Below are 57,671 nucleotides of genomic sequence, written 5' to 3'. Positions count from 1 at the left end.
TCACCTTCCGGAATCTTACTTACACAATTTATCATAGTAACTACATATTCTTTAGCTACTTCATTGGGTTCATTAAATATATCATAAATATATCCCTTTTTAATTCCTTCAGCATTGTACTTTTTTATTTCATCCTTAGTGAGAATAATATCTTTACTTCTCTTGCATAATTTTATCCATAAATCACTATAGTACATTTCATCCATAACATTTAGATTAGTATTAAGATTCATAGTATATCCTCACCTCTAATTATATATTTTCACTTAAATATTTCTTAATTTCAAGCAATCCTTAATATAATTATACTATTTATTTCGCTAACATATTATAAATTTACATAAATATAAATTAAATGTAATCCTTTCTTATTATTCTTTATTTACTTAACAATTTATGTTGACATTAAACATATATATGTTAAAATAAAGTTAATAATTTCTGCATCATAACCTAAGATTTATGATATAATAGAATAATAACTAATAATATTATCGCAATGAAGAGGACAGTAGATATGTCACTTTATTTACAGAGAGAAAGCACAGTAGCTGAAATTGCTTTTAAATAAATCATGTTGAAGACCACCTCTGAGTGACTCTAATAAAGTCCGTTAACTACGTTATAGTTTTTAAAGTGGTCCTTTATATCAATTTGTTAAATTAGTTATCTTTATAATCTAATTTTAATAAGTTTAAGGACAATTTGGGTGGAACCACGGGTATACCTCGTCCCTTTTCTTTATGAAAAGTGACGAGTTTTTTTATTTTATATAAGATGAAACTACATCTCACATACATTCGGTGGAGTAAGTTCGAGGAACCAAATCAAAGATTTGGACTCTCACTTAAAGCTTTTGGCTAGAATATTAGATATAGAAGGGAGATTTTTAAATGATTAAAATTACTTTAAAAGATGGATCAGTTAAAGAATTAGAAAATGAAATGAGTATTATTGAAATTGCAAAAAGTATTTCTGAAGGACTCGCTAGAGTCGCTACAGCTGGAACAGTAAATGGAAAAACTGTAGACCTTCGTTATATAGTTAAAGAGGATTGTGAATTGAATATTTTAACTTTTAATGAGGATGAAGGTAGAAGAGCTTTTAGACATACAGCTGCTCACATATTATCACAAGCTGTTAAAAGACTATTTCCTGAAGCAAAACTTGCTATAGGACCCGCTATAGATAATGGCTTCTACTATGACTTCGACCTTGAAGGTGGATTTTCTAACGAAGATTTAGATAAAATAGAAGCTGAAATGAAAAAAATAGTTAAGGAAGATTTATCAATTGAATGTTTTCAACTTCCAAGAGAAGAAGCGATTAAACTTATGAAGGAACAAGATGAACCTTATAAGGTAGAACTTATAGAAGATCTACCAGAAGGTGAAATCATAACTTTCTATAAACAAGGTGAGTTTACTGACCTTTGTGCTGGGCCTCACTTAATGACTACAAAACCAGTGAAAGCTTTCAAGTTAACTAAACTTGCAGGAGCTTATTGGAGAGGAAACGAAAAAAATAAAATGCTTGCTCGTATTTATGGAACTGCCTTTACAAAGAAAGCAGAACTAGATGAATACCTAGAAGCTGTAGAAGAAGCTAAAAAACGTGACCACAATAAGCTTGGAAGAGAACTAAAGTTATTTACTACCTCTGAACCAATAGGTCAAGGTCTACCTCTTCTAATGCCTAAGGGTGCTAGAATTGTTCAACTTCTTCAAAGATGGGTTGAAGATGAAGAGCAAAAAAGAGGCTACCTTTTAACTAAAACACCATTAATGGCTAAAAGTGATTTATATAAAATATCTGGACACTGGGACCATTATAAAGAAGGAATGTTTGTACTAGGTAATGAAGAAAAGGATAATGAAGTATTTGCATTAAGACCTATGACTTGTCCATTCCAATTCACAGTTTATAAAGCTGAATCTAAAAGTTATAGAGACTTACCTCTAAGATATGCTGAAACTTCTACATTATTTAGAAATGAATCTTCTGGAGAAATGCATGGATTAATTCGTGTAAGACAATTTACAATTTCTGAAGGTCACCTTGCATGTAGACCAGATCAACTTGAAGATGAGTTTAAAGGGGTAGTTGACTTGATTAACTATATGCTTGATACTCTAGGTCTTAGAGAAGATATTAGTTATAGATTATCTCTATGGGATGAAAATAATAAAGAAAAATATATTGGAGAACCTGAAGCTTGGAATGCAGTTCAAAATAAGATGAGAGAAATCTTAAATCATCTTGGAATTGAATATACTGAAGCTGTTGGTGAAGCTGCCTTCTATGGTCCTAAACTTGATCTTCAGATTAAAAATGTTCATGGTAAAGAGGACACTATAATTACAGCTCAAATAGACTTCTCTCTTGCTGAAAGATTTGGAATGACTTATGTAGATAAGGATGGGCAAGAAAAATATCCATATGTTATTCATAGAACTTCTATTGGTTGCTATGAAAGAACTCTTGCCCTTCTTATTGAAAAGTATGCAGGAGCATTCCCAGTATGGCTTGCACCAGTTCAAGTTAAACTACTTCCAATCTCTGAGAAGTATCATGACTATGCTGATGAAGTTTATGTTGAACTTAAGAAAAATAATATTAGGGTTGAAGTTGACTACAGAGCAGAAAAAATTGGTTATAAGATTAGAGAAGCACGTAATGAAAGAGCTCCTTATATCTTAGTTGTAGGAGAAAAAGAAGCTGAAAATAAAGAAGTTGCAGTAAGAAGCCGTAAAAACGGAGATGAGGGTTCAATTTCTATAGATAAATTCATTGAAAGAATTGTCAAAGAAATTGATAGTAAAGAAAGATAATTGAGTAAACAGAATTTAATGTAACTAAGGACTGAGATAATCTCAGTCCTTTTATTATACTAATTTTTAATTCTATATGTAAAAAGAGCTATTTTAAAATAGATAGCTCCATATTAAAATAGCCACTTTCATTAACTATAAACTATAGTAATTCACTTGAGCTAATACTTCCTAATAGTGGTGGATGTTCTCCATTTTTAGGAATACCAATAACTGTTGCACATAGTAAAACAAAAACTCCTAGTACACACATTTTTTTACAGAACTTACTCATTTATCAAAGCACCTCCTTTATACATATTTTATCATTGAAAGAAACAGATTGCAATAAATGTTGTATCATATATAAACACTTTTCAGCCTTTTCATATTCTTTATTTTTAAAATAAAGTTCTTGAAGTTTAGTATAATATTTTATCTTCAAATCTGAATTATTAGTATTTTTCAAAACCCCAATAGCAGCTTCTATAATCTTTTCTAATTCTTCTTTCATATTTAATTCACAGTAAATTTTCTCAAGGAGTTCATAGCCCTTAAATATATACTCATAATCATTATATTCGTTAGCTTTTTCAATACCAAGTTCTATTATCATTATAGCTTCGTCATAAAGCTTTTTATTAACATAGATATTGGCCTTTTCAATTAAGGTGTGAGATACATTTTTATTATCAACCTTATTTCTAATTTGTTGAGATTTATTATAGTAATCCAATGCCTTAGATAATTTTTCTTCTCGTCTATATAAGGAACCTAGATTGTTATATATGAGTCCTAGTATCTTAGTACTTTCCTCATCATTTTCTTCCTTTACTATTTCAATTAACTCCTGAAGTATTGTTATAGCATTATCTATTTCATTTAATCCTTCATAACAGTTGGCCTTTAATATATTCACATAAACATAATTTAAAAATCTTTTTTCCATGTCAATCCTATGAATAAATTTATTTATAATATCTATAGCTTCTTGAAATTTATTTATACAGCTATATGCTACTGACAAATTATATGTAGCATACCTTAAAACCTTTTCATCCTTAAACATTTCTGCATTATATATTGCTTTATTAAAATATACAATAGCCTCTTCATAGTCAAGAAGTAAAAATTTACAATAACCTAATCTATTATAAACGTAACATATTTCACTATTTAGCTCTTCACCTCTTAAAATATCCATAGAATAAAAATAATTTTTATAGGCTTCTAGATATTGATTTTCTCCAAAATAAAGATCTCCCTTTCTTCTGTATACCTTGGCTTCAATTGAATTTAAGTTATACTCTTCTCCAATATTCATAATTTCGTTTAACTCATCCATGGATAAATCATTTTTAAGGATTTTTTCACAATATAATTTAGCATCTTCTTCCACACTTCTTGAAAAATAATCTTCTTCTAGCTCTAATTCAATATTCAATTCTTTTGCTTTTTTCATAAACTTTTCGGTAATAATCTTTGATGCCTGTAATGTAATATTCCTTCTTCCATTTTCCAATAAACCTAAATATCCTCTGGTAAAATGAGAATCTTGAAATTCTTGCTGAGTCATTCTTAGTTGTTTTCTTAATAACTTTATTTTTTTATTTCCACTTATAAACTCCACACTTCTATCCATAGCCTTCTTATTAAACCCCTTCTATACCTAAGTTTTAATTTTTTATTTTCTACTTCATCTTAAATCATATCATTTTTAAATTCATACTACAATAAATTGGATACTACATTTATATATAATATGTATCTCAAATACATATTATTCCATAAAAATATATTCTTTTTTTATACCTTCATAGAATTTTAAGATGAAAATAAAAATTTATTTACAAGATACTACATTTTTCGTGATACAATATGTAATATTCAGTGTTTCACTGTAAACTGTTAAAGTAATTTGACTTAAACTTTTTATAGCATTTTTGATACAAAAATATATAATAAAAGTATAATATTAATAAGGGGATGATCTTATGGACAAAAAACTAATTTCAATTCTTGCAACTGTAGCTTTAGCTGCAACCTTCACTTTTCAACCTGTAAGTGCACAAGGCTTAGAAAAACCTACAAAAAATAAAGCAGATATCTTAAATGAATTCAAAAATTTAAACAAAGGTAAGGAGAAAGTTCACATTGACAACAAAGATGGAATGAAACTATTTATAAGCGGTATCCTATCGGAAACTGTTAATCCATCTTCTAGTAGTGTTATTGATTTCTTAAATGAAAACATGTCACTATTCAATATGAAAAATATTAAAAATAACTTTTCTCTTATCACTGCTGAACAAGATGATTTAGGATTTACCCATATAAAACTTCAGCAAACCTTTGACGGAAAAAAAGTTTATGGAAAAACTATAACTGCACACTTTGATAAAAATGGTGTTATTACTGGACTAACAGGAACTTTGGAAAATAGAATATCCTCAGTAACTAAAAAGAATAATAAACCTCTTACTGCAGATAAAGCTATAGAAATAGCTAAAGCTTCTAAGACATTTACTGAATTAACAGAAGAAGTCAGAGCTGAAAATTATATATACTTCGACGATAAAAATGCTTATGAAGTTTATAAAATAAATCTTGCTTATGATCTTCCTGAAATGGAAAGCTGGGAAATTTTTGTAGATGCTTATAGTGGTGATATTATAAAAACAGAAAGTTTAATAAGAGAAGCCGGTCCAGTTACTGGTACAGGCATTGCTGTAAATGGTACTACTAGAGAGTTAAATTTATACCAAAATAAAACTAACTCATATCAATTAAAAGATACTACTAAACCTATGACTGGAACTATAAACACTTATACAGCTAACTATAGAACTACAACAACGGGTACTTTAATGACAAGTTCTAGTACTACAGTTTCTGATAAAGCTGCAGTAAGCGCCCATAGCTATGCAGAAGTTGTATATGATTTTTATAAAGATTTATTTAATAGAAATAGTTTAGATAATAGAGGCATGTCTTTAACTTCTGTTGTACACTATGGCTCCCGTTATAATAATGCTTTTTGGAATGGATATAAAATGGTCTATGGTGATGGTGATGGATCCTATTTTGCTCCATTATCAGGAGATCTTGACGTAGTTGCTCACGAAATGACTCATGGAGTGACTTCAAACTCTGCAGACCTTGCTTATGAAAACCAATCTGGAGCATTAAACGAATCTATGTCAGACGTTCTAGGTGTTTTAGTACAAACCTACGACAAGTACAATGTTGCAAATGGAGGTCAATGGACATTCAATTCTTCTGATTGGGTAGTTGGAGATGAAATTTATACTCCAAAAGTATCAGGAGATGCGTTAAGAAGCTTAGCAAATCCAACACTATATGATCAACCTGCTCACATGAATAATTATCAAAATCTACCAAACACAGAATCTGGAGACTGGGGTGGAGTTCACATCAATTCTGGAATTCCTAATAAAGCTGCTTATTTAGTTGCTCAAAATATAGGCTGTGAAAAAACTGCTGATATATATTATAGAGCATTAACTGTTTATTTTAACTCCACTACAAATTTCTCTCAAGCAAGACTTGGTTTAATACAAGCTGCAACAGACTTATATGGAGCAAATTCAACTGAAGTACAAGCAGTATCTAATGCTTTAACATCAGTTGGAATTCTAGGTAACTAGCAGTACTCCTATTTATAAAAATTTAAACTCTATATCTAGTATTATGATTAGATATAGAGTTTTTTATTTTTATTTATAATAGGATAATGCCTTTTCACCCATCTTAGTCCATACTGACTTAAATGTGCTTTTATCAACCTTTGCATTTTTAACTCCAGTTAAAGGATCATTATAATATATTGAATTCTCATCCATACCTGTGATTAATACTGCATGTTGAGTAAAATAAGATTTTATAACTGTTCCATTACTGGTCCAAGTATGAGAGACTTTTGGTTCTTTAAAAGTAGATGTTATCCATACTACAATTGGTCTTCCACTTGATAGTACATTTTCCAACTCACCATAATCACACCCTGTCAAATCTAGTGCTTTATCTGGTAAGTATTCATTTATTACTGGTGCAAGAGCCACAGGATCTATAGAATATCCAGGAGTTTTACCTGTTATATCTCCAACAAATCCCTTCTTTGGATTTCCCCATTCTATTATACTGCCTTTTGAGTCATATTTAATTGGAGTTAAATCCCTCTTGACCTTTCCAATTACAGAATCCTTACTAACGTTAACTCCTGCATAATTTAGCATCATAGTTAAGGATGTTGCCTCACATCCATTTTTATATTCTGGCAACTGATTAATTATAGCTACATCTAGATTTATTTGCTTTGATGCATTTAATGCTTTTTCTAATTCATCTTTCTTTCTCTGAAGCTCTTCTTCTTTTAATCGCTTTTCTTCAGCCTTTTTAGCTTCTGCTTCTTCCTTAGCTTTTCTTTTAGCTTCTTCTTTTGCTGCCTTTTCTTCTTCTTTTTTCCTTCTCTTTTCTTCCTTCTCAAGCCTAGCTTCTTCCTCTGAACTTATATAACTAACATTGCCCTTACTAGCTAAAAAACTCATATGATCTTGAAGAGCACTAACCTTTTTACTTTCATAAATATATATGTTAAATGTAATTGTTAATGCTACAAAGGAAAGTGCTAATATAAACAATGCAAAAAGCTTTTTCATAGTACTCCCTCCCTAGTATATAACTCCTATAGAATATTAATTTAAATCCGCCTTTTTAATATTATCGTCAAGTTCTGATTGTACTTTAGGCGGTTTAGTTGCAATATATACAGCTGATATAATAATTATTGAACCCATTATTTGACTAAATCTCAAAGTTTCTCCAAGTATAAAGAAACTAAATATAAAAGTAACTACAGGACATAGGTTTAAGAATAAAGTAGATATACCTACATCTAATTCCTTAAAAGCAAAATTATATCCAAAGTTTCCAAAAGAAGAACATATTAATGCTAAAAATAAAAGATTTAAAATTATATTACCATTAATCATCTGGAAATTTATAGTTTCAAAAGGTAATAAGGGTATAAATGCTAGTGTACCAAAAATAGACTGATAGGTTGTAATGGTTATGTTAGAATATTTTTTAAACAGAGGCTTTGTAATTATTAAATACCCACACCATGCTATTACGCTACCAAACATATAAAGATATCCTGATAAAGACCCACCTACTACATCTTTTCCTATAACTAAATAAATTCCAAATATAGATACTATAATACTAATTACACTTAATCTAGATATCTTTGTTTTATAAAATATTTTATCTGCTATTATTGCTGCTACAGGTAAAGTAGCTACTATTATGGATGCTGAATTGGCAGACACCCTTAATATACCATTATTTTCAAAGAAGAAATATAAGGTGATAGCAAAAATTCCACTAACAGCCAATCTTCCATAATCTTCTTTATTAACTTTCTCCTTATTTGTAAATTGTTTTATTATAATAAGTGTTACAGTGGCAATAAAAAACCTAACAAAGGCCATTGCTACAGGTGAAAATGCATCTAATACTACTTTTATACTAACAAAAGAAATTCCCCAAGCTACCACTACACCTATTAACGTTATGTACGCTAATGCTTTTTTTGTCTTCATAATTTTTCCCCCTATCTGCATGCTTAATTATATCATAATCTTGTACTATTTCTATTATTAATATAAACATTTATTATACTCTAGCATCTTATATTCATATAATAAATCCACTACACTTATTAAAATCTGATAAATGTAATGGATTGTTTTTTATTTTATAACTTTGTGGCATATTTTTTTTCAAAATAGTGAACTACTTCATACATTAAATAAGCAATTATTGAAAGAATAACTACACTCATCATTACCATATCTAATTGTGCTACTTGTCCTCCATATACTATTAAGAAACCAAGTCCTTTTTTTGCTACTAAAAATTCTCCCATTATAACTCCTACCCAAGAAAGTCCTACACTAATCTTTAGTGCAGATATAAAAGTTGGTGTCGTAGCAGGAATGATTAAGTTAGTTAAAATTTTAAACTTTGACGCACCAAAGGTCTTTAAGAGTTTTATTTTATCTTCTTCTACTTCTCTAAAGCCTGAAAGTATACTTATTATTGTAGAAATTATGGAGATTAACAATGCCATGATTATAATTGCCTTCATTCCATTCCCTGCCCAGAATATTATTATAGGTCCTAAAGCTACTTTAGGAAGTGCATTTAGGACTACAATATATGGATCTAAAACATTGGAAAGAAAGTCTGACCACCACAACATTATTGCAATTATAGTCCCTAAAAAGGTTCCTAAAGTAAATCCAATTATAGTTTCAAAACAAGTTATTGTTATATGATTAATTAAAGCTCCCTCATTATACAACTTTATAAAACTCTTAAACATTCTTAATGGTGTACTGGTTAAAAATGGGTCAATAATCTTTAAATTGCCTAATACTTCCCAAAGAAGAAAAAATGCAACTAATATAAGTATTCTAGTAAAAATAATCTTTCTTCTGTTTCTTTTTACCTTCTTTAAATATTCATCATGTTCCTTACTTATCATCATAATCCATCTCCTTCCATATATCATTAAAATATACTCTAAACTTACTGTGTTCACGACACTTTAAAGGAGTTAGATTTTCTCCATCAAATTCTATCTTTATAATTTTTTTTATTACTGCCGGTCTTTTTGATAGCACTATTACCCTAGATGACATAGACACAGCCTCTGAAATGTCATGGGTGACCATAATGGCTGTTTTACCTTCATTTTTAATTATTTCGTATATTTCATCACTGACATTGAGTCTAGTTTGATAATCTAGGGCTGAAAATGGTTCGTCTAAAAGTAAAACTTCTGGGTCTAAAGCTAAGGTTCTAATTAAAGCAACTCTTTGCCTCATGCCGCCTGATAACTGTCTTGGATAATGGTCCTTAAACTCCCATAGATTATAGTTTTTTAATAATTTCTCTAATTTTATTTTTGCATCATCATTCATCATTTTTTTAATTTTTAATCCTATACTTACATTCTGCAATACCGTTAACCACTCAAAAAGTTGATCCTTTTGAAACATGTATCCAATTTTATCTGAGTACCCTTCTTGAACACGTCCATCAACTAATATATCTCCTGATGAAGCTTCAATAAGCCCAGATACTATATTTAAAAGTGTGGATTTTCCGCATCCTGAAGGTCCAACTATACTTACGAACTCTCCCCCGTCTACTGTGAAGTTAATATCTTTTAAAGCAACAGTCTCTGCAGATAGTGTATGATAATTCATGTAAACATTCTTTATCTCTATTCTATTCATATCTCCATCTCCATATCTTTATTTTTTATCTTCTTAGTTTTCTAATTTCTTTTCTATTATTACTTATAATCCTTAGCTTTAAAGTTCTTTAATATTTTATAATACTAATATATGAGGTTATAATAAATGTTGATAATAAAACTTATACCATATATAAATAAAAGGAATATGCCTTTAAAATCCTAAAGACATGTTCCTTTAAAATTATTTATTTGTATATATAATTTATAGATTTTAATGATTTTAAAAAATCATTTTTTCTTTATTTCTTCATAGCCTTTTCACTAATTGAATTATTAACTATATCTTTAAATGGTGGTCTTTTAGTTAAAAGTTCAGAGTCGTAGGATTCTATAATATCCATTAATCTATTCATATCCTCTTCACTTACCGTTGGAGTTTTAGCGTAAGCCTCTATTTTTTTATAATTCCTCACAACTGTTGCTATTACTTCTTCATCTGTTCCTGGAAAGAAATCTTTTATAGAATTGGCAACTGTAGCATCCTCATTAGACATTACCCACTCCTGCCCCTTTTGAATAGCCTTAACAAATCTTACTAACAAGTCTTCATTCTCATTAATATAAGATTGAACAGTATAAAAACATGTATATGGAAGGTTTCCAGCGCTTTCTCCAATAGATGCTACTACAGATCCATTTATTTCATTTGCTATTACACTAGCAGTTGGTTCAAATATTGCAGCATAGTCTCCAGTACCGCCTTTAAATGCTCCTGGAACTGCGTCAAATGCTATATTAGTAACTAAATTTAAGTCCTTTTCTTTGTCGATATTTTCATTTTTTAATACATACTCAAGAGCCATTTCAGGTACTCCACCCGGTCTTCCTCCTATAACTGTCTTCCCTTTAATGTCTTGCCATGAAAACTCACTATGTTTTTCTCTAGATACTAAAAATGATCCATCCTTTTGAGTTAACTGGGCAAATACTACTGGATAATCTTCTCTACCTTGATTATAAATATACATTACTTGCTCTGGTCCTGAGAATCCAATATTAACACTTCCACTAATAAGTTGTTGCATGGTTTTATCTGCACCTTGGCCTGTGGAAAGTTCAATCTCAATTCCTTCTTCTTCAAAGAATCCCTCACTAATTGCTGCATACATTGGTGCATAAAAAATGGATCTAGTTACTTCATTAAGTCGTATAGTTGTTATTTTATCTTTATTTCCTTGATTTTCTTTGTCTGATGTCTTATTTTTATTACATCCTGTAAATAAGCCAACACATATAAATGCACAAATTAAAGCACTTAATAACTTAATAGTTTTCTTTCTCATAATTTCCTCCTACAATAATATTAGTAATACAGTTTAACACTTCACTTCTCATACTCTATAATATGTAGAATAATGATTTTTGCTAACTAAAGTTTATAACTAACAATTATTAATATTGAAAAAGTATAATTGTATAACCTAAAAATACTGTACCATTTGACATGTATCATAGCCCATGTTAGTATCCTTGTGTAGCATTACTGAATTTATATATTCTATTCATTTTAAAATATAAGGAGGATTTCTATGTCTATCGCAATAATGGCATGTAGAAAGTTAGTCGGTCAATGTGCTGGAACTGGATGTTTTGATGCCTATAACAATTTAACTGATACCTTTCGAAAGTATGAAAATTCAAAACCTATATTATCAAGCTTCTTCTATTGTAGTGGTTGTGATACAACTATATCAGATCAAGAAGATTGGAATCATAAAATAGAGCAACTTAAAAGAAAAAAAGTCGATACCATTCATATAGCTCTTTGTATAGATGTTGAGTGTGATAATTATAATAAGCATGAAAAGCTTTTAAAGAATCATGGATTTAATGTAATTCATGGAACTCATAAATAATTAGATTTATTATATAATTTAAAGAAATCAATTAAAATCTAATATTAATAATTATATTAAAAAGTGACTAATAGATAAAAGTTCAATTGGTCACTTCTATATTTTTATCATATATTTTATCACATAATTGTTAGTAATAGCTCCAATTCATCTTATTATCTATATAGTTACATTTATTTATAAAATTATATATATTGTATTTTTATGTTATAATATAATTAAAATATACAAGGAGATGATAAATTTGGAACTTAATTGGAGTCTTAAAGAGCTTTATTCTTCCTTTGAATGCAATGAATTTAAAGAGGATTTGAATAATCTAGATGAACTTATAGAAAATTTCATAACTACTACTAATAACATTATTGATAGTACAGATTCACCTGATAAGTTGTTAGAAAATTTCATATCTATGAATATAGAATTAAAAACTCTAGCAAGAAAATTAGGTAGTATGGTTCACTTAACTCTTAGTGTAGATACCAAAAATTCAACTGCTTTAAAATATGATGATATTCTTTCTTCTAAAATTAGTAATCTAGCTGAAAGCGAAGCTAAAATTACAAAATGGATTGGTAATCTTAAAGATTTAGATAAAATAATTCAAGGTTCTAGATTACTTAGTGACCATAATTTTTTCCTTAAAGAAAAAGCAGAAAATGCAAAATATATGCTAAGTGATAAAGAAGAAGCTATAATAGCAAAAATGAAAAATACTGGATCAGACGCTTGGTGCAAACTTAAAAATGTGCTAACCTCTGGCCTTATGGTTGATATAGAACTACATGGAGAAAATAAACAACTACCCTTATCTATGATTAGAAACATGGCTTATGAGGCTGACTCAACTATTAGAAGAAAAGCTTATGAGGCTGAAATTAAGGCTTATGAAAAAATTCATGATGGTATGGCTGCTGCTATTAATGGAATAAAGGGCGAAGTTATAACACTTTGTGATATAAGAGGGTTTTCTTCTCCACTAGATAAAACTCTTTTTAATTCAAGGATGGATAGAAAAATTTTAGACTCAATGCTCGATGCTATTAAAGAATATCTTCCTATATTTAGAAAGTATCTCAAAAGAAAAGGCGAACTTTTAGGCCATAAAAATGGTCTACCATTTTATGATTTATTTGCGCCTATGGGTAATGCTGATATGACTTACACCTATGAAGATGGATGTAAGTGTGTAATTGATAATTTTAGAACCTTTAGTGATGACTTAGCAGATTTCGCTAAAAATGCCATGGAAAAATCATGGATAGATGTTTTACCTAAAGCAGGAAAGGTAGGAGGTGCATTTTGCTCTAGACTTCCTCATGTAGGTGAGAGTAGGGTGTTATTAAACTATGGTAATGCCTTTAGTGATGTAGTTACCCTTTCCCATGAGCTTGGTCATGGGTATCATGGATATTGCCTTAACAATGAAAGTATATTAAATGCACATTATCCTATGCCAATAGCAGAAACAGCTTCTAACTTCTGTGAGACTATAGTAAAAAAAGCAGCTATTAAAACTGCTACTAAAGATGAGGCTTTCTCTATCTTAGAAACTGAAATTAGTGACTGTACTCAAGTTATAGTTGATATTTATAGTAGGTTTCTGTTTGAGAGTGAATTATTTAAAATAAGAAAAGAAAGATCTCTTAGTGTAAAAGATTTAAATGAAATAATGATTAATGCCCAAAAAGTAGCTTATGGTGATGGCCTTGATTCTAACTTCCTTCATCCATACATGTGGGCTTGTAAAACTCATTACTATTATGCTGAAAATAATTTCTATAACTTCCCTTATGCCTTTGGTCAATTATTTGCAAAAGGTCTTTATGCAGAATACTTAAAGAGGGGCGATTCCTTCCCAGAACAATATAAAACCCTTCTTTCAGCAACAGGGAAAAATTCTTTAAGCGATATAGCTAAAATAATGAATATTGATATCTCTTCTAAAGACTTTTGGATAACTTCTCTAAAAATGATAGAAGAAGACATTAATCTATTCTTAAAATATAATAGTTAAAGTACTTAAGATTATATTAGAAATTTAAGAAAACAGTCTGATTTAAATTATTTTAATCAGACTGTTATTATTTTGCATACTTAGTAAATTAGTAAACTCTATACTATTTCTCTAAGCCTGCAGCTTCTCTTATTTTATCTATATTCTTATCTTCTTTATTTTTCTGAAGCATCATGTAAACATATATTGGTATTCCTACAAGCATTAATATAAATCCATACATTACTACATCAGCTCCTGTTCCATATATAGCATATATAGAATAAGCAAATGCAAGTAATGAGAAGAATGAACTCTTTAAGAAGTTTATAAAGCTAAAATCTTTTGATTTCTTACATAGTAATACTATTTCAGCAGCTGCTGAGAATGTGTATGCTGGTAAGAAAGATAATGTAGCTAGTAATATCATAAAGTCAAAGGCACTTCTAAGAGACCCTACATAGTTCATTATTAAAAGTAAATTCATGCATATACTTCCTATAACAAGAGATGCCACAGGAGTATTAAATTTAGGATTTATACGTTTAAATATTGCTGGGAATAATCCATCTTCAGCTGCTCCAACAGCACTTCTAGCTGTTGTTAATAACCATCCAGAAGTTGCTCCTAAAGTAGAAATTAGTGCACCAGCTGCTATGAAAGTCCCCCCCCATGAAGCTCCTGTAGCTTTATTTATAATATCTGCTAGCGGTGCATCTGAATTTGCAAGAGCTGCTTGATCCATAGCACCCATAGAAACAACACTCATTACTATATATATGGCAGACACTATTACTATTCCATATATAGTACTTTTTTTAATATTTTTCTCTGGATTTTTTATCTCTCCACCTGCTACTGTAGCACTTTCTAATCCTACAAAAGCCCATAGTGCTATAGCTATAGCTGATGGTAATGTTCCCATTCCGCTTACTTCTGGACTAGATACAGTCTTCATATAGCTTGGATCAAAATTTAGTGCAGCAATTACAATAAATACTACAAGTACTGCAATTTTTAATACTGTTGATATAACTCCTATTTTTCCAACATATTTTACACCATATATATTTATTAATGTAAATATCCATACCACTGCAGAAGATATCAAGAATGCTGCTAGTGGATTGTTTGCAGCTGGAACAAAGTATGTAAAATAACTCATAAATGCTGTAATTATAGCTGCATTTCCTACCCATGCACCTATCCAAAAGGACCATGCAATTAGAAAACCTGCAAAATCACCAAAGGCAGCTCTTGTATAAACAATAGGACCTCCAGTTTTAGGCATTTTTGATCCTAAATTAGCAAAGCTTAAAGCAATAAGTAATGATCCTATTGAAGTTAAAACCCATGCTAGTATAGCTACTTTTGGGTTTGTTACTCTTGCGAAACTTGCCGGTGACATAAAAATTCCTGAACCTATTACATTCCCAACTACGATAGCTGTAGCTGCAGCTAGTCCAAGATCTCTCTTTAGTGAAGCATCAGTTTGTATTCCGTCTTTTTTAGCCATTTTTTTCCCCCTATAATTGATTTCTTTTAAAAGTAGTTAATTTACTTCTAGAAACCTTAGACATTAAATTTCCACTCAATTATCTAGTTTAATTTAATCGATTACAAAAATCAACCTATTTTTAAATAAATTTTAATATTTTAAAAGGATTTTTATCGATATTTATATATAAGTTGTATGTTTAATGTTTATTATGAACAATATTATATTAAATCAATTTTTATCCATAATATATTTTCTACTTTCTATATAAAATTCTTCATAAAGTCCATCATTAATTTTCATCAATAAGGAACAAAACTCTATGAAAAAATCTTCTTCATAGAGTTTATTTAAAATTAATATTTAAATTATCTTGATATTGTAGTATTTACTTTAACTGTATCCCTTTTTAGGATAAACATTAAAAATCTTATAAACACATATAATACTATAACAGTTGCAATTACCTCTTGAAATTTAACTACATATTTTAGCCAAGAAATTTCTTTTCCAGCTTTCATCAAAAATCCATTAGTACCCTTCATTGCAATTGCACTTATTACCATAGGGAATGTAAATGCAGCATAACTGGGATAAAATTTAAGTCTTAACCCCTGTACAAGATACACTATTCCACATATATATAATACCATTACCAATACTGCTAAAAACATGACCATATTAATATTCTTTTCTGAAAAAGAATTTAAATATGCAGCAAGTGTAAGTGCAGCTGGCGCTGCAAATATTACTGTGGTTGGAAAGGCTGGTTCTGGTATTCCCTTTACTATAAGGGTTCTATAACCTAAAACAGGAATTAATATAATAAGTGAAATAAAGGCAATCCAGAAAAAAGCTTGTCCTAGTTGAGCTAATTTAAATGCTGGTGCAGTTATTCCACCTACACCTATTCCCACATAAACAATGAATGTACTTGGAAACATCTTCTTAATATCAAATTTTAATATAAAGTTTTTAGAATAAAATATTATTAGGCCTATATGTATTAGTACCCCCACCCACCATAGAATAAATCCAGATGAGAAAGATATTTCCTTTAAATATGCAGATAAAAGCATAACCCCCATGGAGTAGGTAGGTATAACTGCTGCAATAACGGGATGTTTTATTTCTTCTTTTACATCTTTCCAGCAAGTTATAATCTTTATTGTAAGAAGTATTAATATTATTGCAGATATCACTCCAAGGATATTTTTAAATACTATATTGTATGATGATAATAAATTTCCTAATGAAGCTAATGCTAGCATTACAGCTGCCATTGGCAATGGTATTTTTTTTATATAATTCATATTCATTTTCCTCAACTATTCATCAATATTTTCAATATTTAATTCTCTTACAATAATTTCTGCAGCCTTTTCTGCCATTTCTCCAGTAAATCTTATGCATTGTGCTTTATGCTCACCAGATGCCATATCCATACCTTTAGTTTGAACACTGCAACATAAACATTTATGCTTTTGTCTAAAACTATCTTGTAATTCATAGGCTAACTGTAAAGCTTTAACACTCTTGGGATCTTGAGGATTACTTCCTTTAGTTCTTCCAAAAAAGTATCCAAGACATAAAACAGCTCCTGTAACAGCTCCACATGTACATTTTGATTTTCCAATACCTACTGGAAATCCAGAAGCCATGGCAATCATTTCATCTGGCATGTCTACTTCAAAGTTACTTTTAATAGATGCAACTATTGCTTCTGAACAATAAAACTCACCTTTTCTGAAATGTTCTTCTGCAACTTCTCTAACCTTTTTCACACTAATTTTTTCAATCATTACATATACCCTCTTTCATATTTAATTCATCTTCATTATAACTATTTGCTAATAAATAAACTTTAATAATTATAATATTAAATAGTTATATTTTATCTATTTGAATTTCAAATATACTATGAATTAATATTAGGTATTTGCCAATCAATTTCTTTTTGTTCCAAAGATTTTAATATATCATTAGTCTTTGAGAAATGCTTACATCCCATAAACCCTCTAGTTGCAGATAAAGGACTAGGATGTACTGAAGTTAAAATATAGTGATTAGGATTTGTAATAAACTTCATCTTTTCCTTTGCATTATTTCCCCATAATAAAAATACTATAGGCTTCTCTCTTTCATTTAATAATGTTATTATTCTATCAGTAAAACATTCCCAGCCCTTATTTTTGTGTGAATTGGCCTCACCTTCTCTTACTGTAAGTACAGCATTCAAAAGTAATACTCCTTGTTTTGCCCAAGGAACTAAGTAACCATTATTAGGAATATAGCACTCTAAATCACTTTTTAATTCCTTATACATATTTAAAAGAGATGGTGGAATTCTAACTCCAGGTTGAACTGAAAAAGATAATCCATGTGCCTGACCAGCTCCATGATATGGATCTTGCCCCAATATTACCACCTTAACATCCTCGTAAGATGTAAATTTAAGGGCATTAAAAATATTATTCATATCTGGGAATACATTTCCAGTTTTATATTCACTAATCAAAAATTGTCTTAATTTTATGTAATAAGGCTTATCAAATTCTCCTTTTAGCTTTTCATCCCAATAGTTTCCTATATTTACCATTACTAATCATCCTTTCCATCCATTACTTATACAATTATATTTATATAATTACTTATAAAAACTTTTATGTCAATAACTCTTATAAAAGAAAGCCCTTCTGCTACTGTGCAGAAAGGCTTTCACCATTTATTATAACAATAAAATCATTACACTATCATGATATTATTTCCGGTACTTCCCCCGTTCTTTATCCCATGATAACTCTTCAGAAAATTCCTCTTTAAATTTCCTTAGTTGCTGCTTTGTTTTGGGGCTAGTAGCTATATGTGTAGATTGATAAACATTCTTCATAAGCTATTCCTCCTTCAAATTCTCGTTTCTATGAAATTCACTTAAACATTCACAGGCATGAAAACTTACTACAAAACAAATAATGATTTTATTGGTATGATAATAGTATGTCATGAAAAAATTTTTTTATGTATTTATAAAAAAACTTTTTTTAAACTCACATTCCAATTTAAATTGTATATTATGATATTGTAATACTATTAAGGAGCATGTTATGTTCATTAGGAAACCCTATGATATAAACTCACAAAATTATTATACTAATAGATACTTAGATGACGAAGAAAGTTGTAATGAGTGTTTTGATGAAAGGATAGTACCTCCATTTTTCCCAGGAGGTCCTGGCCCATCAGCACCACCATGGAATCAACCACCAAGACCCCCAGTATCACAACCTGGTTCACCTTCAGGTCCACAATCAGGAGGACCTCCAGGACCTCCCCCAAATATGACGCCTAAGAAATCATTTTCTTCAGGACCACAGACTAAAGCTGTATCCCCTGGATCTATAAGACCTTGTAGATTCCAATTTGTATATATATGGCTTCGTAATGGAAATTCTTTTTGGGCATGGCTTATTAATGTCGATAGACGAACTGCCTATGGATTTAGATGGACTGGCTGGAGATGGGTTTACTTTGGTATAAGCTTAAACAGAATAGATTACTTTGAATGCTTTGGTAGACGTTATACCCCACCAGAAGATAATCTTACACCTACCTTAGAAACTCAAGTATTATCACCTTCACAATTCAAACTTGAATATCCATTTATTGAAAATGCTGAAAATGGAGATACTGCTAGTATAGTGAATCAAGAAATTATTGATTCATTGAATTCTTTATGGCTTAATGAAGTTTTAGTTCCTGATAAAGTGAACTTTACAACAGTAGAAAGTGCTTATGAAGTTCCGCTAAATTCTGATGGTCTATTAAGTATAGTAATGTCTTTGTACACAGAAACTGAAGATAATCCAGCTGGCAGTACTTTATTTACTTCTTTAACTATGGATGTTAATACTGGAGAGGTCTATGACTTTGGTAATTTATTTAATAATAGCATGAACTATACTCAAATTGTTAGTGATATAGCTACACAAAAGGCTAATGAAATGAATATAAATTTCACTACACCATATACCGGAGTTACAGATACCCAAAAATTCTATTTAACTCCTGAAGGCTTAGTATTATATTATCAAGTTGATGAATTTACACCAGCCTCTAGTGGATTATTTAGAATTACTATTCTTTATAATGAACTTTCCAATATTTTATATCCAGAAAGTCCACTAGTTCGACTTATTCAAACTCAGTTCCGTTAACGAATAACTATAATATTTAACACTTAATAAATTAATTATAAAGTAGGACTTATTTTAAAGTAATTTTAAATAAGTCCTTTTCTTAATTTATTCTTAGATTTTATATGTTCTATCACTGTAATTTTCAACAGAGCCTTTAACTAAGTCATATTATTTAAAAGAGTATATTGTATTAATATCTTTAGCTGTATAATAGTATTATATAAATATAATTTAGTTTAGAAGGTAGGTTTTAAATTATGTATAACTATCTCACTGAAAAATCAGTTCAAATTCTAAAAGATGAACTCGAACATAGAAAAAATGTAGTTAGATTTCAGATAAATGAAGAATTAAAAGAAGCTAGAGCTCATGGAGACTTAAGCGAAAATTTTGAGTACAAAGCAGCTAAAAAGAATAGAGCTGATAATAATAGACGTATGGGATATCTAGAAAAAATGATTAAAACGGCAAAAATAATAAATGATGACATATCAGAAAATCAGGTTGGTGTTGGAAAAATTGTAACCCTAAGATTTCTAGATGATGATGAGGAAGAAGATTTCACCATGGTAACCACTGTTGAAGCAGATCCTCTTAATAATAAAATTAGCATAGAGTGTCCTTTAGGAAAAGCGTTATACAAAAGAAATTTAGGTGAAAAAGCAGAAGTTACATCTCCAGATGGCTCTTATAGTGTAGTCATAGAAAAGCTCGAAATGATAAAATAATAAAAGTGGCTATGTCAAAATAATCTAAATCTCATTTTGACACAGCCTTCTACTTTATATTAAATCACTTCTACAGATATATTTTTTTCTGATGTATTATCGAGTAATAAATTCTTCTTCTTAGTCATGTAATATAGAATCATCACAATAGTTATTCCTTTAAGAACACTACTCATACTAATGCTCCACCAAACTCCATCTATGCCTAAAAGGTTTGGTGATGATAATATCATAGATGCTGGAACTCTAAGTCCTGTCAGTATAATGCTTACAGCTGCAGGTATATATGTTCGTCCTAAACCATTGAACATTCCTACTGTTGTAATTTCAATACACATAAACAATTGAGAATATCCAAGGATTCTTAAATAATCTGTACCTAACCTTATAGCTTCTTTTTCTTTTATGAATACTGAAAAAATTCCTTTTCCTCCTATTATTAATACTAGAGTGGCTAAAATTCCAACTACTCCTGCTATTAAAATAGTAGCTTTATAGCCTTCCTTAATTCTATCATGTTTTTTAGCTCCATAATTTTGTCCTACAAAAGAACTAAGGGCTGTTGAAAATCCACCTGCAGTCATCCAAGTTATTGCTTCAATTTGAACTCCTACTTTTTGTACTGCTATAGCGACTTCACCAGATCCAGCTATTACCCTTGCTATTAAAATAGAAAAAGTAGTAAATAATCCGCTTTGAACTCCAGAAGGAATTCCAAGTTTACATATAGTTTTTATAGCTCTAAAATCAGGTTTCTTTAATAGAGTAAATTTTAAATATTTTTCTTTACTCTTTAAAATAGATATTAAGAAACAAGTTACAACTATACTTTGTGACCCTATTGTTGCTAAGGCCGCTCCTAAGACTCCCATCTTTGGAATAGGTCCCATACCATAAATTAAAATTGGGTCAAATACTATATTAACTACTAAACCAACAGTGTTAATAATAAAGGGTGTCTTACTGTTACCTGCTCCATTAAATATTGCTGTTAGTACTGGTATTAAATTTGTTATAACCATCCCCATAGCTATTGTAGCTAGATAAGTTTCTGCCATAGATATAACTTTCACATTTTCTAACTGGAAAAATGCTAAAAACTTACTTCTAAATAATAGTATTATTACTCCCATGATTAAAGATAATACTATATTAATTTGTAGGGCACTAACAATATAATTCCTTGTAGCTTTTTCATCTTTACGTCCCAAGCTTTGGGATACTTTTACCTCTGCACCTACCTTAGCTATCATGGTAAGAGCTGCAGCTAAGTTACTAAAAAAACCTGCTGTTCCTACTGCTGCTACTGCTGTACTTCCTATTCTTCCAACCCAAAGCATGTCTGTTAGATTGTATGCCATTTGAATAAATGAAGTTGCCATAATAGGAAGAGCTAATTGAACTAGCTTTCCACTTATAGACCCTTCTGTTAAGTCTATTCTTTTCTCCATAATATCAATCCCCACCACTATAAAATTTTATGCTATTAATATTTCTACAACACCTCAATAAATATTTTACTTCGTACTACGAAGAATGTCTACATAATTTTAACATGAATTTTTCTTGAAATTATTTTATTATTTCAATTTTCCCTAATTATATTTGATATAACAAAAATACCATGGTTTATGTATAACTAATTAATTTATTATACATAAACCATGGTAAATAACATATTTAACTTACATATATTCAATTTACTTTTTTAAAATCATAATATCCTCTATGGTAGCCCTATCTACTACAATATTATCTCCTAAAATTTCTCTTACTTTATCGACTTGTGATGTCAACCCTTCGAAACCAAATCTATTTTTACTTATGCCTTCAAAGTGTTTCTCAACTTCCTTTGTAAGTATATTGCAGTCCCCTTTAATAATTTTGTAGGCTTCCATTATTTCATCCTTTGGTTTTGAGAATACAATACTTCCATCCTTTATAAAAGTAATATAATCTGCTATTCTTTCAAGGTCTGAAGTTATATGAGTAGATATTAATACCCCCATATTTTCATTTTCCATTAAACTTTGAAGTTCTTCTAACACTTCCGATCTAACCACTGGGTCTAATCCCACAGTAGGTTCATCCATTATTATAAACTCTGCTCCATGGCTAAGGGCTATACATAATGAAAATTTCATTCTCATACCCTTAGATAATTCTTTTAGTTTTTTATCCTTATTAAGCTCAAACTTATTTAAATAATAATTAAATTTATCCTTATCCCACTTACTATATAACATAGAAACCATGTTGCCATTTTCTTTTAAAGACATATGGTCGTAGTAGCAAACTTCATCATAAACAAAACCTATTCTATCTTTTATTTCCCTTTCAAATTTAACGTTATCTTTATCAAATATCTTTATATCTCCACTGTCCTTCTTTACTAAATTCATTATAAGTTTTATTAACGTAGTTTTACCTGCCCCATTTTCACCAATTAACCCCATAATAAATCCCTTAGGCAACTGTAAAGAAACATTATTTAACTTAAAGTTTTTGTATTTTTTACATAAATTATCCACATACAATATATTATCCATCATATTCCTCCTACTATAGGTTATATTCTTCAGCAAGTACTCTTAAACTTTCTATGATTTCTTCTACTGATATTCCAGCTTTAGAACCTTCCTCTATTGCCTTAATTAGATAGTCTTCCATATTTCTCATAATAGATTCTTTTAAAAGTTCCTTATCTTGAACATTTACAAAAGATCCCTTCCCTGGAACTGTGTATATAAAGCCTTCCCGTTCTAGCTCATCATAAGCTCTCTTAGTTGTAATTACACTAATTCTCAGATCTTTAGCAAGCCCTCGTATAGATGGCAATGGCTCATTAGGCTCTAACTTATTTGTTAAAATATCGTCCTTTATTTGTTTTTCTATCTGAGAATATATGGGTTCTCCCGAAGAGTTGTTTATTATTATATTCATTGAAATTCCTCCAAGTTTAAATGTATTCTGAAAATTTTTATCTACCTATAAATCTCTCTTTCTATATCCAATTATAGACAATACTATAAAGAAAAAATATATTATAATTCCTATTAGAATAATACCTATAGCTAAATACACTTTAGGAATTGTACTTACTAATAAATACTTGCTAATTCCTTTGAAAATATTAGGGCGTATCTTATCAATAAGCTTCAAAATAATTATAGGCACATTTATAACTGCAATAATAATGATTGCGGAGTATTTTGCAGCAACACTATAATCATATCTATAGTATATAAAATTCGTAACCCCAATTATTAAACAGTAATATATAAAGGATAAAGATTGGATAATATAAATTATACATAAATTTTCTTGATTAAAGTTTCCAACTAATAATACTATTGACATAAGTATAGATGAACATAAAACATAAATTATGAAATAATAAAGAAATTTACTTATCACTACATCAACTCTTCTTACCGGAAAGCTATTAATAATTACATCATAGTTTCTTCTCATTTCATCTGTAGCTGTAAATTTATTTGCTATTAACGGTACTATGAAGGTTCCCAATAAATAAATCAAAAGTGTAGCTTCAAAGTTATACATAGAAGCAAAACATAATGCTATTCCTACAACTAAAAGAGAAATAGTATAAATATATCGACTAGTTATAAAATCCTTTTTTAAAAGAGCTCCCATAAATTCTCCTCCTAAAAATCTTTCTTTTCATAAATAACCACTGATATAGTAGCAATTAAAGCTAAAATACCTAATACCAGTGCACTTAATATAATGTTACTTCCTAAAGTATTACTTTGAAATATCACTAAAAGTCTTTCTATGCTAGATAACCACCCAGGTAATGCTTCTCCTTTAAGATACTCACCTATGGTTAAAGTTCCTGCCATTATAACAAAGAAGATAACAAAGTAAAATATCTTTGCAAACTTTATTCCTAATGAAAAATATACACAATAATAAAGAGCTACAAATGTAAGAATATAACTAACAGTCCCTTTAATTACAGATGGAGGCAATTTTAAATACTCTGCTGGATATATCACATAAATTAGATTATTTAATAGCACTCCTATTACTGTTACTATGATTATCCATATAATAGAAAACAGAAACTTACCTAATACATAATCACTTCTTTTACAAGGACTACTAAGTATACTAATATGAATCTTATCTCTAGATTCCATTTCAGTAAAGGCTATACTAATTACCCCACCCATTAGTAAAAAATAATTAAATAAGCCAGCTCCTTTATTCCCAACTCCAAACAATATAACTACTACTATCATAATTAATCCACTTTTGTTGCTGTATAGATTAAATACTCCCCTTAAATCTCTCATGGCCATTTTCCACATTTATTTTCTTACCCCCTTATTCATAGCTACCATAATTTCCTCTAAAGATGGCTTTTCACTAACAATTTTCTGCCTTATACTTTTTTCAATGTATTTATCTTTAATTATTCCTTCAAAACCATATGGTGTTTCTCTCAATCCATATATAACTTTTTCATCAAGTTTACTTAATAGAGTCTTATCCCCTTTAATTATTTTATATTCCTCCATTAATTCACTAGTAGCTTTAGAGAAAACTATCTTTCCCTTTTGGATGTAAGTTATATAATCTGATATCTTCTCTAAATCAGAAATTATATGACTTGAAATTAAAATACCTATATTTTCGTCTTGTATGACCTCTTGAAATACATCTAAAATATCACGCCTCATAACTGGATCTAGTCCTGAAGCCGGTTCATCTAGTATTAAAAATTCTGCATTATGACTTAATGCTAAAGCAATGGCAAATTTCATTTTCATTCCTTTAGATAATTCTTTTACCTTTTGCTTTTTATTTAAGTTAAATTTCCTTAAATAATTCTCAAATACCTTAGTATTCCAACTTTTATAAAAACCAGAGATTATTTTTTCATTATCTTTAATAGAGATATTTTCATAATAAAAACATTCATCATAAACAAATCCTATACGCTCCTTTATCTCTCTTTCATTGTCAATATTATCTTTACCAAAGATTTGAATTTCACCTTCATCTCTTTTTAGTAAATTCATAATTAGTTTTATAGTAGTTGTTTTACCTGCTCCATTTTCACCTATAAAGCCCATAATATATCCTCTATCTAAACTAAATGAAATATTATCCAACTTAAAATCTTCATATTCTTTAGTCAAATTTTTTATTTCTATTATTTTATTGGACAAAGTAACACCTCCATTAATTCTTATAAATTTTAATTTAAAATTAAGTTTACTATAACTACTGTTTAACGCTGTTAATATTCAGTATGTACAGTACTTATAAAAAAATTAAGCTAAATTGCTTCTTTATACTAACAGTATATATTGTTTATATACACTATGTCAATACTAAATTTAATCCAAAATAAAAACACCTGAGCATTAGTGACTTGCCAATGCTTAGATGTTTTTATCTACATATATGTTAAACTTCTTATATTCTAAAAATTTGCATTAAAAATAATATGGTGCAGGATCTATATTAGTTCCATTTTTAATAACTTCAAAATGTATATGAGGACCTGTTGACCATCCAGTAGAACCAACATTTGATAGCTGTTGTCCTCCTGCTACTGTTTGTCCAACACTTACTGATAAAGATGAGTTATGAGCGTATAATGTACTAATGTCTCCATGACTTACCACAACAACATTACCGTATCCTTCCATCCATCCTGCATAAGTTACAGTTCCAGCCTTAAGAGAATACACCGGAGCACCATATGGAGCACCTATATCTATTCCTTTATGGAATTCTTGCCCTCTACCTACTGGACTAGTTCTATTTCCAAATGGAGATGTAATAGCATATCTAGTTCCTGTTATTGAGTACATTCCATTAGTGGATACTTGACTTGAAGATGACCCACTATTTGAAGGCTTAGTGTTTGATTGAGAAATTGAACCTCCACGAGAAGGTCTACTTGCAGCCTTTTCCATAGCTGTTATACTGGCTAAAATTTCTTCAGATTCTGCTTCATTTTGAGCTAGAAGCTTTTCAGCTGTTCCTAATTCATTTTCTGCCTTTGCCATAAGTTTTGTCTTCTCATCTTTTTTAGCATTTAATTCTTCCAAATTTGCATCCACTATAGCTTTTGCATTTTCTAAGGTTTTCTTTTCTTCAGAGGAATCCTTTATATTTTTATCTAATTCTTCTTGATTTGCCTTAAATTTATTTATTTCTTCATTGTCAAAAGAAATTAAGGTATTAATTATATCTATCTTTTCAAAAAAATCTGAAAAACCTTCGGCACTAAGTAGAATTTCTATGTAGCTTGTACCATTGTTTTTATATAAAACTCTTAGTCTTTTATCCATGACCTTTTTATTGGCTTCTAACTCTTTTTTAAGTTCACTAGATCTTTCTTCTAGCTCTTCTATTTTATTAGTTGACTGTGAAATTTGAGCTTGTAAATTATTTACCTCACTATACAACTTGTCCATATTGTTGTCTAACTCTGAAATTTCACTTAATATATTATCTCTGTTTTCTTCTAACTCAGATACTTTAGCCTTATTACTTTCAATTTGCGTTTCAATTTCTTTAGATTTACTTTTTGCATCTGATAAGTCATCTGCTAATACTGTTGATGACATTAAACTACAGCTTACAACTACCGCTGCTATGAATCTTAATTTTTTATTCATGGTTTTCCCCCCTAATGGCACCTTTTCTCCATACTTTTACCAATATCTATTTTTAATTCTAGCAATGTACACCCCCCTTGTCAACATAACTAGAGGTTTTGGTAGAAATTTCATATTTATATGAAACCTTCTAAACTCTTTATTAGACTCTGTATTTGCTTAAAATGATAAATTGAAAAATAAAAACTCTAAGCCACTAATTTAATAGCCTAGAGTCTTTTTACTGTATAAATATTTATTCTATTACAGAACTCTCTTCTACTTCTGATTCTATAGTTTCAGGTTCTATAATAGTTTTTTCTTCATCATCTTCTAAATCTTCATTTTTCTTATTTAAGGTTATTCCCTTTACTAGCTCTACAAGGTCTATACCAGTTAAGGAATTGATAACTTCTGGAACTTCAGCCATGATATTAGCTATGTTCTTTGACACCTTAGCTGCTCCACCTTGACCCCCATTGTCAATAATAACCATCTTCTCAGTTCTAGATAATGGCTCTGCTATATTCTTTGCTACCTCTGGAAGCTTATCTGTTAACATTTGAATAATAGCTGCTTCTCCATATTCCTTATAAGCTTCAGCCTTCTTCTTCATAGCCTCTGCCTCAGCCTTCATTGCATCTGCATTAGCCTCTCCTACTAATCTTATGGCATCTGCTTCTGCCATACCTTTAATTTTTATTGTTTCAGCCTCTGCTTCAGCTCTCTTAATCATCATAAATCTCTCAGCTTCTGCTGCTTGCTCAGCTCTATATTTATCAGCTTCTGCTACTTTTTTAACTGTAGATTCAAGTTCTTTCTCTTTTTTACGTACTTGTTGCTCTGCTATATCAGTTTGTCTTTGTTCTTCAAATAATTCTGCATCCTTTAAGGTTTCTACAACTTTCTTATGAACTATATTCTTTTCAACTTCATAAGCAAAGTCTGCCTTAGCTTGTGCCTTTTTCTCTTCTTCTTTAAAGGATTGAACTTTTAATTCCTTCTCTTTATTAGCTCTAGCAATTTCAGCTTCTGCAAATATTTGTGCTTCCATTCCAAGCCTCTTTGCTTCTGCGGTTTTTTGCATCTCTTCTCTCTTTGCTTCTGCCTCAGCTATTGCTGCATTTTTCTTAACTTCTGCTATTTGTTTAGCACCAAGTGCTTGAAGATATCCCTTAGTGTCGTCTATGTCTCTAATTGTAAAGGTCTTAATTTCAAGACCCATCCTTTCAAGGTCTGACTTTGCAACATTTTCAACTTCATTTGCAAACATTTCTCTGTCTTTGTATATCTCTTCAATACTCATTTTTGAAACTATTTCTCTTAGTTTACCTTCCAGTACATCCTGTACAGTTCCCTTCATTACTTCAATAGTTTCTCTTTCTTTTCCAGTATTAAATTGCTCCATAGCTAATAATACACTTGCAGGATCTGACTTAACCTTTATTATAGCTACTCCATCAGTATCTATTGGTACTCCATTACTATCTAAGGATTCATGAGTCTTTACTTCAACCTTCATGTTTTCAAGTGATAATCTATTGGTTTGTTCGAAGAATGGAACAACAAATCCTCCCTTACCACTTATAACCCTTCTCTTAAGTCCTGTAACTACAATAGCTTTATCTTGGGCTGCCTTCTTCCAAGTAATACAAATAAGCCAAATAATCGCTAATGCAAGAATTATCCATCCTAAGTTGTCAGTAAAAATTTCTAACAGTTCTCCCATTTACACTTTCCCCCTAATTATTTTAGGCATCTGAAAATAAATAATAAGTCAAAGATGGAAAGTATATTCTGACTTATTTATTTTTTGAAGATGCCTTATATATCTTATGAAAATAATAACACATATATTACTTTCCATGAGAATATTAACTTAAAAGTACTTAATACATACTTAAAATTACACCATTTTCTTTAAAAATAAAGAACCCATGTAAATTAAATTTCAATTCCTACAATTCTCATTAAATATTTAGCATTTGTGGTATTGGATTTACCTACTTTTAGTTCGTAATCAAAATATATTTTATTTTCTTTATAATACTCAGAAAAATGATAATTTTTTATTCCACTATGCTCTGAAAGACTACATAATTCTAAATCATGAGTAGTTAAAGCCCCTATAACTCCAGCTTTACTTAAGTTTTTAATTACAGCTTCAGCTCCAGTAATCCTATCCTTAGAATTAGTTCCTCTAAAAATTTCATCAATAAGAAAAATCATATTTTTATTATTCTTTGCACCTTCAATAATTTCCTTTATTCTAATTAATTCTCCATAAAAAGTTGAAATTCCATTTTTTAAATCATCTGTTATCCTCATAGATGTATATATCTCTAATAAGCTACACTCCATTTTCTTACTAAATACTGGTGCACCTACATAGGCTAAAACTAAATTTATACCTATAGTTCTTAAAAATGTAGTTTTACCTGACATATTTGATCCTGTAATTATAAATATATTTTCCTTCATACTTAAATCATTATTAACTCGTACATCTCTATTTATTAAAGGATGACCAAGGTCTTGTGCCTCTATTTTAACACCCCTAGGATTTATTGTTGGTAATGTTACATTTTCATCTATATGAATTAACACAGCAAGACTCATAAGTTCTTCTATAACCCCAATATTGGAAAGCCAACTTTCTATTTTATCACCATTTTCAGCCTTCCAATCCTCAAGAGAAAATACACATTGATAATCCCAAAGAAATAGTATGTTTAAAGCTAAATATAACAATCCATTATTTCTCATATTTACTCTTTCTGATATATTAGAAAGTCTTTTTATAGCTTTAATTGATGAATCTTTATCTTTAAATAAATTTTCTTTTATATTCTTTAACTTTTTAGATTTAAAATCTTTTTTCTCTATTAACTTTAAAATGTTTAAATACTCTTCTAGGTTTCCTCTAAAATAATTAACTACTTCTAGAACTAAATTTAACTTTAAAGTAGATATTGTCCATATAATTGTTTGCACAATTAAAAGAAAATACATTAACCAATTAAAATTATTCATTTTAAATATAAGTATTATTAAAGTAATGGGTATTGTAACTAAGGGCATTAAATATATAGTCTTTTTAATTAATTTCGATTTTATAAGGACACCTTTATCTTCTACATATTTTATTAATTTTTCAGGACTTTTTAATCTATTCCTACTATTTCTACCTATATACTCCATTTCCTCACAAAAATCCAAGTCATCAAATAACTCTTTTATAGCCTCTTGTCTTAATAGTATTTCATTATAATCAAACCTAGGTTCTAATAAAGAATTAGCTAAAGATTTTCTTCCATGCCAAGTATTAGTTATATTTATTAATTGAAATAAAGATTCACTACCTACAATATCTAAATCAGATGCATATCTGTGCTCCTTATTTACAAACTCTTCTCCCAAATCCTGAAACTTTATCCACTGACCAGAAATTCTTTGAAGGTATCTATTATTTATTTCAATCATATCCTCAGCCAGTTTTAATTTACTTTTTACTTTTCTATGATATATTACTAAAAATATAAAACTTCCATAAAAAACTATAGAAAGAAATAGAACCCTATTTGTCACTTCTACCTTTATTCCTATATAGGTGAAATACAAGGCTAGTATCATTACTAATAATCTTAAATATCCGATTCTATCAAATTCTTTTTTATATTTAGCAATATCATCATTATACTTACTTATTTTGCTTAAAAATTTATCTTCAACCACATTATTACTCCTTTCCTTTTTACACTTTAAAATCATCACTGTACCTATATCAATTTCTTATATATTTAACATAAGTTTAAATATAATATTTAAACAGCAAACCCCCGAAACCCGCATGAACAGAACAAATAGTTAACTATTTATATAGTTATATAGTTTTATAGTTAAATTCTCCATATATAGATAAGCTATTTTATAATATCTTTTTCAGTTTAATTTTATGTTTAAATTATATTGTTGCTCTTCACTGTTACTACATGTTATATTACATGTATATTATATCCAATATTTCTACTTATATCAAACTTATATAAAAGTGTAAATCATATTTACTTATTCATGGTTTTATAATATAATAATAAAATAATGTATCATGGGGGAGTAGTTTGCGTATAATGCTTTTATACGTGACAAGTCAACATAATGATTAATTTTTTAATCTGGCTTGCCTTAAAGAACAAGACTCATGTATAGCTTAATTAAGATGTCTCTAATAAAAGAGATACTTTAAACTTTGCTATACATGGGTCTTTTATTATGTATGAGGAGGATAACTTAAAGTTTAATAAAATAAGATTAAGGAGTTTTTTAATGAGTACTATTGAAATTATAATGATAGGATTATGTCTTAGTATGGATGCTGCCGCAGTATCTATGACTAATGGTATGGTGTACAAGGATGCTACTAAAACAAAAATTATAGCTATGCCTTTATTCTTCGGCTTCTTTCAAGGGGCAATGCCTTTTCTAGGTTATTATGCAGGAGGAATGTTCTCAGAAATTTTAAGTAAATATTCTGGTATTTTAGTTTTAATCATATTAGGATTTATAGGGGCAAATATGTTAAAAGAAGGCATATTCCCAGATAAAGAAGAAGATGAAAATAAAGTTGTACCCCTTAACTACAAGCTTTTATTTTTTCAAGGAATAGCTACTAGTATAGATGCTTTTGCAGTAGGTATTGGCTTTAGCGCTATGAATATTGCTATTCTTCCAGCTATTTGTATCATCGGTATAACCACATTTATTTGTAGTTTTATTGCCATCTTCATAGGAAAGAAATGTGGAGATTTACTTGGTAAAAAAGCTGAAATATTAGGCGGAATTATTTTAATTATTATAGCTGTAAAGGCAGTTTTATAATATTGTTTACTATTTAAATATTGTTATAAAACCTTATAATAAATAGTATATTTGAGCATATTATATCTATGGAATATAAATTTAAAAGGAGATGATATGCTTGGAAATTACATTTCAAGGCAATCCAATTACTTTAAAAGGAATTCAACTAAGAGTAGGAGATAAGGCTCCTGACTTTACTTTAATTAATAATGAACTACAACCTGTTACTTTACAAGATACTAAAGGAAAAAGAATCTTTGTAGTTGTTCCATCTATAGATACAGGTGTATGTGATATGGAAGTTAGAAAATTCAATGAAGAAGCTTCTAAACTTAATAATGTTACTATATACACCATATCAATGGATTTACCTTTTGCTCAAGGTAGATGGTGTGGAGCTGCTGGAATTAAAAATGTAATTACTCTTTCCGATTATAAAACTAGAGAATTTGGTGATAGATATGGAGTATACATCAATGAACTAGGATTACTTACTAGAGCTGTCTTCGTATTAGATGAAGATAACACAATTACCTATGTAGAATATTGCAGTGAAGTCACTGATGAACCTAACTATGAAGCTGCACTTCAAGCTGTGAAGTAATACAATAATTTGTATATGTTTTAATGAAAGTCCAGGATGTATAATAATATCCTGGACTTAGAGCTTATACTTAAATTTTAATTTTTTTCTCTTTGCTCCTAAGGTCACTTAAGGTGTAAGTCTAGTTCTGTCCCTAGGAATTAGTGATGCTTCTCTTACATTTTCTAATCCTAATAACTGAGCCGTTAACCTTTCTAATCCTATGGCAAGACCTCCATGGGTTGGCATACCTTGTTTAAATACACAGGTATAGCTGCTGTAATTCTCTGGGTTAAGACCTTTATATTCTATATTTTTTATTAACTCATTATAATTATGAATTCTTTGTCCTCCAGTAGTTATTTCAACTCCTCTAAATAATAAGTCAAAGCTGTAAGTCTCTAGTTTTCCACAAGGCATGGTGTACATTGGTCTCTTTTTCCTTGGGTAATGGGTTAAAAATATGAAATCTGAGTTTAACCTTTCCTTGGCATATCTATAAATAAGTTTTTCACCCTCTGGGTCAAGGTCTCCATCTAAGTTCTCTTTGCCGTACTCTTTTTCTAGTATGTCCAAGGCATCCTTCAACTTCATTCTAGGTATTTCTCCTCGGATTTCTGGAATTTTAACTTCTAGTATGTCTAAGTATTTATTCCCCTCTTCTTTAACCTTACTTAAAATATACTTTAATAGTCTTTCTTCCATGTCCATAACTTCTCTTTCATCTTCAATAAATCCCATTTCAAAGTCCATACTTATATATTCATTTAAGTGCCTATTGGTATTATGCTGTTCTGCTCTATATACATGAGCTATCTCAAAAACTCTTTCAAAACCTGCACCTACCATCATCTGCTTATAAAACTGAGGGCTTTGAGCTAGATAAGCTTCTCTTTCAAAATATTTAACCTTAAATACCTCTGTTCCTCCTTCTGCTCCCTCAGATACTAATTTGGGTGTGAAAATTTCTGTAAATCCTTCCTTAGTTAGAAATTCTCTAAATCCCTGAACTAGTATATTTTGAATACCAAATACTGAGTTTATCTTTTCATGTCTCAAACTTAATACTCTATTATTTAACATAGTGTCTAAATTAATGTTTAGGTCTTTATTATTAACTTCTATAGGAAGTTCCCCTATTGTAGAATTAATAACTTCAATACTTTCAATTTCAATCTCAAAGTTATTTAATTTATTTTTTCCATCTTTAACTACACCCTCAATAGAAACTACAGATTCTGTTTTTAAATCCATTTTTTCAGCAATAGAATTTTCAGCTACACATTGTACTAGACCTGTTCTATCTCTTAATACTATAAAGGTAATGGACTTTAACTTTCTTATGCGATAAACCCATCCTGATATTTTTACTTTTTCATTCATATGATCAATTAAATTATTTATTAATACTCTTTTCATTGTTATACCTCCTAAATTTAAGCATTTAAAAAGCCCCTTAAGCCAACGGCTCAAGGGGCAAAATATGCGGTACCACCCTTGCTGATATAGTAATTAAACACTAATAAATTCTTAGAGTTTTACACTCTAGAAATTATTATATATTAGGATAGATTAATTTTCTTAAGACATTTGAAGATGCCTTATACCGGTATTCTAAGAAAACTAACATTAATGAAATGAGCTCTATTTCATTAAAATAAAAAAACCTTCACTCCAATAGGAGCGAAAGCAATATTCACGGTACCATCCTAATTTGATTAAGTATTATTTACTTTATCATCTCAATCCCTTTAACGGAGGAATCCGATCTACCCTACTTTTCATTTCAGGTAAATATCTCCAGGATGTCTTTCAATACTACTTTTCTCATAGAGCTTCCACCATCCTCTACTCGCTTTACATACTTAGTAATATTTACTCTTCCTTTCAAAGAATTATAAATATATATTTTCTATATAATATGCCTTTTTAGAATTTTTGTCAATATATTTTGATAATTCTTCATTATTTTTAGTTAGAATTTTAAATAAGTAAATTTAACTAATAGTTATTTCAAATAATGCTAAATTATTCTAAAAAAAATATTATTATATACTTGGATATAAATTTATTTTTTTATGAATTTATAGAAACCTACAATAAAACAAAAAGGTGTGTGTGAAAATGGACGAAAAGAAAAATTTACTTTTAGATGCTCTATGTAACAGCGTCCTTGATATGGATGAAGATTTAGTAAGAGCTAAAGCTGACGAATACCTAAATCTAGGATATGATGCCTATGATGGAATAGCTTCTGGTTTAGCTGTAGGAATGGATAAGGCAGGAATTTTATATGAGGAAGAGGAGTATTATATTCCTGAGCTACTTATGTGTTCTGATGCTATGTATGCAGGTATGGATAAGTTTAGACCTCATCTAAAATTTGCTTCTAATGAGATAAAACATAAGGCTGTTGTGGGTGTAGTAGAGGGCGATACCCATGACATAGGTAAAAATTTATTCAAAATTATGCTTGAAACATGTGGTTTTGAAGTACATGACCTAGGAAGAGATGTTCCTCCTATGGAATTCATAAATAAAGTAAAAGAAACAAAAGCTACATTAGTTGGAATGTCTACTTTAATGACTACAACTATGGATAATATGAAGGTAGTTATTGATATGTTAAATGATGCTGGACTTAGAGATGATGTTGTAGTCATGATAGGTGGTGGACCCATCTCTCAAAGCTTTGCAGATAAAATAGGGGCAGATGGTTATGAAGTTGAGGCTTCAAAGGCTGCTCGTTTAGCCAAAGAACTTGTTTCAAGGAGGAATGCAGCTAATGTTTAAGGATAAAATGACTCCTATGGAAAGGGCTATAGCAATTTCTCAAGGAAACACTATCGATAGAATACAATGCAATCCAAATCTTTCCAATGGTATTGCAAGGGTAGCAGGATTAAAAATTTCTGAGTTTAATCATAGTAGTAAAGCTCTATCCAATGCAGTTATAGAAACCCACAAAAGATTTGGTGGAGATGGTGCTAAAATTTTTACAGATTTATTTATTATTTCAGAAGCCATGGGTGCAAAAATGAAATATCCAGAAGATAATACTGTAGACCTACTTGAACCAGCAATTAAATCTATAGATGAACTAAATAAACTTACCCCTGTAAATCCATTAAAGGATGGAAGGCTTCCTATTCATATAGAAGCTATGAAAATCGTAAAAGATGCTATAGGTTCTGAAGTTCCTTGTAGTGCAGCAATAGTAGGACCATTCACTAATGCATGTTTCTTAATTGGTGTTCAAGAAATGACCAAACTCATGATAAGAAATCCTGAAGCCGTTCATAAACTATGCAAAATTTCTCTTGATAGTTGTATTTCTTTTGTGAAAGAATCTCTAAAACAAGGCGTTGGAATTAGCATCTGTGAACCTATGGCATCTTCCACTGTTATTAGCCCTACTCATTTCAGAAAATACTGTACGCCATATATGGAACAATTAGTTAACTTCATAAAGGATAAAGGTTCAACTCCTTCTGTTCATATTTGCGGAAAAACAGATCCTATTTGGCAAGATATAGTAGACTTAGGCTTCAGTGCATTTAGCATAGATAATGTAGTAAGCCTATCAAAGTGTAAAGAAACTATAGGAAACCACATAAAAATCATGGGAAATGTAGATCCTTCTACTGTAATGTATAGCGGTACTCCTAATGAAGTTAAGGTAGCTACCTTAATATGTATAAAGGATGGTTATGATAGTCCTAAAGGCTATTCAGTAATGTCTGGATGTGGACTTCCTGTTGAAACTCCTATGGATAATATCCATGCTATGCTGGATGTTACTAGAGAACTTGGATGGCCTATAGATCCAGAAAAAATAGATTTTCTTATTAAAAAGTATGGTGTTATTTAAATATATCCTATTGGTTTATAAATGAGTTTTAAAATATTCAAAGTTAAATCAGCGCTGAAATTTCCTTACATTGTTGAAAGTAACCTTTCTTATAACTATTAGGTAAGTTTCAGCGCTTAAATTACTTGTAGTTTATTTACTATTTAAATGTAACTTTGACCAATCTTCAAAAAGTATATTAGCTGTAGGTTTAGCTTCTGGTACCCCATCTAGGTTTTTTTGTGCTACCATAAGGTTTTGTTCATAATCTATAGCATAAATTGCTGCATCTGATGCAATCTGACGTTGTATATCTCGATAAATTGCTTTTCTTCTATCTGCATCTACCTCTTCTGCCCCTATCTTCCATAAATTATCTACTTTAAAGTTAGTATATCCTGTTTGATTATAGTAAGAGCCTGTTTCAAACATCTTTCTATAATCTTCTGGAGCTAATCCTAAAGAATATCCACTAATGTATAAAGCACATTCATCATCTTTACTATATAACTTGTTATAAAAATCTACATTTTCATAAGGTACTATGTCAACCTCTATATCTATGTCTTTCAATTGTTTCTGTACAATTTCTGCATACTCCTTATGAGCAAAAGCTTCTGTATTATATGCTAACTTAAGGTTGTTTATAGAAACTCCGCTTTCTTCTATTAATGCTTTCGACTTTTCTATATCATGATTATATACTTCTACCTCATCTTCTATGTATAGTTCTACCTCTTTAATTAAAATTGAATTCCCTTCTTCTACCTTCTCTGCACCTGATTCTCCATAGGCTGCAACTATCATTTCTTTTCTATCTAAAGCATAGGATAGTGCTTTTCTAAATACTATATTTTGCATTGAACTAAGATTTTGATTAAAAACTATATAGTTTAATCTTCCTTGGCTAAAGGTATAAGATTGCAATTCTTCTCCCTTATAGGCTTTATCATATAATTCTGCGCTTGCTTTAACTAAGGTTAGCTCTCCCTTATTGAAAGCCTCCTCTGTAGCTTCTTCTGATGAAAATACTTTTATTGTTATGAAATCAGCCTTAGGACTTCCTGAATAATAATCATCATATTTTTCTAAAACCATACTATCTTCTTTAGTCCATTCTTTAAATTTAAAGGGTCCAGATCCTATAGGTGTCTTATTTCTCTCTGAAGTGGCAACTATGCCTTCATTTTCATAAATATGCTTAGGAATAGGAACCACCTTGGAAAGATTATATAAAAACATTGAATTCTCAACTGGAAGAGTTATTTTAATAGTTAATTCATCTAATTTTTCTGCTTTTATAGGCTTTTCATCTATAATTAAATATTCTCTTAAGGGTGAATTCTGATTCTCATCTAAAATCAGGTTTATTGTATACTCCAAATCATCTGCATTTATAGGTTTGCCATCATGCCATTTTAGATTTTTCTTTAATTTAACAGTTATCTCCTTATTATCCTTAACGTCAACAGACTCTGCTAGATAAGTTCTAACATCTCCGTCTCCATAAGAAAAAAGTGGAGAATAAATTATATTAGACACTAGCTGAACCTCTCCTACATTGGTAAATGCAGGGTTTACTATTTCTGGTTTCTCTGTTACTGGAACAATTATATTTCCTCCAGCCGTAGTAGATATTTGCCCTTCATCATTTTTAGGGCCTTTTAAATTACCGCACCCAGTAAAATTCATTATACTTATAATTATTAATAACATAGAAATCATTCTTTTAAGTTTCATAATGTCCTCCTTGATATAAAACATAAATTATTTTACTTTAGCTTTTGCACTTTAGGCTAATTTTAAGCATAAAAATAAATTATTCTTAAAATAAAGGACCATTATGAAATCTACCCACAAAAAAGACTATCTCAAAACAAATTACATCTTATATTAGTAAATTGTTTTGAGACAGTTCTATAAACTTAATGGAATATTGAGTTTAAAATAAGTTAAATAAAATTATACTATAAACTTGGTTTACAAATAAATTCATCTATTTTACAATCTAAAATATTAGAACCATGAGACGTACGCATAATAATGGCAGTATCTACTCCTAGGCCTGTTCCCCCTAAAGCTATAATGGGCTCCATATATCCTATAGCACCACTATCTAAAGCCATTACTGCTATTTCAACTGCTACTTTAGTACCTTGACCTAACATACGTAGGGAGTATGCAATTATTTCTACTGGATTTACTCCTCCAAACTTACGTGAAAGTCCACGCTCTGCTCCACTAAGCACATGGGTTGTAGTTACAACCTTAATTCCTCTACTTTTAAATAATTCTAGTTTTTCTGTAGAAATTTCTTGAACTCCGGGTTCTTTAAACCCATTAACATGTGTAACACATACTATGTTTATTCCATCTATATCTAACTTAATAAGCTCCTCTATAGTATTCCCTGTACTAGTAGGTACTACTATAGTCTTAATACTCCTTTTACGAGCCGTTTTTAATGCACTCTCTAATGTATCTTTAGTATTCTGTTTTCCTGGTTTTTCAAAATACATGCTAACTTCCTCCCCAAATTACATATAATATATTTAAATTATAATATATATCCTCTTTGCTAATAATTCTACCCTAATTAAAATCCTTTAACTTAACGACTTTAAAATCAAAGTGTAAGCATTTTCTTTTATCTTTTCTATATCCGTAGTTTCAAGGTTTGATGTAGAACAAAAATAATTTGAATAGCCTAACATAGCACTTATAAATACATAATATTCATACTCTCTATTTTCTTGTGCTTTAACTATACCCTCATCTATTCCAACTTCCATTAACCTTCTTACAGCGTCAGACATTTCTTCCTTTCGCTTTATAAAAATTTGGTTGCCTTCTTCTAAATATTGTCTTAGTTTATCTGTTTCAATACTTGATAAAGCCAGGATAAAGTTTGAGTTTTTGCTTCTAGAATTTTCTTCTATTAATTTAAATAAACCATAACATTTATTTTTAAATCCCTGAGCCTTATTAACTATGCTAAATACTTCATTAAATTGAATTTCTATATTATATATAATAGCCTTTGCTATTATTTCTTCCTTAGACTTAAAATAATTATACAGGGTTCCTTTTCCTATGCCAGCTGCTTCTGCAATATCAGCAGCTTTTACTGAATGAAGGTCTACGCCTTCATTCATAAGTTTTATTACAGCATTAAATATATCTATTTCTCTTTTACCATAGTTATTATCAAACATTTTTACCCTCCTCAACCTCTACTACTGCTACTAAAGCCTTCCTATGCAATATGTCGTATATAATAGGAACAATAAATAATGTTAATAGTGTAGCATAGGTTAATCCTCCTATGGTCACAATAGCCATTGGTTGAATCATATCTGCTCCCATTCCTATTCCCATAGCAAGGGTTAAGAGTCCTAAAATAGTAGTTAATGCTGTCATAAGTATAGGTCTAATACGAGCCTTTCCAGTTTCAATTAAAGCACTTCTTTTATCAACGCCCTGTAACCTTAATTGATTTACATAATCAACAAAAACTATACCATTGTTAACTACAATTCCTGCTAATACAAGAAAACCTAACATGGAAATCATACTTATCTCGAAACCAGTTATTACTAATGCTAAGAGTCCTCCTGTAAACGCTAGAGGTATAGTAATCATTACTATTAATGGTGATAATAATGACTGAAATTGAGCTACCATTATTAAATATATTAAAACAATAGCTAGTGAAATCATTTTTATTAAATCTCCTAAGGTTTCATTGATTGTTTCACTTTCTCCAGTAATATCTATGGTGTATCCCTCAGGTAATTTATAAGAACTTATTTTGCTTTCTACATCTCTACTGACAAGTCCAATATTGTGATCATTGTCTATACCAGCAGTAACTGACATACTTCGTACTTGATTCTTATGATTAATAGAAGCTAATGCCTGGTCTTCTGAAATTGTAGATATATCCTTAAGGTATACTTCCTTTTCTTCACCATTAACTGTAGCTTTTATAGTATAATCCTTCAATGTTTCCCTTGTTAATTCTTCCTTCGACTCAGTTACAACTATTACAGGATATTCATTAGAGTTAATGGTAATATTAGTTGATTTAGTTTCATTCTTAATAGCTGTAGCCACTTGTTGATATACTTGTGCTACAGTAAGTCCATATTTAAGTGCCTTATTTTTATCAACTGTAATTCTAGTCTCTTCTGATGCATCTTTTAGGCCATTTGATATATCAATTGTTCCTTCAGTGTTTTCTAAAATTCCTGTTAAATCAGTAGCTATCTCCTTAAGTTTATCTAAGTCATTACCTTTAACAAGAACTTCTATACCTGAGCCACCCATAGCTGACATATCCATATTAGATGAATTTACAGTTATATCGCAATTTAAGTCCTTTGTCTTTTCATCTATGCTAGTAGCCACTTGTTGACTAGTGTTACTTCTTTCGTCTTTTAAAATTATATACATAGATACTGCTTTATCGCTACCATTACCACCCAAAAGGCCCATAGAACCATTGCCACCTTGCATTGCACCTACTGTTTTAACATCTGGTATTGTAAGGATTATATCCATTACCTTATTACTCATTTCTCTAGCATCTATGGTAGTACTTTCCTTCGGCATTTCTATTGATACCATTATCTCATTACTATCAACCTCTGGCATAAATGCTGTCCCCATAGAAAAAGCACTATAAGCACTAGAAATTAATAATACTACCACTAAACCTATAATTATAATCTTATGATTAAGGGCTTTATCTAGTAACTTTACATAAATATCTATAATTTTATCAAAAAGTTTATGGGGCTTTTCTTTAGTATTGGTTAGCATAGTAGATGACATAGTAGGTACCAAGGTTAGGGCTATAATTAAACTAGCAATTAATGAATACGCAATTGTTAGTCCCATGTCAGTAAACAGTTGTCGAGATATTCCTTGAGTAAATACAATAGGTAAGAATACACAAATTGTTGTTAAAGTAGATGCAAATATTGCTCCTGAAACTTGAGCTGCACCATAAACGGCAGCCTTAGCAGAAGACATACCTTCACTTCTTAATCTATATATATTTTCAATTACTACAATACTATTATCTACTAACATACCAACTCCCAACGCTAGTCCTGCTAAAGATATTACATTCATAGTAACTCCACTAAAATACATTAGACCTATTGCAAATAATAAACTTACGGGTATACTCATTGCTATTATAAATGTTGGTTTTATATCTCTTAAAAAAACAAGTAATATTACTATTGCAAGAATTCCTCCTAAAATTAAGTTATTTAATACAGAATTTATTACAATATCAATATACATTCCTTGATCACTAAGCTGATTTATATGCATATCTGGATTTTCTTTTAATAATTTTTCAATAGTTTTATTTATATCATGGGATACTTCAGCAGTAGAAGCTGTACTTTGTTTTTGGAAAGAAAGTAAAATACCATCATTACCATTAATTTTTGCATACATGTCATGGGAATTATTTATAAATCCTATATCTGCCACATCTTTAAGCTTTACTGTACCAATACCATCTATATCCAAGGTTATCAATTCTAAATTTTCTATTTCATCTATATTTGAAAATTGGTCTCCTACCTTAACTAAATACTCATGTTTATTTTCTGTAATATATCCAGCTGGCATGGAAAAGTTTTCTGCTGCTAATATACTACTTAATGAACTTTGGGAAATCACTCCATCTAATCCTGCTTTTTTATAAGCATTTTCTTCTGCAATTTTAAATTCTTCTTTTCCTTTCTTAATAGCCTTTTCACTTTCTTCTAGTTGAAGTTGTGCCTTGGCTAACTCAGAGTTAAGGGTGGCCTTTCCAGCTTCTAATTGTTTTTCTCCCCCTATAATTTCTGATAACTTCTTCTCTAATTCCTTCTTTTGCTTTAAAATCTCTTCAATACTTTTATTAGTAGCTTCCAAAGTTATAGATAATTGTGTTAATTTTAATTTTTCTTCTGCTGAAGTTTCTTCTCCTGCCTTTATTTGCTCTTCTATAACTTTCTCTAGATTTTCCTTTTCCTTTTTAATCTCATCACGCTTTTTTTCTAATCCTTCTTGACCTTGAATTAATAGTTTTAGCCCTTGTTCAACTTGATATTTTCCGGAAGAAAGGCTCATACTACCTTCCAATAACTTTTCCTTCTGCTTATCACTTTCTTCATTAAACTTAACTTTACCATCTTGTAAAGCTTTTTCAGCTTTATCTAATTCTGCTTTAGTTTGAGATAGCTTTCCATCAATAGATTTAAGAATTCTATTATTAAGTTTATCTATTTTTTCTTGCTTCAGAGAGATTTGTAAACTTTCCTCAATTATCCCTGTACCAGAAACAGATGCTACTCCATCCAATCGTTCAAATTCAGGTATAATCTCCTCTGTTACTTTCTTTGATGTTTCAGTAATATCTTTTCCATCAAAGTCTACACTAGCAACTACAATTGGTAGCATATCTGGATTTATCTTTATTAGCATAGGTGTCCCCACTTCATCATCAAGTTGGGATTTAACCATATCAATATTTCCATTCATCTCAATCATAGCGCTTTCCATATTAGTCCCTTGAGTGAACTGAATAATAACCATGCTTGAGTTTTCACTAGAAATACTATTAATTTCTTCTACTCCACTAGTAGTAGATAAAACTTGTTCTAGTGGCTTTGTCACAGTAAGCTCAACTTTCTCTGGACTTGCACCAGGATAGGCAGTTATTACTGCTACATAAGGTAAATCTATACTAGGTAATAAATCAGTAGTCATTGATGTAAAAGATATAATTCCAAGAATAATAACCAGTACAACCCCTACTATAACTGTCATAGGTTTCTTCACGCTGAATTTTGATAACACTTTAGTACCCCCATTATTATTAAATTCAAATGACTGACCGTCCAGTCACCAGATATTATACCATATATTACATATAGCTACAATAAGTTCATGGCATTAAAAAACTGCTTAAAAATAGACTAAATACTTACTAAAGTACTTAATCTATTTTCAAACAGTATACTCTCCTTATATATTTTTTTAGAATGTATTATTCATAAATATTAAACTCAACAGTCACCTTAAACAAATCCCCATCTATACCTATTTCTAAAGCTCCGTCATGAAGTTCTATTATGCTTTTTGCAATGGCTAAACCTAAGCCTGAACCTTCTGTATTCCTTGATTCTTCTCCTCTTTTAAATCTTTCTGTAATCTCACTAGCGTCAAAGTTTAATTCATAGGCTGATATATTTTTCATTGTTATATATACCTTACCATTTTCAGATTTTACATCCACATAAACTCTAGTGCTTTTTAGGGAATATTTTATAGCATTAGAAATTAGGTTTTCAAATACTCTCCAAATTTTTCTCCCATCAGCATTAATATATATTTTTTCTGATGGTATATTGGTTTTAAAATCTAAATTTGCTTCTTTAATTCTATTCTCTGCTTCTCCTAACGTCTGCTTTATTAAAGCATTTAACTCTATTTTTTCAAAATTTAACTGCATAGCTCCACTGGCAGCCTTTGAAGCCTCAAATAAGTCTTCTATTAATATCTTTAATCTTTGAGATTTTCTATCTAAAACTTCTACATAGGCTCTTGCTTCTTCTGGTTCAATGCCCATTCTTTTAAGTAAATCTACATAATTAATAATTGATGTTAATGGAGTTTTAAGATCATGAGATACATTTGAAATAAGCTCTGTTTTCATTTTCTCACTTTTATTTTCATTTTCTATAGATTTTCTAAGTCCTTGCTTCATATTGTTTATACTATGGGCAAGATCTCTTAATGCTCCCTTACCCTCTTCTGATATATCATCATTAATTTTTCCTTCTGAAATAAGCTTAGCACCATTAGTTATTTTATTTAAATAAGCAAACTCTTTCACTAATTTATATATAACAATTGCTGTAGCAACTATATCAAAGCCAAGGGCAATAACTGCTCCTACTGCTCCTACTATAACCATTAATATTAAAGATACACTAGTACAAATAGCTACATATACACCTATAACCAATACTAATTTTCTTCCTAAAGTACCTTTTTCCATAGCTATACATAAATGATTATAAAGTTTTACTCCATAACTATCCTTAAGAAGTGTATTCTCCTTATAATTTTGAAGTAAAGCTTTGATAATTAAGTAATAAGCTATCAAAATTAGTGTTACCACCATTATATTATTAATATTGATGGTGTATCTATATTCATTACTCCAATTATGTGTAAAAAACATATGATAAGATATCCATCCCATTAATATACCTAATAACTTAAATTCTAAAGGCATATTTTTCAATTTTTCTACTATTCTATTTGAATAGCATGGCTTATATCTAAACTTCTTAAGGACAAAAATCATAATTACTACCCCAAATAAGGAGGCTACCAAAATGCCTATTTCTGTATCTACAATAGAATTAGCTTGCAGAAATTTTTCATAGGTATTATATATGCTATCTCCAGCTACTAGTTTACTTGGGACTGCTACATATATATCCAAATCTCCCTTTACTCTAAAGCTCTCTTCATTAGTATAACTATTACCATTCTCATTATAACTATGTTTAACTACTACAGTAGCTCCATAACCTTCCCTGTAGTTACCATATTCATTTACTTCCTTGTCTTTAATAAGTTCTCCATTAATAAATATATTTTTATTTTCTACTCCGCTAGAAATATGATATTCCGAAAAATAGCCACTATTTTTCTTTAACTCTGCAATGGCATCCTTACCTGGTTTATAGTTGGTAAGCCATATGTCATTAGCTTTATCATAGGCAATGTACCTTAAATTTGCATAACTGTCCAAAGTCTTAATATACCTATTATAATTCACCAACTTCTCTTCAACTATTAACTTTTTTAGTTCTTCATCACTATAATTGTACTTTTCCTCTATGCTTTTATAGATAGCTTCTTCCTCTTTGTTAACCTTCTCTTCATCCCAATTGTTAGTGTATTTTTCATGTAACTTACTTCGCTCATTATCATACTCTTCTTGAATCTTCTTTCTTATAATTTCTTTTTTCCATTGAATTTCTTCCTGGGTTAAATTTTTTATTTCCTTAATATAATCTTCTGTTTTATAAAGTTCCATTACTTCAAGAATCTTTTCTGTAAAAGAGTTGATTTCACTTCCTAAAAATTTACTTCCATACAGACTTCTTTCATCAAAAATACCACTATTAACTCTAATATCTTTAAAAGAAATTAGGGATATGGAGACCATTACTACAGTTATTATAATAGCTATAGTCTTTGCTATTTTTATTCTTCTACAGTCTTTTACCATTTCTTCATACTCTCTATCCTTTTCATCAACACTTGTCGATTTTGTATCCAATTCCCCACACCACCTTTAAATATTTTGGTTCCTTTGGATTAATTTCAATTTTTTCTCTAATCCTTCTTATATGCACAGCTACAGTATTATCTACATTGTAGCTAGTTTCATTCCAAACTCTTTCGTATATTTCTTCCATGGAAAATACTCTTCCTTTATTCTTAAGCAATAATTCCAAAATTTTAAATTCTATAGGTGTTAGTTTTATACTTTCACCATCAACAAATACTTCCTTATTTTTAGTGTTTAGTTCTAATCCACCACTTTTTAAAACTTCCTTTTCTTCTTCTTTGTTAAAATTACCCAAGGTCACATATCTTCTAAGTTGTGATTTAACCCTTGCAATTAACTCCAAAGGATTAAAAGGTTTTGTTATATAATCATCTGCTCCCATATTTAAGCCTAAGATTTTATCCGTGTCCTCTGACTTTGCAGAGATAAGAATTATTGGAATATTTTTTTCTTCTCTAATTTTAAGAGTTGCTCTAATTCCATCCATCCTTGGCATCATTATATCCATCAAGATAAGATGTATTTCCTTATCTACTAAAGTTTCTAAAGCTTCAATTCCATCACAAGCTCTATATATTTTTAATCCTTCGTTTGAGAGATATATTTCAATGGCATCTACTATTTCTTTATCATCATCAACTACTAATATATTGTAATTCATTGTACTCCCCTCCACTTCATATTAATTATACCATGACTTCTCTCAAGCTATACTTCTATATTACCCTTGAAATATTAAATAATTGTTTATATAAACCTTAAGAAATTCTTACAATATGTTCACATAATAAGAATGGTAGCTATGAAACATAATTCATTAACTTTTATAAAATATAGAGCCTATACTTTAATATTCTTAAAGTATAAGCTCCATGTTTATGTTAATATATTTCATTCATTAATTTATTATTTAAAATAACTATCGATTGGTCTCCCAATTCCTTAAATCTTTTTTCAACTAACTTCTTATCATAGCCAACTACACCATTACCTTCATAGGGATCATTAAAATAATATTTATCTTTATCATAACCTACAAATACCATACAATGCTCATTACTTATCCACTGAAACTTCTCCCCTGATTCTCGCAAATACCATTCTGCACCTGATTCAGTAGGAAGTAAATTAAGGCTTGTCCAAACTAACACAGGTATTTCTTTATCTATATAATTTTCTATAAGTTCATTAAACCCACTTCCTGTGGTATTTTTTACGCAGTGCTCTTTTCCTAAGATTTTATTTAATGAATTAACAATTACAGGGGCATAACATCCATAACTATATACACTTCTTGGGTCTCCAACAAAAGCTTCATTAGGATTAGGACCATATAAATCTCCATTAACTTCTTCTAAAAATGAGCTCTCTAAATAATCATCTATAAACTCATCAACAGATATATTATATCCATAATATTTTAGTATCATAGATGTACTTACAACCTCACACCCTGTTGGATATTCTCCAGCTTGACTTATATAGGGTACAGAGATAAGCTTGTAACTTTTATTAGATTGTTCATTAATTTTGTGAGTTTTTAATTCATTATTTAGTTTCTTATAACTCCATAGTGATATCTGCTCTGGTGTATAGGAATTTAAAATAGCTGACATATATACTGTCAAAATGCATAATGTAAAAAATAATACTGTTCTTAGACTTATTGATTTCCCTTTTATTGAATAGTTTTTATCCTTATCTCTTACTCTTTTTGTAATCTTCAATGGATTTTACCTTCTTTCCAAAGGATTTATTTGTTAAATATAGTATACTATGTAAAACAGAACAAATAATTAAACAAATTGTAAATTATATACAATTAAAAGCTTATCCTATAGAATTTAAATCCATAGAATAAGCTTTATCTTATTATCATATTGTTCCTAATTTAAATATCTTGATATACTTGTACAATCTTCTCCCAAGTTAATGGCCCAACTATACCATCAGAATTCAATTCAAAGCACTTTTGAAAATCTATAACTGCTTGATTTGTTGCCTTTCCAAAAATCCCATCCACATTTATATTTTTTATAGAGGGATACTTATCTGCTATAGCGCTTAAGTAGGTTTGTAATTTACTTATGACATTTCCTCTAGAACCTTGTTTTAATATATATCCTGGATACTCATATCCATCTCCTTCTGGCTTATTACTTCCATTAATTATATCTTTATATACAGAGTATATTTTATTCCAAGTTTGCTTTCCAACTATTCCATCTACATCTAATCCAAATTTCTTTTGAAATTGTATTACTGAATCTAAGGTACTTACACCAAAAATACTATCTCCATTAATTGGAGGCACTTCTTTATAATATTGAGATACAAAATTTAAGAAATATTGCATTTGAGATACAGCATCACCTGTGGAGCCTTGCTTTAATAAATATCCAGGATACTCACCTGCACTTTCTAATTTTTCTCCTTCTGACTCTAATTCTGCTAATCTTTTAACTCCTACATAAATTCCTGATATTTTATACCAAGTTGATTTTCCAACGATTCCATCTGCATATAAATTAAATATTCTTTGGAATGCCTTTACAGATGATTCTGTCTCTGATCCAAACACTCCATCTACAGGTTCTATTTTAGGTATTGCTGGATAATTATTAGAAATTCTATTTATTTGTCTTTGAATTGTTTCTACATCACTTCCTGTAGTATTAAGCTTTAACGGAGTTCCACCAAAGGATTCCTCTATACCTCTTATATCATTAGTTTTTGTTAGTTCAATATTATCACCATAGTAATTTTTTAGTATCTCCATAGTTTCATATCCATCTGTAGCAAGTTTTACAGTATCCCATTGTGATAACCCTTTACAAGTTACAGTTGTGCCATTACAATATTGTGCCAATAGTGGTTCCATATAACCTTCTCTAGTAATATATTCATTAAATATATCATCTACAATTCTACTAATATTCTCAAAAATATTTCTTCCCTTAATAAAGTATTGATCATAGGCTGTAGAGTTAGTTATGTGAAAGTTATACCCCTTATTTCTATACCACTCTGTATATACTCTATTTAATGCAAAGGAAATTTGACAATATATATTGGCTCTTATAGCATGCTCTGGCCAAGTAGGATATATTTCACTAGATGCCACATTCTTTATATACTCTGGAAATCTTACAGTAACATTTTCTGCATAGGATGATGGTGCACCCAAATGTACTGTTATGAATTCCGGAATATATGGTCTTATCAACACCTTGCTTTGAAAAATTGGCTCTTTCTCATCTACCTGAACCCTAGGCATCTCCTCTATCAACTGATGTGGTGGAATATAATTATGCTCTAGTTCCTCTAAGAATTCTCTTTCCTTAGTAGTAGGTATCATTTCTACTTGTTGTATTGATACTTCATTAGAAAAAACTTGAACCCCTTCTACTACTGCATCCTTATATCCAGGAGCCCTAACATATAAATCATATACTGAATATGGTATTTGATCAGAATCTTTATTTTTTGATAGTTCAATATCTGGTGTATCTACTTCTAATATTTTCGTTATTCCGCTAGAATCTGTAGTTAATATATTCCCTTTATCAAAATCTACTGAAGTACTTTTTAAAATAAATATATTTCCGCCTGAAACAGGTACCACCTCTCTTGCAGTAAAGAGTTCTACTTTTATAAAACCTCTTCCCATAATTTTCTCCTAAAAAATATTATCCATAGTTATTATATGGAGAAAAGCTATTTATGTTAGTAAAATTCCAAAATATAATTATCTTAATTTATCTATCTGTAATCACTTTATGAATTTTCACATCATGTTCATCATAAGGAATATAGTCACAAGTAATCTTTTCTCTACATATAACAGCTGTAGTAAAGGTAGCATGTTCTAAGTAACGATCATAAAATCCTCCTCCATAACCTAAACGATACCCTTCTTTATTACAAGAAACACAAGGTATTATAGCAAAATCTATTTCTTCTGACCTAATTAATGGACATTCATCCTTAGGTTCTAATATCCCATACTTTCCATCCTTTAAAGATTTATAGCCCTTAATTTCATGTACCTCCATAATCCCCTTACCTATACATTTTGGAACTCCAACTCTTTTACCACTTTCTAATGCATTCTCAATGATATTTCTTGTATTAATTTCATCTTCTGTACTTACAAAACAAAATATAACCTTTGCTTCTTTATACTCCTTAAGATTTATTACTTTTTCATAAATTTTCTTATCCGCTTCTAAAGTATAATCCTTTGATAATTCAGCAATACGTTTCATAATTTCATTACGAAGTTGCATTTTTTCTTCTTTTATATTCATTAGTAATCTACTCCTTTCTTCCGATTAATATCTTTATATATTTTATAATACATTAAATAAAGGAATACTCAAAACAATAATATTGTTTAGTAGTATTCCTTTAAATTTATTATAATGTTATTCCAAATATTTTTAATATATATGGTAATACTCCTATGGCATTTAACCATATAATGAATATTAAAACTGGTGCAATATATTTTATCATTATTACAAAGAATTGTTTACTTCTAAATCTATATTTACCATTGCAACTAATCTCATCTGAGATATTATCAACACCCCATACATAGCCTATGAATAGACACATTAGAAGTCCTCCTAGTGGCATAAGTAGATTTTCAGCTAAGAAACTCATAAAGTCAAAGAAATTGTATCCAAATATTAATACATCTTTCATAACTGGTCCATTGGCCAAGGAACAAGGTATTCCTATAAAAAATAAAATTGTTGATATTATTATAGTAGCCTTCTTTCTTTCTATTTTAAAAGTATCAATTACAAATGCTACTACAACTTCAAGCAACGATATGGCTGATGTTAATGCTGCAAACAAAATTAATATGAAAAATAAAATACCAAAAAATTGTCCAAAAGGCATTGAATCAAATACTGAAGGTAACGTTATAAACATGAGGCTTGGTCCAGCTCCCGGCTCAAATCCAAAGGCAAACACTGCTGGTAACACCGCAAATCCAGCAAGAAGAGCTACTGCTGTATCTATAGCTGGTATAATTACTGCATTCTTTTCTAAGTTTTCTGTGTTTCCCAAATAACTACCATAAGTAATTATTGCCCCCATTCCTAAGCTTAATGAAAAGAATGCCTGTCCTAAAGCTGCCATAACTGTTCCAATTGTAACCTTCGAAAAATCTGGTTTTATAAAAAACTTTATTCCTTCCATTGCTCCATCTAAAGTTACTGATCTAATAGCAATTATAACTAATAATATAAATAGTGCTGGCATCATAAATTTACTTGCTTTTTCGATACCTCCAGCTATTCCTTTCAATACTATTACACAACAAAGAACCATAAATACTAAATGCCATACTATAGGTTGAGTAGTACTTGCTATGAATCCACTAAAATAATTTCCTGCTTCTGCTCCTGATATTCCTCCAATTAAATACTTACCTATATAATTTAGTACCCAGCCACCTATAACACTATAAAATGCTAGTATGCAAAATCCCACAACTACTCCAATAAAACCTACAAAGGCCCACTTTTCACTTAACTTTTTGTATGCTCCTACTGAACTTAAATGAGTATTACGTCCTATTGCCATCTCACCTAGCATAATTACAAATCCAATGATTACAATCATAACTAAGTAAATAACAACAAAAGCTCCTCCTCCATTGGCACCTGCTAAATACGGAAACTTCCATATATTCCCCAAACCTACCGCTGAACCTGCTGCTGCTAATATAAAACCTATATTAGATGCCCATTGTCCTCTGTTACTCGTATTTTTATCCATAACTTTCCCCCTATCAAATTTGATAATTGTTTAAAATATATTTAATTATAGAATATATTTTATAATTATTATAATACAAATTTTCAGATAATTGAATAGAAATTTTATCTATATTCATTGTTTTGCTTATAGCTATCATATTCTCTATAGCCGCATAAATGTAAATCCTTATATTTAAGGGCTTTCCAGACATTAATTATATTTTGAAATCACCATAAAATATATTGTTAAATCGTTTTTGACACTTTATTAACAATATATTGCAATACCATTAAAACTCTATAATGTCCCTTTAAAAATTTTCAGTATATAGCAATATCCTATATTTTAAATAACAATGAATATAAGAACTTCTATTTATACTTTATTAACATATAGAAGTATTTAATTTAAAATTATATATAAAATAATTATAAATTTCAACAAAATTTTGTCGTTTTCTTTCAATTTTTCAATTTAAAGCTTTTCATCTTTTTTAGCAAATAAAAAACAGATGAGACTATCACCTGTTTTTCTATTTAACTAAATATTACTTTATTTTTTAAACACTTTAGGATATAAATATTCAGCTATTATATTATAAGCTTCCACATATCTATCATTAGGTTTATATGTGTATAAATCCTTTGGTAATACGATGTATTTTCCTTCTTTAACAGCTCTTAAAGAAGACCACACTTCATTTTTTTCTAAGTCTTCAATTCTCTTTTCCTTTATCTTTTCCGTATCAGATCCCATTTCTGTAACAAATATAAAATCAGGGTCTTCCTTTAACAATACTTCCATGCTAAAATCTACAGAACTTTTACCTTGTACAATACCATCACCAATAATATCAGCACCTAAATCTTTCAAAATTTCACCTGTGGCACTATCAGAACCTTTAATTTTTATTCCTTTTACCGTACTCATCATTAACATTACTCTAGATTTTTCACCTTGAGGAACCTTGGAAATCATCTCTTCAATTTCACCTTTTATATCTGTGGCATATTTTTTATAGCTATCTTCTCTTTCTAAAAGTGCTGTATAAATTCTAACCACCTTAATATAATCATCTATATTATCAATTCCCATACATAAAACTGGTATATTACTTTGTTCTAAAACCGTTGCTAATTCTACATGAGCAGAAAACCCATTAGAAAGGATTACCAAATCAGGCTGTAAAGAAATAATAGCCTCAGCACTAGGTGCACCTGCCGTTCCTACAACTGTTGCATCTTTACTTTCTGGAACAGATTTCTCATCTGATTCTTCTACACGACCAACAACCTTTCCGCCCAATTTATACCAAAGATCTAAATAAGAATTATAAGCACAAACAACTTTTGTAGGATTTTTTTTGATTGTTACTTCTTTATCTCTACTGTCAATAAAAGTTATACTATCCCCATTATCCTTTATACCATAACTTTCAAATGAATCAGCTGCAACTTGTTCCCCTTTCTTATTAGTATCTGTTGCTCCATTATTTTCTTTATTAGTAGCTTTACCTCCACATCCTACTAATAAAGCCATAGTCATAGTTATAGCAATAACTAGTGACATAATTTTAAACTTTTTCATCATTTATTCCTCCATTTTATTTATTTTTCTTATATACTTAAATCACACAATTTTTGTGGAATTATATATGAACAATCATTTACTCCATCATGATAAATATTAGCATCAATGGCAAATACCTCTTTTACTAATTCTGAAGTTATTACATCATTAGGCTTTCCAAAGTTACAAACCTTTCCTTTTTTTAAAACATAAATTTTATCTGAATATCTAATTGCTTGGTTCAAATCATGCAGTACCATAACAACAGTAAGATTTAAAGATTCATTTAATTCTTTAACCGTTTCAAGAACTTCTAATTGATATGATATATCTAAAAAAGTTGTAGGTTCATCCAACACTAAAATACTAGGTTTTTGCGCCAAAGCCATTGAAATCCACGCTCTTTGTCTCTCTCCACCCGAAAGTGTAGATACATATCTATCTTTTAAATTGTATATCTTTGTCTTTTCCATTGCCCACTTTATTATTTTCTCATCATCCTTATTTATTCTTGTCCCAAATTTCAAATGGGGCTGCCTTCCATAAGACACCAAATTCTCAACGGTTACATCCATATTAATATTTCTAACTTGAGGTAATATTGCCATCTCCTGTGCAATTTTCTTGGTATTAAACTTATAAATATTCTTACTATATAACTCTACTTCACCACTAGTTACATTTATAAATCTAGACAGAGCTTTTATAAGGGTAGACTTCCCTGAGCCATTAGGACCAATAATTGTTACTATTTCACCTTTTTTAACTTCAAAATCTAAATTATCAATAATTTTCTTTTTACTATAACTCACATTAATTTTTTTTGCTTCTAAGGCAATCATTATTTAGCCCCCCTTGATCTAAGTAAATATAAGAAGAAAGGTGCACCCAATACAGACATTATTATTCCTACTGGTATTTCAATAGGAGAAAATAATGTTCTTGCAAGCAAATCACATATAAGCACAACAATAGCTCCTAATAAAACTGCTGCTGGAAACAAAAATCGGTAATCAGCTCCAATAATCAATCTAGTAATATGTGGTACAATTAAGCCCACAAAACCTAATAAGCCTACTACACTTACTGCACTACCTGCAAGTAATGAAGATAAAATTATAAATATAAATCTTAGTCTTTCTACATTAACACCTAACCCAGTAGCAACTTCATCTCCTAAAACAAGAATGTTAAGCTTGTCAGGTAACATTAAAGCAATTATTACTCCCACTATTACATAAGGTAATACACTATGTACATCTGCCCAAGTAACTCCATTAAGTCCTCCAACCATAAAATTTATAACTCCCGAAACTCTATCAGGGAAAAAGGTTAGTAAAGCATTATTTCCTGCACCTAATAAAGAATTCACTGCAACCCCTGCTAAAATTAGCCTATTGGGCAACAATCCATCTTTCCAAGCTAATCCATAAATAAGCATGGTTACTATAAAAGCCCCTACAAATGCTCCTAAGGGAACCAGATGATAATATTGAGGAAATAAAATTAGAATTAAAAGCGCTGTAAATCCAGCACCTGAAGATACCCCAATTATGCTTGGACTAGCTAATGAATTTCTCATAACTCCTTGAATAATTGCACCTGATAAAGACAAGGAAGCCCCTACTAATACAGAAACAATAGTTCTTGGTAACCGTATATTCCAAATAATATGATAATTTGCCGTTCCCTTTTTAATTGTAAGAGCTTGAATTATTTCTTTAGGGCTAACATTTATAGCTCCCATGCCAACACTTAAAAATAGACTAATTATAAAAATCACTAATAAGATGACCAAGATAATATATTTATTTCTATTCTTAATTCTCATAAACCCTCCTTACCTTAAATATTCAATTAGGTATACACATTTTTCAAAATACAGTTAATATTATATTTCTACAAATAAAAAATCCATACCAAATATGGTATGGAAATAAAAAGCACATCAAATTAGTTATGACAACGCAAATTTAGTCGGTGATAAGATAAGAATACCCTCACCGATAATCTCTATTTTTGCACACCCTTAGATACGAAGAGTATTGTACAACTAACATAGGCAGGTTTCCTGACTTATGTCCACACAAAACGCCTTCCCAAGTAACTCAGTGGCATATGCTTTGTGTATAGGACAATTACAGTAGCGGCTCTGCGTAGGATTTTCACCTAGCTTCCCTTTTAACATAAATGCACCCATATTTCCATTATTAACATATTATTATTATACGTTTATATAAATATAAAGTCAATGTAATAACCCGTATTACATATTTTAAAAATAAAGAGAGAAATCCCATTTTATACTGGAATTCTCCCTTTATTAATAAGTATAACTTATACCTTATATTTTAAATTGCTGAACCACTTCATTTAATTGTTGTGCCAGTTCTGCTTGGCTTTGTGCCGTTTGAGCTACTTGCTCTATAGCTTTTGTGGTTTCATCCATATTTTCTTTTATAGTCTCTGCTTTTTCACTAGATTCTTGAGCAGACTCAGCCATATTTTGAATGGCTTCGCTTACTTGTCCCACTGTAGCTGTAATTTCCTGTGACATAGCTGCTATTTCTTCTGACATATTGCTTACAAAATCAGAATCAAAATGATATTGATTACCTGTCTCTTCATATTCGTCATAAGTTTTCATTATATCTACATCAATGAATTTTAATATGTCATTTCCCGTTTCTATACTTTTATTAAATATTTGTTTTACTGACTCTATAGTTTTTTGTATTTCTACTACAGCACCAGAAGATTGTTCTGCAAGTTTTCTTACTTCTTCTGCAACTACTGCAAACCCACGTCCTTGTTCTCCTGCTCTTGCAGCTTCGATAGCAGCATTTAAAGCTAGTAGGTTAGTTTGATCAGCTATAGATGATATTGTATCTGTCATAACCCTAATGCTATCTATTACAGAACTTTCTTCTATAACCTTCTTCATATTAGCTTCCTTTTGAATGTATAGTTCTTTTGCTATCTTTTTAATCTCTTTGCTATTCTCCTTTACCTTGCTGGCTCTCACTTTAGAATCACTTGCATTATTGCTTCCTTCCATGGCCTTTGAAGATAATATATTCACACTTGAATCCACTTCTTCAACAGATGCAGTTATCTCCTCTGTAGCAGCACTTGACTCCTGCATACCACCTGCAATAGTATTAACAGCCTCGTTAACATTTACAGTTTTAGCTGCCAATTCCTCAACAGTTGCTGAAAGTTCTTCCGCAGATGCACTTATATTTTCCGAATTCTCCATTATAATTTTTACGATAGAATGAATGTTTTCTGTCATCTTATTCAGATACTTACTCATTTCACCAAGCTCATCATTGCTTTTTAATTCTAGTTTTTCTGTTAAATCTCCATTTGCAATCTTCATAGCAAAAGCATTAACCTTTTTAATGTTCTTTCCTATATAATTAGCAAAAAATAATATAAATAATACTACTATTACAATTGCAACTACTATTATTATACTTATTTTATTTCTTAGTGAATTAATTTGAAGATATACTTCTTCCTCAGGAATACATACAGCAATAATCCACTCTGTACCTTCTACGGTGCTATAATAAACCTTTTGAATTCCTTTATCATCTGTAAATGTTCCTTGACCATTCTTATCAGTTAACATTTTTTCACCTAAGACTGACAATGTAGAATTTTCATCATCTTTTATATTAGTTTTCATAATTTTAGATTCATCTACATCTGCAACATATAAACCACTTTTATCTATTAAAAATGCCCTTCCTTCTTTACCGATTTGCATATTTTTTATATTATTTTGTAAAGTAGATAAATCTATATCTGCTGTGGTAACTCCTATAAAATTATTATTTGAATCGTACATTGGACATGTAGCAGTTATCATAGAAACTTTCGCTACATCATCATAATAAGGTGATGACCATTCAACACTCTTATCAGTGTCTTGTCCTATTTTATACCAATCACCTGTTTTATAATCTGTCTTACTATATTCATCTGTATAAGTACCTTTACCGTTTAACTTGTATGCATAAGGTCCAAATAGCTGAATATCTTTCTTATATTTAAATGGTTCAAACCAAACACCAGCTCCAAAAGTTTCATCATTTGTGTCAATTAAGCTTTCCAACACACCTTTATAATTTTCTTCAGTCAGCGATGATACAGAATTCTCAGCCACTTTAGCTAAACTTTCAGATATTTTCTGATGCCTCTCCAAACTCTTTTCAATTTCTTGCGACTTTTCATTTAGTTTACTATTCATGTTTATTTCGAGCTCACTATTTATTATCTTTTTTGCACTTGAATAACTCATATATGCCAGTACAACCATAGAAGCTATTATTACAGGCATAAGTAACAAAATCATCTTTACCTTAATACTTTTAATTTTTATACCTTTAACCTTCACACCCTTAAACTTCATAATTTCAGCCTCCCTCATTTTTAGCTTATATTTTACAATATATTATTTTATTTATCGTATCAATTAATATATTAAAATAGTATAAGCTTAATATTTCTTGTTATTTCATTAAATTGATTTTATTTTCACATACAAAAAATAGTATAAAAT

47 protein-coding genes, 1 riboswitch and 2 other annotated features (1 of these 50 cut by a window edge) are annotated in these 57,671 nt (G+C 29.9%); of the genes, 10 read left to right on the top strand and 37 right to left on the bottom strand.

The features are described from left to right. A protein-coding gene (locus tag B3Z56_RS02250; protein WP_346878151.1) for an SH3 domain-containing protein crosses the window boundary here: on the bottom strand, positions 1-233 show its beginning. It extends 1,114 nt beyond the left edge of the window; the window shows 233 of its 1,347 coding nt (coding positions 1-233); the start codon lies at positions 231-233; its stop codon lies beyond the left edge, outside the window. 257 nt (positions 234-490) lie between these two features. Beyond that, positions 491-739, top strand: a binding site (T-box leader). Between the two features lie 154 nt (positions 740-893). Here B3Z56_RS02250 and thrS point away from each other — a divergent pair. Next, on the top strand, positions 894-2,831 hold the full coding sequence (thrS, locus tag B3Z56_RS02245; protein ID WP_346878150.1) for a threonine--tRNA ligase: 1,938 nt from the start codon (positions 894-896) through the stop codon (positions 2,829-2,831). 142 nt (positions 2,832-2,973) lie between these two features. Here the strand turns inward: thrS and B3Z56_RS02240 are convergent, their stop codons facing one another. Then, a complete protein-coding gene (locus B3Z56_RS02240) occupies positions 2,974-3,105 on the bottom strand; it encodes a hypothetical protein (RefSeq protein WP_346847709.1) in 132 nt (43 codons plus the stop codon). 3 nt (positions 3,106-3,108) lie between these two features. After that, the gene (locus B3Z56_RS02235; RefSeq protein WP_346847710.1) at positions 3,109-4,452 is read right to left on the bottom strand and encodes a helix-turn-helix transcriptional regulator; all 1,344 of its coding nucleotides are present in this window, start codon (positions 4,450-4,452) and stop codon (positions 3,109-3,111) included. 352 nt (positions 4,453-4,804) lie between these two features. On the opposite strand from B3Z56_RS02235, the gene B3Z56_RS02230 reads away from it, so the two are divergent. Continuing rightward, positions 4,805-6,478: a M4 family metallopeptidase gene (locus B3Z56_RS02230; RefSeq protein ID WP_346878149.1), complete on the top strand. Its 1,674-nt coding sequence runs from the start codon at positions 4,805-4,807 to the stop codon at positions 6,476-6,478. Between the two features lie 69 nt (positions 6,479-6,547). Here the strand turns inward: B3Z56_RS02230 and B3Z56_RS02225 are convergent, their stop codons facing one another. The 5 genes from B3Z56_RS02225 to B3Z56_RS02205 form a co-directional block, all read right to left on the bottom strand. Further along, on the bottom strand, positions 6,548-7,489 hold the full coding sequence (locus B3Z56_RS02225; RefSeq protein ID WP_346878148.1) for a C39 family peptidase: 942 nt from the start codon (positions 7,487-7,489) through the stop codon (positions 6,548-6,550). Between the two features lie 36 nt (positions 7,490-7,525). After that, positions 7,526-8,434 (bottom strand): DMT family transporter, encoded by a 909-nt coding sequence (locus tag B3Z56_RS02220; protein WP_346878147.1) that lies wholly within the window; start codon positions 8,432-8,434, stop codon positions 7,526-7,528. A gap of 155 nt (positions 8,435-8,589) precedes the next feature. Then, positions 8,590-9,384 carry an ABC transporter permease gene (locus tag B3Z56_RS02215; protein ID WP_414632265.1) on the bottom strand — a complete coding sequence of 265 codons (795 nt, stop codon included), beginning with the start codon at positions 9,382-9,384 and terminating at the stop codon, positions 8,590-8,592. Beyond that, positions 9,371-10,138: an ABC transporter ATP-binding protein gene (locus B3Z56_RS02210; protein ID WP_035135130.1), complete on the bottom strand. Its 768-nt coding sequence runs from the start codon at positions 10,136-10,138 to the stop codon at positions 9,371-9,373. Before B3Z56_RS02210 ends, B3Z56_RS02215 begins: the two co-directional genes overlap by 14 nt. 262 nt (positions 10,139-10,400) lie before the next feature. Then, positions 10,401-11,444, bottom strand: coding sequence for an ABC transporter substrate-binding protein (locus tag B3Z56_RS02205; protein ID WP_346847714.1), 1,044 nt, complete (start codon positions 11,442-11,444; stop codon positions 10,401-10,403). A gap of 246 nt (positions 11,445-11,690) precedes the next feature. Between B3Z56_RS02205 and B3Z56_RS02200 the strand changes: the two genes are divergently transcribed. Together B3Z56_RS02200 and B3Z56_RS02195 are read left to right on the top strand one after the other, a co-directional pair. Then, positions 11,691-12,017: a CGGC domain-containing protein gene (locus B3Z56_RS02200; protein WP_346847715.1), complete on the top strand. Its 327-nt coding sequence runs from the start codon at positions 11,691-11,693 to the stop codon at positions 12,015-12,017. 244 nt (positions 12,018-12,261) lie between these two features. Then, the gene (locus B3Z56_RS02195; protein ID WP_346878146.1) at positions 12,262-14,034 is read left to right on the top strand and encodes a M3 family oligoendopeptidase; all 1,773 of its coding nucleotides are present in this window, start codon (positions 12,262-12,264) and stop codon (positions 14,032-14,034) included. 103 nt (positions 14,035-14,137) lie between these two features. Here the strand turns inward: B3Z56_RS02195 and B3Z56_RS02190 are convergent, their stop codons facing one another. The 5 genes from B3Z56_RS02190 to B3Z56_RS02170 form a co-directional block, all read right to left on the bottom strand. After that, positions 14,138-15,529 (bottom strand): amino acid permease, encoded by a 1,392-nt coding sequence (locus B3Z56_RS02190; RefSeq protein ID WP_346847717.1) that lies wholly within the window; start codon positions 15,527-15,529, stop codon positions 14,138-14,140. Between the two features lie 350 nt (positions 15,530-15,879). After that, entirely contained in the window at positions 15,880-16,824 is a 945-nt protein-coding gene (locus B3Z56_RS02185; protein WP_346847718.1) for a TDT family transporter, read from the bottom strand. A 15-nt stretch (positions 16,825-16,839) separates the two neighbouring features. After that, positions 16,840-17,313, bottom strand: a complete 474-nt coding sequence (locus B3Z56_RS02180) for a C-GCAxxG-C-C family (seleno)protein (RefSeq protein ID WP_035132349.1) — start codon at positions 17,311-17,313, stop codon at positions 16,840-16,842. 116 nt (positions 17,314-17,429) lie between these two features. Continuing rightward, the gene (locus B3Z56_RS02175; RefSeq protein ID WP_346847719.1) at positions 17,430-18,110 is read right to left on the bottom strand and encodes a uracil-DNA glycosylase; all 681 of its coding nucleotides are present in this window, start codon (positions 18,108-18,110) and stop codon (positions 17,430-17,432) included. A gap of 162 nt (positions 18,111-18,272) precedes the next feature. Beyond that, positions 18,273-18,401, bottom strand: a complete 129-nt coding sequence (locus B3Z56_RS02170) for a hypothetical protein (protein WP_278245237.1) — start codon at positions 18,399-18,401, stop codon at positions 18,273-18,275. 214 nt (positions 18,402-18,615) lie between these two features. Here B3Z56_RS02170 and B3Z56_RS02165 point away from each other — a divergent pair, with 214 nt between their 5' ends. Both B3Z56_RS02165 and greA read left to right on the top strand, forming a co-directional pair. Next, positions 18,616-19,725 (top strand): DUF3298 and DUF4163 domain-containing protein, encoded by a 1,110-nt coding sequence (locus B3Z56_RS02165; RefSeq protein WP_346847720.1) that lies wholly within the window; start codon positions 18,616-18,618, stop codon positions 19,723-19,725. A gap of 239 nt (positions 19,726-19,964) precedes the next feature. Next, entirely contained in the window at positions 19,965-20,435 is a 471-nt protein-coding gene (gene greA, locus B3Z56_RS02160) for a transcription elongation factor GreA (RefSeq protein ID WP_346847721.1), read from the top strand. 59 nt (positions 20,436-20,494) lie between these two features. Here greA and B3Z56_RS02155 read toward each other — a convergent pair whose 3' ends face one another. The 9 genes from B3Z56_RS02155 to B3Z56_RS02115 all read right to left on the bottom strand — a co-directional run bounded on the left by B3Z56_RS02155 (position 20,495) and on the right by B3Z56_RS02115 (position 30,814). Next, positions 20,495-21,886: an MATE family efflux transporter gene (locus tag B3Z56_RS02155; protein ID WP_346878145.1), complete on the bottom strand. Its 1,392-nt coding sequence runs from the start codon at positions 21,884-21,886 to the stop codon at positions 20,495-20,497. A gap of 249 nt (positions 21,887-22,135) precedes the next feature. Next, positions 22,136-22,984, bottom strand: a complete 849-nt coding sequence (locus tag B3Z56_RS02150; RefSeq protein ID WP_346878144.1) for an ABC transporter ATP-binding protein — start codon at positions 22,982-22,984, stop codon at positions 22,136-22,138. A gap of 13 nt (positions 22,985-22,997) precedes the next feature. Then, on the bottom strand, positions 22,998-23,378 hold the full coding sequence (locus tag B3Z56_RS02145; protein ID WP_035132342.1) for a GntR family transcriptional regulator: 381 nt from the start codon (positions 23,376-23,378) through the stop codon (positions 22,998-23,000). A 45-nt stretch (positions 23,379-23,423) separates the two neighbouring features. Beyond that, positions 23,424-24,092, bottom strand: coding sequence for an ABC-2 transporter permease (locus tag B3Z56_RS02140; protein WP_346878143.1), 669 nt, complete (start codon positions 24,090-24,092; stop codon positions 23,424-23,426). Between the two features lie 11 nt (positions 24,093-24,103). Continuing rightward, complete coding sequence (locus B3Z56_RS02135; RefSeq protein ID WP_346878142.1) at positions 24,104-24,772, bottom strand: ABC-2 transporter permease; 669 nt, start codon at positions 24,770-24,772, stop codon at positions 24,104-24,106. Beyond that, positions 24,773-25,636, bottom strand: a complete 864-nt coding sequence (locus tag B3Z56_RS02130) for an ABC transporter ATP-binding protein (RefSeq protein WP_346847726.1) — start codon at positions 25,634-25,636, stop codon at positions 24,773-24,775. Positions 25,637-25,906: 270 nt separating this feature from the next. Beyond that, positions 25,907-27,100, bottom strand: a complete 1,194-nt coding sequence (locus tag B3Z56_RS02125; RefSeq protein WP_346847727.1) for a murein hydrolase activator EnvC family protein — start codon at positions 27,098-27,100, stop codon at positions 25,907-25,909. Positions 27,101-27,335: 235 nt separating this feature from the next. After that, positions 27,336-28,808: a flotillin family protein gene (locus tag B3Z56_RS02120; RefSeq protein ID WP_346878141.1), complete on the bottom strand. Its 1,473-nt coding sequence runs from the start codon at positions 28,806-28,808 to the stop codon at positions 27,336-27,338. Positions 28,809-29,023: 215 nt separating this feature from the next. After that, complete coding sequence (locus B3Z56_RS02115; protein ID WP_346878140.1) at positions 29,024-30,814, bottom strand: MutS-related protein; 1,791 nt, start codon at positions 30,812-30,814, stop codon at positions 29,024-29,026. Positions 30,815-31,405: 591 nt separating this feature from the next. On the opposite strand from B3Z56_RS02115, the gene B3Z56_RS02110 reads away from it, so the two are divergent. Continuing rightward, the gene (locus B3Z56_RS02110; protein WP_346876665.1) at positions 31,406-31,957 is read left to right on the top strand and encodes a manganese efflux pump MntP family protein; all 552 of its coding nucleotides are present in this window, start codon (positions 31,406-31,408) and stop codon (positions 31,955-31,957) included. 100 nt (positions 31,958-32,057) lie between these two features. Beyond that, the gene (tpx, locus tag B3Z56_RS02105) at positions 32,058-32,543 is read left to right on the top strand and encodes a thiol peroxidase (protein WP_346847731.1); all 486 of its coding nucleotides are present in this window, start codon (positions 32,058-32,060) and stop codon (positions 32,541-32,543) included. Positions 32,544-32,651: 108 nt separating this feature from the next. Here the strand turns inward: tpx and aspS are convergent, their stop codons facing one another. Further along, positions 32,652-33,941, bottom strand: coding sequence for an aspartate--tRNA(Asn) ligase (gene aspS, locus B3Z56_RS02100; protein WP_346878139.1), 1,290 nt, complete (start codon positions 33,939-33,941; stop codon positions 32,652-32,654). Positions 33,942-34,198: 257 nt separating this feature from the next. Then, positions 34,199-34,422 (bottom strand) — a binding site (T-box leader). Positions 34,423-34,646: 224 nt separating this feature from the next. On the opposite strand from aspS, the gene B3Z56_RS02095 reads away from it, so the two are divergent. Together B3Z56_RS02095 and B3Z56_RS02090 are read left to right on the top strand one after the other, a co-directional pair. Then, entirely contained in the window at positions 34,647-35,315 is a 669-nt protein-coding gene (locus B3Z56_RS02095) for a corrinoid protein (protein WP_346876667.1), read from the top strand. Next, entirely contained in the window at positions 35,308-36,393 is a 1,086-nt protein-coding gene (locus B3Z56_RS02090; protein WP_346876668.1) for a uroporphyrinogen decarboxylase family protein, read from the top strand. The genes B3Z56_RS02095 and B3Z56_RS02090 overlap by 8 nt, the downstream gene beginning before the upstream one ends. 132 nt (positions 36,394-36,525) lie before the next feature. Here the strand turns inward: B3Z56_RS02090 and B3Z56_RS02085 are convergent, their stop codons facing one another. From B3Z56_RS02085 to B3Z56_RS02020, 14 genes are all read right to left on the bottom strand, one after another. Beyond that, complete coding sequence (locus tag B3Z56_RS02085; RefSeq protein WP_346878138.1) at positions 36,526-38,112, bottom strand: ABC transporter substrate-binding protein; 1,587 nt, start codon at positions 38,110-38,112, stop codon at positions 36,526-36,528. Between the two features lie 227 nt (positions 38,113-38,339). Continuing rightward, positions 38,340-38,891, bottom strand: coding sequence for a pyruvate kinase alpha/beta domain-containing protein (locus tag B3Z56_RS02080; protein WP_346878137.1), 552 nt, complete (start codon positions 38,889-38,891; stop codon positions 38,340-38,342). A gap of 87 nt (positions 38,892-38,978) precedes the next feature. Continuing rightward, on the bottom strand, positions 38,979-39,587 hold the full coding sequence (locus tag B3Z56_RS02075) for a TetR/AcrR family transcriptional regulator (RefSeq protein WP_346876671.1): 609 nt from the start codon (positions 39,585-39,587) through the stop codon (positions 38,979-38,981). Then, the gene (locus B3Z56_RS02070) at positions 39,580-43,239 is read right to left on the bottom strand and encodes an efflux RND transporter permease subunit (RefSeq protein WP_346876672.1); all 3,660 of its coding nucleotides are present in this window, start codon (positions 43,237-43,239) and stop codon (positions 39,580-39,582) included. Before B3Z56_RS02070 ends, B3Z56_RS02075 begins: the two co-directional genes overlap by 8 nt. A gap of 190 nt (positions 43,240-43,429) precedes the next feature. Continuing rightward, positions 43,430-45,742, bottom strand: a complete 2,313-nt coding sequence (locus B3Z56_RS02065) for a HAMP domain-containing sensor histidine kinase (RefSeq protein WP_346847739.1) — start codon at positions 45,740-45,742, stop codon at positions 43,430-43,432. Continuing rightward, positions 45,717-46,415, bottom strand: coding sequence for a response regulator (locus B3Z56_RS02060; protein WP_150845957.1), 699 nt, complete (start codon positions 46,413-46,415; stop codon positions 45,717-45,719). The genes B3Z56_RS02065 and B3Z56_RS02060 overlap by 26 nt, the downstream gene beginning before the upstream one ends. Positions 46,416-46,635: 220 nt before the next feature. Continuing rightward, complete coding sequence (locus B3Z56_RS02055) at positions 46,636-47,481, bottom strand: C39 family peptidase (protein ID WP_346847740.1); 846 nt, start codon at positions 47,479-47,481, stop codon at positions 46,636-46,638. 164 nt (positions 47,482-47,645) lie between these two features. Further along, positions 47,646-49,424: a peptidoglycan-binding protein gene (locus B3Z56_RS02050; protein WP_346878136.1), complete on the bottom strand. Its 1,779-nt coding sequence runs from the start codon at positions 49,422-49,424 to the stop codon at positions 47,646-47,648. An 88-nt stretch (positions 49,425-49,512) separates the two neighbouring features. Next, the gene (locus tag B3Z56_RS02045; protein WP_346878135.1) at positions 49,513-50,064 is read right to left on the bottom strand and encodes a 5-formyltetrahydrofolate cyclo-ligase; all 552 of its coding nucleotides are present in this window, start codon (positions 50,062-50,064) and stop codon (positions 49,513-49,515) included. Between the two features lie 109 nt (positions 50,065-50,173). Then, positions 50,174-51,550: a sodium-dependent transporter gene (locus B3Z56_RS02040; protein WP_346878134.1), complete on the bottom strand. Its 1,377-nt coding sequence runs from the start codon at positions 51,548-51,550 to the stop codon at positions 50,174-50,176. A 534-nt stretch (positions 51,551-52,084) separates the two neighbouring features. Then, positions 52,085-53,119, bottom strand: coding sequence for an ABC transporter substrate-binding protein (locus B3Z56_RS02035; RefSeq protein WP_346878133.1), 1,035 nt, complete (start codon positions 53,117-53,119; stop codon positions 52,085-52,087). Between the two features lie 29 nt (positions 53,120-53,148). Further along, a complete protein-coding gene (locus B3Z56_RS02030; protein ID WP_346878132.1) occupies positions 53,149-53,943 on the bottom strand; it encodes an ABC transporter ATP-binding protein in 795 nt (264 codons plus the stop codon). Beyond that, positions 53,943-54,932 carry an iron ABC transporter permease gene (locus tag B3Z56_RS02025; protein WP_346847746.1) on the bottom strand — a complete coding sequence of 330 codons (990 nt, stop codon included), beginning with the start codon at positions 54,930-54,932 and terminating at the stop codon, positions 53,943-53,945. The genes B3Z56_RS02030 and B3Z56_RS02025 overlap by 1 nt, the downstream gene beginning before the upstream one ends. Positions 54,933-55,145: 213 nt before the next feature. Beyond that, positions 55,146-55,316: riboswitch (cobalamin riboswitch) on the bottom strand. Positions 55,317-55,445: 129 nt separating this feature from the next. Continuing rightward, positions 55,446-57,521, bottom strand: a complete 2,076-nt coding sequence (locus tag B3Z56_RS02020) for a methyl-accepting chemotaxis protein (protein WP_346847747.1) — start codon at positions 57,519-57,521, stop codon at positions 55,446-55,448. Positions 57,522-57,671: the final 150 nt, after the last annotated feature.

Source organism: Clostridium sp. UBA7791 (genome assembly GCF_002480755.1).
GTDB classification, from domain to species: Bacteria; Bacillota; Clostridia; order Clostridiales; family Clostridiaceae; genus Clostridium_J; species Clostridium_J sulfidigenes.
The sequence above is the reverse complement of the archived record's forward strand: the minus strand, read 5'-3'. Positions and strand labels throughout refer to the sequence as shown.

Excerpts from the sequence above, each read along its gene's own strand:
- thrS (WP_346878150.1), top strand. The coding sequence starts at position 894 with ATGATTAAAATTACTTTAAAAGATGGATCAGTTAAAGAATTAGAAAAT.
- B3Z56_RS02240 (WP_346847709.1), bottom strand. The coding sequence starts at position 3,105 with ATGAGTAAGTTCTGTAAAAAAATGTGTGTACTAGGAGTTTTTGTTTTA.
- B3Z56_RS02235 (WP_346847710.1), bottom strand. The coding sequence starts at position 4,452 with ATGGATAGAAGTGTGGAGTTTATAAGTGGAAATAAAAAAATAAAGTTA.
- B3Z56_RS02230 (WP_346878149.1), top strand. The coding sequence starts at position 4,805 with ATGGACAAAAAACTAATTTCAATTCTTGCAACTGTAGCTTTAGCTGCA.
- B3Z56_RS02225 (WP_346878148.1), bottom strand. The coding sequence starts at position 7,489 with ATGAAAAAGCTTTTTGCATTGTTTATATTAGCACTTTCCTTTGTAGCA.
- B3Z56_RS02220 (WP_346878147.1), bottom strand. The coding sequence starts at position 8,434 with ATGAAGACAAAAAAAGCATTAGCGTACATAACGTTAATAGGTGTAGTG.
- B3Z56_RS02215 (WP_414632265.1), bottom strand. The coding sequence starts at position 9,384 with ATGATGATAAGTAAGGAACATGATGAATATTTAAAGAAGGTAAAAAGA.
- B3Z56_RS02210 (WP_035135130.1), bottom strand. The coding sequence starts at position 10,138 with ATGAATAGAATAGAGATAAAGAATGTTTACATGAATTATCATACACTA.
- B3Z56_RS02205 (WP_346847714.1), bottom strand. The coding sequence starts at position 11,444 with ATGAGAAAGAAAACTATTAAGTTATTAAGTGCTTTAATTTGTGCATTT.
- B3Z56_RS02200 (WP_346847715.1), top strand. The coding sequence starts at position 11,691 with ATGTCTATCGCAATAATGGCATGTAGAAAGTTAGTCGGTCAATGTGCT.
- B3Z56_RS02190 (WP_346847717.1), bottom strand. The coding sequence starts at position 15,529 with ATGGCTAAAAAAGACGGAATACAAACTGATGCTTCACTAAAGAGAGAT.
- B3Z56_RS02185 (WP_346847718.1), bottom strand. The coding sequence starts at position 16,824 with ATGAATTATATAAAAAAAATACCATTGCCAATGGCAGCTGTAATGCTA.
- B3Z56_RS02180 (WP_035132349.1), bottom strand. The coding sequence starts at position 17,313 with ATGATTGAAAAAATTAGTGTGAAAAAGGTTAGAGAAGTTGCAGAAGAA.
- B3Z56_RS02175 (WP_346847719.1), bottom strand. The coding sequence starts at position 18,110 with ATGGTAAATATAGGAAACTATTGGGATGAAAAGCTAAAAGGAGAATTT.
- B3Z56_RS02170 (WP_278245237.1), bottom strand. The coding sequence starts at position 18,401 with ATGAAGAATGTTTATCAATCTACACATATAGCTACTAGCCCCAAAACA.
- B3Z56_RS02165 (WP_346847720.1), top strand. The coding sequence starts at position 18,616 with ATGTTCATTAGGAAACCCTATGATATAAACTCACAAAATTATTATACT.
- greA (WP_346847721.1), top strand. The coding sequence starts at position 19,965 with ATGTATAACTATCTCACTGAAAAATCAGTTCAAATTCTAAAAGATGAA.
- B3Z56_RS02155 (WP_346878145.1), bottom strand. The coding sequence starts at position 21,886 with ATGGAGAAAAGAATAGACTTAACAGAAGGGTCTATAAGTGGAAAGCTA.
- B3Z56_RS02150 (WP_346878144.1), bottom strand. The coding sequence starts at position 22,984 with ATGGATAATATATTGTATGTGGATAATTTATGTAAAAAATACAAAAAC.
- B3Z56_RS02145 (WP_035132342.1), bottom strand. The coding sequence starts at position 23,378 with ATGAATATAATAATAAACAACTCTTCGGGAGAACCCATATATTCTCAG.
- B3Z56_RS02140 (WP_346878143.1), bottom strand. The coding sequence starts at position 24,092 with ATGGGAGCTCTTTTAAAAAAGGATTTTATAACTAGTCGATATATTTAT.
- B3Z56_RS02135 (WP_346878142.1), bottom strand. The coding sequence starts at position 24,772 with ATGTGGAAAATGGCCATGAGAGATTTAAGGGGAGTATTTAATCTATAC.
- B3Z56_RS02125 (WP_346847727.1), bottom strand. The coding sequence starts at position 27,100 with ATGAATAAAAAATTAAGATTCATAGCAGCGGTAGTTGTAAGCTGTAGT.
- B3Z56_RS02120 (WP_346878141.1), bottom strand. The coding sequence starts at position 28,808 with ATGGGAGAACTGTTAGAAATTTTTACTGACAACTTAGGATGGATAATT.
- B3Z56_RS02110 (WP_346876665.1), top strand. The coding sequence starts at position 31,406 with ATGAGTACTATTGAAATTATAATGATAGGATTATGTCTTAGTATGGAT.
- aspS (WP_346878139.1), bottom strand. The coding sequence starts at position 33,941 with ATGAAAAGAGTATTAATAAATAATTTAATTGATCATATGAATGAAAAA.
- B3Z56_RS02095 (WP_346876667.1), top strand. The coding sequence starts at position 34,647 with ATGGACGAAAAGAAAAATTTACTTTTAGATGCTCTATGTAACAGCGTC.
- B3Z56_RS02090 (WP_346876668.1), top strand. The coding sequence starts at position 35,308 with ATGTTTAAGGATAAAATGACTCCTATGGAAAGGGCTATAGCAATTTCT.
- B3Z56_RS02085 (WP_346878138.1), bottom strand. The coding sequence starts at position 38,112 with ATGAAACTTAAAAGAATGATTTCTATGTTATTAATAATTATAAGTATA.
- B3Z56_RS02080 (WP_346878137.1), bottom strand. The coding sequence starts at position 38,891 with ATGTATTTTGAAAAACCAGGAAAACAGAATACTAAAGATACATTAGAG.
- B3Z56_RS02075 (WP_346876671.1), bottom strand. The coding sequence starts at position 39,587 with ATGTTTGATAATAACTATGGTAAAAGAGAAATAGATATATTTAATGCT.
- B3Z56_RS02060 (WP_150845957.1), bottom strand. The coding sequence starts at position 46,415 with ATGAATTACAATATATTAGTAGTTGATGATGATAAAGAAATAGTAGAT.
- B3Z56_RS02050 (WP_346878136.1), bottom strand. The coding sequence starts at position 49,424 with ATGGGAAGAGGTTTTATAAAAGTAGAACTCTTTACTGCAAGAGAGGTG.
- B3Z56_RS02045 (WP_346878135.1), bottom strand. The coding sequence starts at position 50,064 with ATGAATATAAAAGAAGAAAAAATGCAACTTCGTAATGAAATTATGAAA.
- B3Z56_RS02040 (WP_346878134.1), bottom strand. The coding sequence starts at position 51,550 with ATGGATAAAAATACGAGTAACAGAGGACAATGGGCATCTAATATAGGT.
- B3Z56_RS02035 (WP_346878133.1), bottom strand. The coding sequence starts at position 53,119 with ATGAAAAAGTTTAAAATTATGTCACTAGTTATTGCTATAACTATGACT.
- B3Z56_RS02030 (WP_346878132.1), bottom strand. The coding sequence starts at position 53,943 with ATGATTGCCTTAGAAGCAAAAAAAATTAATGTGAGTTATAGTAAAAAG.
- B3Z56_RS02025 (WP_346847746.1), bottom strand. The coding sequence starts at position 54,932 with ATGAGAATTAAGAATAGAAATAAATATATTATCTTGGTCATCTTATTA.
- B3Z56_RS02020 (WP_346847747.1), bottom strand. The coding sequence starts at position 57,521 with ATGAAGTTTAAGGGTGTGAAGGTTAAAGGTATAAAAATTAAAAGTATT.